Annotated in this window: 49 protein-coding genes and 1 pseudogene (1 of these 50 only partly in view); 43 read left to right on the top strand and 7 right to left on the bottom strand. The window is 49.7% G+C overall.

Annotated elements, in window-relative coordinates; all coding sequences use genetic code 11:
• The 4 genes from DWZ76_RS04890 to DWZ76_RS04875 form a co-directional block, all read left to right on the top strand.
• On the top strand, positions 1-534 hold the 3' end of the coding sequence (locus DWZ76_RS04890; RefSeq protein WP_118472064.1) for an ABC transporter substrate-binding protein. 1,041 nt of this gene lie to the left of the window's left edge; 534 of the gene's 1,575 nt are visible here — the last part of the coding sequence; its start codon lies off the left edge, out of view; it ends in the stop codon at positions 532-534.
• Positions 535-671: 137 nt separating this feature from the next.
• Positions 672-1,622: an ABC transporter permease gene (locus DWZ76_RS04885; protein WP_022359791.1), complete on the top strand. Its 951-nt coding sequence runs from the start codon at positions 672-674 to the stop codon at positions 1,620-1,622.
• 11 nt (positions 1,623-1,633) lie between these two features.
• A complete protein-coding gene (locus DWZ76_RS04880) occupies positions 1,634-2,431 on the top strand; it encodes an ABC transporter permease (RefSeq protein ID WP_118472063.1) in 798 nt (265 codons plus the stop codon).
• A gap of 12 nt (positions 2,432-2,443) precedes the next feature.
• Positions 2,444-4,273 carry an ABC transporter ATP-binding protein gene (locus DWZ76_RS04875; RefSeq protein WP_118472062.1) on the top strand — a complete coding sequence of 610 codons (1,830 nt, stop codon included), beginning with the start codon at positions 2,444-2,446 and terminating at the stop codon, positions 4,271-4,273.
• A 96-nt stretch (positions 4,274-4,369) separates the two neighbouring features.
• On the opposite strand, the gene DWZ76_RS04870 is transcribed toward DWZ76_RS04875, so the two are convergent.
• Positions 4,370-5,065, bottom strand: coding sequence for a hypothetical protein (locus DWZ76_RS04870; RefSeq protein WP_147352089.1), 696 nt, complete (start codon positions 5,063-5,065; stop codon positions 4,370-4,372).
• A 295-nt stretch (positions 5,066-5,360) separates the two neighbouring features.
• Between DWZ76_RS04870 and DWZ76_RS04865 the strand changes: the two genes are divergently transcribed.
• On the top strand, positions 5,361-6,116 hold the full coding sequence (locus DWZ76_RS04865) for a class I SAM-dependent methyltransferase (protein WP_118472061.1): 756 nt from the start codon (positions 5,361-5,363) through the stop codon (positions 6,114-6,116).
• Positions 6,117-7,037 (top strand): Hsp33 family molecular chaperone HslO, encoded by a 921-nt coding sequence (gene hslO, locus DWZ76_RS04860; RefSeq protein ID WP_333489824.1) that lies wholly within the window; start codon positions 6,117-6,119, stop codon positions 7,035-7,037.
• 234 nt (positions 7,038-7,271) lie between these two features.
• Here the strand turns inward: hslO and DWZ76_RS04855 are convergent, their stop codons facing one another.
• The gene (locus tag DWZ76_RS04855) at positions 7,272-7,472 is read right to left on the bottom strand and encodes a cold shock domain-containing protein (protein WP_022359797.1); all 201 of its coding nucleotides are present in this window, start codon (positions 7,470-7,472) and stop codon (positions 7,272-7,274) included.
• A gap of 289 nt (positions 7,473-7,761) precedes the next feature.
• On the opposite strand from DWZ76_RS04855, the gene DWZ76_RS04850 reads away from it, so the two are divergent.
• Positions 7,762-8,382, top strand: coding sequence for a DUF5662 family protein (locus DWZ76_RS04850; protein ID WP_022359798.1), 621 nt, complete (start codon positions 7,762-7,764; stop codon positions 8,380-8,382).
• Between the two features lies 1 nt (position 8,383).
• Here DWZ76_RS04850 and DWZ76_RS04845 read toward each other — a convergent pair whose 3' ends face one another.
• Complete coding sequence (locus tag DWZ76_RS04845; RefSeq protein ID WP_118472060.1) at positions 8,384-9,493, bottom strand: ribonuclease H-like domain-containing protein; 1,110 nt, start codon at positions 9,491-9,493, stop codon at positions 8,384-8,386.
• A gap of 807 nt (positions 9,494-10,300) precedes the next feature.
• Here DWZ76_RS04845 and DWZ76_RS04840 point away from each other — a divergent pair.
• The 17 genes and pseudogenes from DWZ76_RS04840 (at position 10,301) to DWZ76_RS04760 (ending at position 29,028) form a co-directional block, all read left to right on the top strand.
• Positions 10,301-12,268 carry an NAD(+) synthase gene (locus tag DWZ76_RS04840; protein WP_182431274.1) on the top strand — a complete coding sequence of 656 codons (1,968 nt, stop codon included), beginning with the start codon at positions 10,301-10,303 and terminating at the stop codon, positions 12,266-12,268.
• Positions 12,265-13,059: an RNA methyltransferase gene (locus DWZ76_RS04835; RefSeq protein ID WP_118293277.1), complete on the top strand. Its 795-nt coding sequence runs from the start codon at positions 12,265-12,267 to the stop codon at positions 13,057-13,059. The genes DWZ76_RS04840 and DWZ76_RS04835 overlap by 4 nt, the downstream gene beginning before the upstream one ends.
• A 218-nt stretch (positions 13,060-13,277) precedes the next feature.
• Positions 13,278-13,715, top strand: coding sequence for an NfeD family protein (locus tag DWZ76_RS04830; protein ID WP_118468002.1), 438 nt, complete (start codon positions 13,278-13,280; stop codon positions 13,713-13,715).
• A 5-nt stretch (positions 13,716-13,720) separates the two neighbouring features.
• On the top strand, positions 13,721-14,659 hold the full coding sequence (locus tag DWZ76_RS04825; protein ID WP_118472058.1) for an SPFH domain-containing protein: 939 nt from the start codon (positions 13,721-13,723) through the stop codon (positions 14,657-14,659).
• 236 nt (positions 14,660-14,895) lie between these two features.
• Positions 14,896-15,204: a DUF6637 family protein gene (locus DWZ76_RS04820; RefSeq protein ID WP_022359804.1), complete on the top strand. Its 309-nt coding sequence runs from the start codon at positions 14,896-14,898 to the stop codon at positions 15,202-15,204.
• A gap of 5 nt (positions 15,205-15,209) precedes the next feature.
• Positions 15,210-16,190 (top strand): biotin--[acetyl-CoA-carboxylase] ligase, encoded by a 981-nt coding sequence (locus tag DWZ76_RS04815; RefSeq protein WP_118472057.1) that lies wholly within the window; start codon positions 15,210-15,212, stop codon positions 16,188-16,190.
• The gene (locus tag DWZ76_RS04810; RefSeq protein WP_118472056.1) at positions 16,183-17,373 is read left to right on the top strand and encodes an A/G-specific adenine glycosylase; all 1,191 of its coding nucleotides are present in this window, start codon (positions 16,183-16,185) and stop codon (positions 17,371-17,373) included. The genes DWZ76_RS04815 and DWZ76_RS04810 overlap by 8 nt, the downstream gene beginning before the upstream one ends.
• 38 nt (positions 17,374-17,411) lie before the next feature.
• Positions 17,412-18,332 (top strand): YegS/Rv2252/BmrU family lipid kinase, encoded by a 921-nt coding sequence (locus tag DWZ76_RS04805; protein ID WP_107000161.1) that lies wholly within the window; start codon positions 17,412-17,414, stop codon positions 18,330-18,332.
• A gap of 304 nt (positions 18,333-18,636) precedes the next feature.
• Entirely contained in the window at positions 18,637-19,764 is a 1,128-nt protein-coding gene (gene rpoD, locus DWZ76_RS04800) for an RNA polymerase sigma factor RpoD (protein ID WP_022359808.1), read from the top strand.
• 262 nt (positions 19,765-20,026) lie between these two features.
• Positions 20,027-20,719: an epoxyqueuosine reductase QueH gene (locus DWZ76_RS04795; RefSeq protein WP_022359809.1), complete on the top strand. Its 693-nt coding sequence runs from the start codon at positions 20,027-20,029 to the stop codon at positions 20,717-20,719.
• Positions 20,720-20,988: 269 nt separating this feature from the next.
• On the top strand, positions 20,989-21,672 hold the full coding sequence (locus DWZ76_RS04790; RefSeq protein WP_118472055.1) for an HAD family hydrolase: 684 nt from the start codon (positions 20,989-20,991) through the stop codon (positions 21,670-21,672).
• A gap of 129 nt (positions 21,673-21,801) precedes the next feature.
• On the top strand, positions 21,802-23,058 hold the full coding sequence (locus DWZ76_RS04785) for a metal ABC transporter substrate-binding protein (protein ID WP_118472054.1): 1,257 nt from the start codon (positions 21,802-21,804) through the stop codon (positions 23,056-23,058).
• An 89-nt stretch (positions 23,059-23,147) separates the two neighbouring features.
• Positions 23,148-23,849, top strand: a pseudogene (locus tag DWZ76_RS04780) (ABC transporter ATP-binding protein); the annotation flags it as partial.
• 147 nt (positions 23,850-23,996) lie between these two features.
• Positions 23,997-24,824: a metal ABC transporter permease gene (locus tag DWZ76_RS04775; RefSeq protein WP_118472052.1), complete on the top strand. Its 828-nt coding sequence runs from the start codon at positions 23,997-23,999 to the stop codon at positions 24,822-24,824.
• 432 nt (positions 24,825-25,256) lie between these two features.
• Entirely contained in the window at positions 25,257-26,591 is a 1,335-nt protein-coding gene (locus DWZ76_RS04770) for an MATE family efflux transporter (protein ID WP_118472051.1), read from the top strand.
• 244 nt (positions 26,592-26,835) lie between these two features.
• A complete protein-coding gene (locus DWZ76_RS04765) occupies positions 26,836-28,074 on the top strand; it encodes a CobW family GTP-binding protein (protein WP_118293267.1) in 1,239 nt (412 codons plus the stop codon).
• 18 nt (positions 28,075-28,092) lie between these two features.
• Positions 28,093-29,028: a GTP-binding protein gene (locus DWZ76_RS04760; RefSeq protein WP_022359817.1), complete on the top strand. Its 936-nt coding sequence runs from the start codon at positions 28,093-28,095 to the stop codon at positions 29,026-29,028.
• 201 nt (positions 29,029-29,229) lie between these two features.
• Here DWZ76_RS04760 and DWZ76_RS04755 read toward each other — a convergent pair whose 3' ends face one another.
• A complete protein-coding gene (locus DWZ76_RS04755; RefSeq protein WP_118472050.1) occupies positions 29,230-30,690 on the bottom strand; it encodes a polysaccharide deacetylase family protein in 1,461 nt (486 codons plus the stop codon).
• 256 nt (positions 30,691-30,946) lie between these two features.
• Between DWZ76_RS04755 and DWZ76_RS04750 the strand changes: the two genes are divergently transcribed.
• Positions 30,947-32,380 (top strand): D-alanyl-D-alanine carboxypeptidase family protein, encoded by a 1,434-nt coding sequence (locus DWZ76_RS04750; RefSeq protein ID WP_243017778.1) that lies wholly within the window; start codon positions 30,947-30,949, stop codon positions 32,378-32,380.
• A 190-nt stretch (positions 32,381-32,570) separates the two neighbouring features.
• Here DWZ76_RS04750 and DWZ76_RS04745 read toward each other — a convergent pair whose 3' ends face one another.
• On the bottom strand, positions 32,571-33,587 hold the full coding sequence (locus tag DWZ76_RS04745) for an ABC transporter substrate-binding protein (protein WP_118472049.1): 1,017 nt from the start codon (positions 33,585-33,587) through the stop codon (positions 32,571-32,573).
• A 28-nt stretch (positions 33,588-33,615) separates the two neighbouring features.
• Complete coding sequence (gene brnQ / locus DWZ76_RS04740; protein ID WP_118472048.1) at positions 33,616-35,001, bottom strand: branched-chain amino acid transport system II carrier protein; 1,386 nt, start codon at positions 34,999-35,001, stop codon at positions 33,616-33,618.
• A 275-nt stretch (positions 35,002-35,276) separates the two neighbouring features.
• Between brnQ and DWZ76_RS04735 the strand changes: the two genes are divergently transcribed.
• From DWZ76_RS04735 to DWZ76_RS04695, 9 genes are all read left to right on the top strand, one after another.
• Positions 35,277-36,179, top strand: coding sequence for a LysR family transcriptional regulator (locus tag DWZ76_RS04735; protein ID WP_107000149.1), 903 nt, complete (start codon positions 35,277-35,279; stop codon positions 36,177-36,179).
• A 192-nt stretch (positions 36,180-36,371) separates the two neighbouring features.
• Positions 36,372-37,787: a Wadjet anti-phage system protein JetA family protein gene (locus DWZ76_RS04730; protein WP_118472047.1), complete on the top strand. Its 1,416-nt coding sequence runs from the start codon at positions 36,372-36,374 to the stop codon at positions 37,785-37,787.
• 3 nt (positions 37,788-37,790) lie between these two features.
• A complete protein-coding gene (locus DWZ76_RS04725; protein WP_117796428.1) occupies positions 37,791-38,477 on the top strand; it encodes a DUF4194 domain-containing protein in 687 nt (228 codons plus the stop codon).
• Positions 38,452-41,712 (top strand): SbcC/MukB-like Walker B domain-containing protein, encoded by a 3,261-nt coding sequence (locus DWZ76_RS04720; protein ID WP_118472046.1) that lies wholly within the window; start codon positions 38,452-38,454, stop codon positions 41,710-41,712. Before DWZ76_RS04725 ends, DWZ76_RS04720 begins: the two co-directional genes overlap by 26 nt.
• 16 nt (positions 41,713-41,728) lie before the next feature.
• Entirely contained in the window at positions 41,729-43,006 is a 1,278-nt protein-coding gene (locus tag DWZ76_RS04715; RefSeq protein WP_118472045.1) for a Wadjet anti-phage system protein JetD domain-containing protein, read from the top strand.
• Between the two features lie 74 nt (positions 43,007-43,080).
• Positions 43,081-43,785, top strand: a complete 705-nt coding sequence (locus tag DWZ76_RS04710) for a GntR family transcriptional regulator (RefSeq protein ID WP_118472044.1) — start codon at positions 43,081-43,083, stop codon at positions 43,783-43,785.
• A gap of 181 nt (positions 43,786-43,966) precedes the next feature.
• Positions 43,967-44,755 (top strand): electron transfer flavoprotein subunit beta/FixA family protein, encoded by a 789-nt coding sequence (locus DWZ76_RS04705; protein ID WP_118293258.1) that lies wholly within the window; start codon positions 43,967-43,969, stop codon positions 44,753-44,755.
• 11 nt (positions 44,756-44,766) lie between these two features.
• Positions 44,767-45,942, top strand: a complete 1,176-nt coding sequence (locus tag DWZ76_RS04700; RefSeq protein ID WP_118472043.1) for an electron transfer flavoprotein subunit alpha/FixB family protein — start codon at positions 44,767-44,769, stop codon at positions 45,940-45,942.
• A 28-nt stretch (positions 45,943-45,970) separates the two neighbouring features.
• Entirely contained in the window at positions 45,971-47,377 is a 1,407-nt protein-coding gene (locus tag DWZ76_RS04695) for an FAD-linked oxidase C-terminal domain-containing protein (RefSeq protein ID WP_107000143.1), read from the top strand.
• A gap of 190 nt (positions 47,378-47,567) precedes the next feature.
• Here the strand turns inward: DWZ76_RS04695 and DWZ76_RS04690 are convergent, their stop codons facing one another.
• Positions 47,568-48,170: a YcxB family protein gene (locus DWZ76_RS04690; protein WP_182431266.1), complete on the bottom strand. Its 603-nt coding sequence runs from the start codon at positions 48,168-48,170 to the stop codon at positions 47,568-47,570.
• A gap of 455 nt (positions 48,171-48,625) precedes the next feature.
• Between DWZ76_RS04690 and dctP the strand changes: the two genes are divergently transcribed.
• The 9 genes from dctP to DWZ76_RS04645 all read left to right on the top strand — a co-directional run bounded on the left by dctP (position 48,626) and on the right by DWZ76_RS04645 (position 57,592).
• Positions 48,626-49,702, top strand: coding sequence for a TRAP transporter substrate-binding protein DctP (gene dctP / locus DWZ76_RS04685; protein WP_118472041.1), 1,077 nt, complete (start codon positions 48,626-48,628; stop codon positions 49,700-49,702).
• A gap of 398 nt (positions 49,703-50,100) precedes the next feature.
• Complete coding sequence (locus DWZ76_RS04680) at positions 50,101-50,601, top strand: TRAP transporter small permease (protein WP_118472040.1); 501 nt, start codon at positions 50,101-50,103, stop codon at positions 50,599-50,601.
• Positions 50,601-51,911: a TRAP transporter large permease gene (locus DWZ76_RS04675; RefSeq protein ID WP_182431265.1), complete on the top strand. Its 1,311-nt coding sequence runs from the start codon at positions 50,601-50,603 to the stop codon at positions 51,909-51,911. The genes DWZ76_RS04680 and DWZ76_RS04675 overlap by 1 nt, the downstream gene beginning before the upstream one ends.
• Positions 51,912-52,108: 197 nt before the next feature.
• Positions 52,109-52,810, top strand: coding sequence for an MgtC/SapB family protein (locus DWZ76_RS04670; RefSeq protein WP_118472039.1), 702 nt, complete (start codon positions 52,109-52,111; stop codon positions 52,808-52,810).
• A 125-nt stretch (positions 52,811-52,935) separates the two neighbouring features.
• Positions 52,936-54,375: an NAD(P)/FAD-dependent oxidoreductase gene (locus tag DWZ76_RS04665; protein WP_118472038.1), complete on the top strand. Its 1,440-nt coding sequence runs from the start codon at positions 52,936-52,938 to the stop codon at positions 54,373-54,375.
• Positions 54,376-54,377: 2 nt separating this feature from the next.
• Positions 54,378-55,643, top strand: coding sequence for an FAD-dependent oxidoreductase (locus DWZ76_RS04660; RefSeq protein ID WP_022359839.1), 1,266 nt, complete (start codon positions 54,378-54,380; stop codon positions 55,641-55,643).
• Positions 55,643-56,005: a DUF1667 domain-containing protein gene (locus DWZ76_RS04655; RefSeq protein WP_118472037.1), complete on the top strand. Its 363-nt coding sequence runs from the start codon at positions 55,643-55,645 to the stop codon at positions 56,003-56,005. Before DWZ76_RS04660 ends, DWZ76_RS04655 begins: the two co-directional genes overlap by 1 nt.
• Before the next feature lie 212 nt (positions 56,006-56,217).
• Positions 56,218-57,030: an HAD-IIA family hydrolase gene (locus DWZ76_RS04650; protein ID WP_022359841.1), complete on the top strand. Its 813-nt coding sequence runs from the start codon at positions 56,218-56,220 to the stop codon at positions 57,028-57,030.
• A gap of 1 nt (position 57,031) precedes the next feature.
• Entirely contained in the window at positions 57,032-57,592 is a 561-nt protein-coding gene (locus DWZ76_RS04645) for a glycerol-3-phosphate responsive antiterminator (RefSeq protein WP_118472036.1), read from the top strand.
• The last annotated feature ends 79 nt before the right edge of the window (positions 57,593-57,671 follow it).

Raw genomic sequence — 57,671 nt, 5'->3', positions numbered from 1 at the left:
AGCTACGATCCGGAGAAGGCAAAAGAGCTTCTGGCAGATGCCGGATACGCAGATGGCTTTGATCTGGAAATCACCGTTCCAAGCTCATACAGCCAGCACGTAGACAGCGCGCAGATCATCGCAGACGAGCTGTCCCAGGTCGGCGTCAACGTGACCTTAAATCAGGTTGAGTGGAGCACTTGGCTGCAGGATGTATACAAGGGAGGCAACTTCCAGGCGACTGTCATCGGTTTTGACGGAACGCTGGCACCAAGCGACTGGCTCAAGAAATATGTGACAGACGATGCGAAGAACTTCATGCATTACTCCAACACTGAGTACGACGATGTATTTAATACAGCATACACAACCGTTGATGACGATGTAAAAGTAGAAAACTACAAGAAGGCGCAGATGATCCTGGCAGAGGATGCGGCAGCCGTTTACATCGAAGATCCGGCGAACCTCGTAGCAGTCAGCAAGAAGTTTGGCGGCTACACCTTCTACCCGACGGCAGCAGAGGATATGTCCCTGTTATATCAGGTAGAGCAGTAAAATATACAGTTACAATCCAGCAAATTCCTGTTGCTACCACGTTTTCTTACGGCACTTACGGTTCCAAAAGTGCCTGCCCGTGAACAGTAACCAGGAAATAACAACAGAATAAGAAGCGGTAAACGCAGGAGGGAATTATGAAATTCTTTATAAAAAAACTGATAACTCTCATTATCACATTGTTGGTCATATCCTTCCTGACGTTTACCGCTTTTTCTGTGATTCCGGGCGATGCGGCACTTTCCAGGCTGGGAAAGGACGCGACGGAAGAGCAGTTAGAGCGGGCGCGGGATGAGATGGGATTAAATGATCCACTTCTGGAGCGGTATGGAAGATGGGTGACCGATGCGATGCAGGGGGATTTCGGGGAGTCCTACCGGTATGAGGGAACCTCAGTCCGCTCCCTTCTGGCACAGCGGCTTCCGGTCACGGTGCTTCTGGCAGTCATTTCCCTGCTCATCATCACGGTGATTTCAGTTCCGCTCGGAATCCTGAGTGCCCGGTTTGCCGGGAAATGGGTCGATACGCTGACGAACTGCCTGACGCAGATTCTGATGGCGGTGCCGTCATTCTTTCTCGGCATGATCCTGACCTACGTGTTTGGACTGATTCTTCATATGTTCCAGCCGGGTAAATTTATCGAACCGTCGGAAAATTTCGGAAAGTCTGCACAGTACCTTTTATTTCCGGCGCTCGCGGTGGCGCTGCCGAAGATTGCGATGGTGGTGAAATTCCTGCGAAGCTCGATTCTGACCGAGATGAACCGGGAATACGTGCGGACTGCCTACAGCCGCGGCAATACGGAAACGGCGGTATTGTACGGGCATGTGCTGAAAAATGCGATGATTCCGGTTGTGACGTTCTTTGCGATGGTAATCGCGGAGATCCTTGCCGGCAGCATCGTGGCGGAGCAGGTGTTCAGCGTGCCGGGAATCGGAAGACTTCTGATCAGCTCGATCTCCAACCGCGATTATCCGGTTGTGCAGGCGATCGTGCTGTACATCACATCGGTGGTCGTACTTATCAATTTTGCGGTTGATATGATTTATCAGGTTTTGGATCCGAGAGTCCGGACGGCGGAAGAATAGAGGGAAGACGAATGAAACGAAAGAATTATAATCTGATGATAGGGGGCGCGATCACGCTGTTCTTTCTGGCAGTTGCCCTGATCGGACAGTTCTGGACGCCGTATGGGACGACGACGATGGACTCCATGGCAGTCAATCTGGCGCCGTGTGCAGCACACCCGCTGGGAACGGATAACTTCGGGCGCGATATTTTGAGCCGTGTGATGGCGGGAAGCGGCAGCACCTTTTTTGTGGCAGTCTGCACGGTTTTGATCGGGTGTGTGTTTGGCACGATCGTCGGTGCGCTGACCGGCTATTTCGGCGGCTTTTTCGATAACCTGATCATGCGTTTCAATGATATCCTTTTATCGTTTCCGAGCATTCTTCTGGCGCTTATCTTCATCAGCCTGACGAAGCCGGGAAGCTACAACATCATTCTGGCGCTGGGAATCCTTTTTATCCCGAGTTTTGCCCGGATCGTCCGCAGTGAGGTGATCCGGTGCCGGGAACTGGATTTTGTCAAGAGTGCGCGGATCCTTGGCGCAGGGCATATCCGGGTTATTTTCGCCCATATTCTGCCGAATGCGGCGGTCAGCCTTTTGACGGCGGCGGCGATCGGATTTAACAATGCGGTGCTGGCGGAGGCGAGTATGAGTTATCTGGGATTGGGAATCCAGCCGCCGGAGCCGAGTCTCGGGAGAATGCTTTACGAAGCGCAGTCGTACCTGTTCAATGCGCCGTGGTACGCGATCGGACCGGGCGTGACGATCATCCTGATTATTCTGGGATTCAGTATGGTGAGCGAGGGGCTGCGCTCGATGCAGCAGTAAGGAGGCGAAAAGATGGAACCATTGGTTGAGATAAAAAATCTGTCGATCCGTTTTCCAGAAGGAAATTCGACCTTTGAGGCAGTCAAGGGAATCAGCTTTTCGATCGGAAAAGGCGAGATCGTCGGAGTAGTCGGCGAGTCAGGGTCAGGAAAATCCATGAGTGCGCTGGCGCTGATGGGGCTGCTTCCGAAGGACGCCGAGATTGCCTCCGGATCGCTCTGTTTTCAGGGAGAAGATCTGGTGACCATGAAACCGGAAAAGCGGAGACAGCTATGCGGCAGCAAAATGGCGATGGTCTTTCAGGAGCCGATGACCTCCTTAAATCCGGTATTGAAAATCGAACGGCAGGTCGGGGAAAGCCTGCGGATCCATACGAAACTCGGAAATGCTGAGATCCATGAACGGGTGGTGCAGGCACTCTCAGAAGTCGGTCTGCCGGACCCGGAGGGGCTGTGCGGTAAATACCCGCATGAGCTTTCCGGCGGCATGCGCCAGCGTGTGATGATCGCGCAGGCGATGATCAATTCTCCGAGTCTTCTGATTGCGGATGAACCGACGACAGCGTTAGACTGTGTCGTTCAGGCACAGATCCTGGAGCTTCTGCGGAATATCCACCGGACCAAGGGAACGTCGATTCTCTTTATTTCCCATGATCTGAATGTTGTGCGTGCGCTCTGCAGCCGTGTGATCGTGGTTTATAAGGGAGAGATCGTGGAAGAAGGGCAGACGGAAGACGTCCTTCTGCATCCGAAGCATGAATATACGCGCCATCTGGTGGCGTCGATTCCGGAGGGAGAAAAAGGGGAAAGCTCCGGCGGGGAGATCCTGCGCCTGAAGGATTTGAACGTATTTTACGATGTGCGTGGCGGTCTGTTCCGTAAAAAAGGAAAAAAACACGTAATTCACGATCTGAACCTGTCGGCAAGAGAGGGAGAGATTGTGGGGATCGTGGGCGAGAGCGGCTGCGGCAAATCGACGCTCAGCAAGACGATCCTGGGACTTCACGACAATTATACGGGTGAGGTGAAGGTGCGTGACGGCGTCCGTCCGCAGATGGTATTTCAGGATCCGGCGGGATCGCTCAACCCGGCGCGGACGATCGGATGGATTCTGGAAGAACCGCTGCGCCTGCGCGGCATTAGGGACCGCGCAGAGCGCAGGCAGCTAGTGAAGGAAATGCTTGAAAATGTCGGACTGGATGAGTCCTTTGCGGCGCGCCATCCGAGAGAGCTTTCTGGCGGTCAGAAACAGCGCATCAGCATCGGCGTGGCACTTCTCATGGATCCGCGCCTGGTGATCGCGGATGAGCCTGTTTCGGCGCTTGATGTGACGGTCCAGTCCCAGATTTTGAACCTGCTTTTGAAGCTGCACGCCGAAAAGCAGATGACCATCCTCTTTATTTCCCACGATCTGAACGTCGTGCGCGGGCTCTGCAGCCGTGTCATGGTCATTTACAGGGGTGTGATTGTGGAAGAAGGTCTGGCAGAAGAGATCTATGAGCATCCGGCGCACCCGTACACGAAACTTCTGCTGGAAGCGGCGATCGGCGGGGATACAATGGAACTGGATGCGGAGGCAGGAAAGCAGAGTGCGGAGCCGGAGAGAGACAGCCGGATGGAAAAACCGGAGCGGGGACAGACGAAAGAGAACCTTTTGGAAAATCAGGAAAAAGAGCGGTCCGTCCAGAATGCACCAAAGAAGATAGCGGGCAGTGGGGAGAAGTGTATCTTTTATGAGCGATGTCCGAAGAGAAGAGAGGCGTGTGCCCATGTGCCGCTGTCACCGGAGGCAGTACAACTTTCAAGGACACACTGGGCGCGGTGTATTCAGATAGAAGCATAATCTGATAAGCTGAAATAGAGAAAAACGAAATAGCAGCCGAAAAAAGACAGACGGTTCAGCCTATGCCAGGGAAAGCGGCATGGCTCGAATCGTCTGTCAATGTTTTTTCCTGCGGTGGGAAATTAAAGTGCGCGGCTGCTCACTGGAAGAATCCTGCTGCCCCTGCTGTGCCTCACCGGAAAGCTGCAGCGGCTCCCGGCGGTGCCGAAGTGAATGGTAAAAAAGCCAGATTAGATCCACCAGGGCGATCAGAAACGCACATCCGGCTAATAGATGAAATACCTCATGCGTCAGAGCGGGATACGGCAGAGCGGATATGATATAAGGCGAAGTCATGTTCCGCAGGGAGCTCACCGTCCAGGAGAGACTGTCCGCCATCGTCTGGAGAAGCGATTCATAGGTATCCTCGTTCAGGCGGATCAAACGCCCGTTTAATGAAAGTGCTTTGCGTTCGGGCGGCTCTGGATAGCCGGAAGACGGATCGAGCAGATAGAAATGGCAGGTTCCATTTTCCAGAGAGTAATAATAATATCCGGTCTCTTTCTTTCCATCGTAGGCAGCGCACCCTGTATAATATAAGGAAGGAGCGTTCACCGAGACATAGGGCTGAGCCGGGTTATAAAAATCTTCAAACTTGCACTGGCTGTTTATCGGCCGCGGGGAGTGTGAATTTTCCCCGGCATTCTGCCACAGGAGCAGGATGGACGCGATCAGCACCAGCGCCGGAAGCCACATCTGCCGGCGGTAAAAACGGCGGCTTTTGATGGGGGAATGTTTTTGTTTTTCAGTCAAATTTTTCATACGCTCTAGTATAGTCAGTTCTGCGTGGAACGTCAAGAGTTAGTGTATACGACAAAATCCTGCTGCCACCACGTTTTCTTACGGCACTTTCGGTTCCAAAAGTGCCTACCTGTGAACAATTACTCCATTCCTAGTCATTTGCGTGTGCTTTTTCAATTATTCTTGCAAACAGGGCGAAAAATTGCTATGATGGGAGTGCTGGCATCGGAAGGAGATTGTGCAGTAGGGGAAAGCTTTCGGTGCATGGCAGTCATTTTTGCATCGGCAATATAGAAGGAGAGGCTAAATGGACGCTTACACGAGTTTTGCGGAAGTATATGATATGTTTATGGATAATATTCCCTATGAGGACTGGTGCGGGTACCTGACTTCTCTTTTAAAGGAATATGGGATCAACGATGGTCTGGTGCTGGATCTGGGATGTGGAACCGGCACGCTGACGGAGCTTCTGGCAAAGGAAGGCTATGATATGATCGGCGTGGATGTCTCGGAGGATATGCTGCAGGAAGCAATCGAAAAACGGGCAGAATCCGGGCTGCCAATTTTGTATTTATTGCAGGATATGCGTGAATTTGAATTGTACGGGACGGTCCGGGCGGTCGTGAGTATCTGCGATTCGCTGAATTATATTCTGGATTATGACGATCTGGCGCACGTATTTTCGCTGGTCAACAATTATCTGGATCCGAAGGGAATGTTCATTTTCGACCTGAACACGGAGGCAAAGTTTCAGGCAATGGGAAGTGAGACGATCGCGGAGGTGCGCGACGAGGGGAGCTTCATCTGGGAAAATGAGTATGATGAAGAGGAGAAAATTAACTCCTACGATCTGACGCTCTTTATCCGCGAGGAGGATGACTTATACCGCCGCTATCAGGAGACGCATTTTGAGCGCGCGTGGTCGTTGGACGAGATAAAAAAGGCGCTCACAGAGGCGGGCATGGAATTTGTGGCGGCGTATGACGCATTTACGAAGAATGTGCCGCGAAAAGAGAGCGACCGAATCTATGTGGTTGCGAGAGAACATGGAAAAGAGGTATAAATGATGGAAAAGATAAAAGCAGGTGAAATAACGGGACAGACCGGAGATTATATGCTCCGTGCGACGGCGGCGAATGGTCAGATCCGCGCATTTGCGGCGACTTCCCGTGATCTGGTGGAGAAAGCCAGACAGGCGCACAATACCAGCCCGGTGGCGACCGCAGCGCTGGGACGCCTGATGACGGCAGGGGTCATGATGGGATCGATGATGAAAGCGGACAGTGATCTTTTAACCATCCGGGTCGAGGGCGATGGTCCGATCGGCGGTCTGACGGTGACAGCTGATAAGAACGGCAATGTCAAGGGCTACGCGTTCCACCCGGAGGTAATGCTGCCGCCGAATGCGAAGGGCAAGCTGGATGTGGGCGGTGCGCTGGGAGTCGGCGTCTTGAGCGTAATCCAGGATATCGGTTTGAAAGAGCCGTATGTGGGACAGACGATCCTGGTAACGGGTGAGATTGCGGAAGATCTGACTTATTACTATGCGACCTCCGAGCAGACTCCGTCCTCCGTGGCACTGGGCGTTCTGATGAATAAAGAAAATACGGTGCGCCAGGCAGGCGGATTTATCATCCAGCTTCTTCCGGGAGCAGAGGAGGCGACGATCGCGGCACTTGAAAAGACGATCGGTGAGCTGGAGCCGGTGACGACGATGTTAAATAAGGGAATGACCCCGGAGGACATTCTGGAGCTGATTTTAGGACAATTTGGTCTGGAGATTCTGGATAAGATGCCGATTCAGTTTACCTGCAACTGCACCAAGAGCCGTGTAGAAAAGGCGCTGATCAGCATCGGCGGCAAGGAGCTGCAGGAGATGATCGACGAGGGCAAGAGCATCGAAGTCAACTGCCAGTTCTGCAACAAGCACTATGAATTTAGTGTGGATGAGCTGAAAAAATTGTACGAGAAAGCTAAGAAGTAAAAAGAAATGAGATAATAGATATGGCTGCTGTGCGGAAAAAGGATATTTGGATATGTTCCGCATGGCAGGACAGAAAAAAAGGTCACTGTTCACACATGTGTGAGCAGTGACGAAAAAAGGGATACTGCCGAAGCAGTATCCCTTTTTATAATCACTTTACTTAGATCAATATAACGTATTCGCAAAATATATATCAAACATATTTGGAAAACAGGTACACTGGAAAGTTGATGATTAAAGCTTGGTTACGTTAGTAGCCTGCGGTCCCTTAGCACCGTTAACAACTTCGAACTCTACCTGAGCGCCTTCCTCAAGAGACTTGAAGCCTTCCATGTTCAGTCCGGAGTAGTGAACGAATACATCGTTGCCCTGCTCGTCGCAGATAAATCCGTAACCTTTCTGGTTGTTGAACCACTTTACAGTACCTCTGTTCATATGATACCTCCAAAAAAATATAAAAAATAGTGATGGCCGCATGGATTTACGACCTGTTCCAAGAATAGCATAGTTTCATATTGATGTCAAACGTTTTCGCATAAAATTTCTGGAAATTCAGACATTTAAAAATAGTTAAATTTTTGTGGAAAATAAGGGCATTTGTTACTGTACACACATGTGTCCCAGTAACGGGTATTTTCCAGAAAGCCGCGAAAGAAAGTGGGGTTGTCAAACCAGAATACGGGGGGTAAAATAGGAGGAAAGAAAAGGGGAAAGAGGTAGGAAAATGAATTATATTTACAATGCGTATCATCATTTTTTGACGATCACGAAACATAAATGCGAGGTCATGAAAAACTGCTTTGCGGTAGGGCTGTACCGCCAGGGACTTCTGCACGACCTCTCCAAGTATTCCTGGGAGGAATTTGCGACCGGCGTTAAATATTATCAGGGAAACCGCAGCCCAAATGCGGCGGAAAAAGAAGAAAAGGGCTATTCGGCGGCATGGCTGCACCACAAGGGACGCAACAAACATCATTTCGAATACTGGATCGATTTTGCACCGGACAAGTCCTGGGGGCTTGTCGGCAATAAAATGCCCCTTCGCTATCTGATCGAGATGGTAATGGACCGGATTGCCGCGTCGAAGGTTTATAAGGGAAAAGATTACACGGATGCGTGTGCGTGGGAATACTTTGAAAGAGGAAGAGATTTTGTCGTGATGCACCCGAGGACGAAGTACCAGCTGGAATATCTCCTCACGATGCTGAAAGAACAGGGCGAGGAGAGGACCTTTGCGTTCATCCGGGCGCTGCTTGCACGGGAGAGGGCGAAAGAACAGGCAGTCCGGAGAAAACGGATGGGACACGTGATCCGGGAGATAAGAGAGCGTGGACGGGTGCTGTAATTTATAAGGACAATTCTCTCAGATAATTATGTAAGTACAGCACTGCCGTCTCTGGATCTGTGAAAAGCTGTTCTGAATACGGCACAAACAGCTGCTTACTCTTATAGTCTGCTTTCAGGCATTCATGCCACATCGGAGTGCCATCTGCAAGAAGCGGCTGCGGCACAAACAGCCCGGCTGCGCGGGTGTAGCACGTTTTGGCGGTTGCCTTCTTGCGGGCGGAGCGATCCACATACTGACCGACACTTTTGTGGATGGCGCAGTCCTCGTAGATCATATAGTAATAATTCTCATAATCGTTGTAAAATCGTTTCAGCTCCCCGGAATATAATGGAAGGTCGAGCGTCAGGCGGTTTCCTTCCGCCGACAGCTCCAGATCACCGATGGAAAACTGGAATCCGCTTGTCAGAGAGACGGGACTTTCATAGTGAAGCAGCAGGTGCTTTTCTGAGTTTCCGTCCGCATATGGGATATCACGGCTTTCTGAACCTTTGAAAGAAAAATCGCCGGTCAGAAAGTCCGGGTAGGCGAGAATCGGCAGAATCTGCGGCATTCCCTTTAAGTCATCCTCGTTATGGAGAATCAGAAGGTGTTTCAGCAATTCAGAGTGCGTCTGTAAATATTCACCGTAAACCTCGATGAGCTGACCGCCGTTGTACTTATCTTCGCGGGCAATGCCGAGGAACCGCTCGATGCTTTTCTGTTTCAGATTTTCAAGTCCCAGCAATTTTTTTAATGGGCGTATTTTCTTATAAATATCAAAACTTTCAACCGCTTCAAAATTCCAGTCCTTTTTATAAAAAACACAGCGTTTCGTCAGAAATGGAATGTCAAACCCGTCGCCGTTGAAATGGACGAGGATGCGCTTTGTCCGGAGAAGTGCAAAAAAAGCGTCGAGAACCTCTTCCTCTGCATCCCTCGTCTCGGCAAAATACTGGGTCAGAATCCAGGTGTTTCCGTCGTGCCAGACGCAGCCGATCAGATAGACCGAGGCGTAGTCGCCGGAAAAGCCGGTTGTCTCGATATCGAAAAAGAGCAGATCGGAGATAGCTCCTAACCGTTTGGGCGGATAAGAGGAAGTAAAGGTCAGCGGATTTTGAATGGTGATCATTTGGCAGTATCCTCCTGTGTCAGTTTATAATGTCCGCCCCAGATCCGCATTGCGTCGGGGATTGGTTTCAGACTGTAACCTATGGCGTTATTATAAATTCATCGGAAGTGAAAAGCAACCGTTTAAAATGACAAAACAATAACACACCCGGTATCGTGAAATATCCGTTCTGGCAGTTGAGTAAAAAGAAAAACAATTTGTAAACCTTCAGTGGTACAAGTTTGGCAATCTTTTGAAATTCCGATATACTAGAAAATGTCGGAAGTGACAGCGGGAAATGTGGTTGTACCAATATGGCAATTCGGGAATTTTTGGCGGAAAGACTGGCAGATTATGAGATCCCGCGCGAATTTGCCTTGCTAAAGGAGTTTTCAAAGACTGAAAGCGGAAAGATTCGTAAAAAAGAACTGTGAAAATTGCTTTTTCTTGTCGAAAAAAGAAAATGATTTATTGTGCAAAATGACAAAAGCGACGTTGACAAAATTGGAAAAGAGTGGTATATTTACATACAGCAATCAAACTATTTAATGTAACGGTTGTGAACGTGACCGGAGAGCTGCTTTCTGTGGGGGAAAAGCGGCTCTCTTTTTATATATGTTTGACTTTTTGTATAGTGACAGCTACAATAAATTCGTAACTGTTCAGTACCTTCACAGTCACGCGCAAAAATCCATTTAAAATTGCCTACGGCAATGGGATTTTTGCCTGCTGGCCCATGTTTTCGTACGGTCAGCGCAGTAAATGCGCAGACCTACTGAACAGTTGCTATGTTTTTAAAAATTATTTATAAGGGAGACAAACCATATGATAAGAGATGGCTTTATCCGGGTTGCCGCGTCAACGCCGGAAGTGAAGGTGGCAGATGTAGAGTACAACCGGGAACAGGTTTGTGAACAGATAGAGGAGGGGCGCAAAAAGGGCGCTTCGATTATGGTATTTCCAGAGCTGGTGCTGACGGGATATACGTGCGGTGAGCTGTTTATCCAGAAATCGCTGCTGGCGAAGGCAAGGGAAGAGCTTAGGAAGCTGATCGCCTTTACATCTGGCGATACAATGCTTGTATTTGTAGGACTTCCGTGGGAATACAACAATAAATTGTACAATGTAGCAGCGGCGATCCAGGATGGAAAGCTGCTCGGTCTGGTTCCGAAGAGATGGATTCCAAACTATTCTGAATTTTATGAGGGACGTTATTTCAACCCGGGCTGGGAAAAGACAATTGACGTTTCCTGGGACGGTTATCAGGTGCCAATGGGAATGAAGCTTTTATTTTCCTGTGACAATGTGGAAAATCTCGTCGTGGGGGCGGAGATCTGCGAGGACGTCTGGGTTTTAAATCCACCGAGTATTGCACACGCGTCGGCGGGGGCAACGGTGATCGTCAACTGTTCTGCCAGCGATGAGGTGACAGGCAAGAGCGAGTACCGTAGAAGTCTGATCAGCGGTCAGTCGGCGCGGCTGCTCTGTGCGTATATTTACGCCAATGCGGGCGAGGGAGAGTCTTCCCAGGATCTCGTTTTTGGCGGCCAGAATATTATCGCTGAGAATGGCAATATCCTGTCGGAGTCAGCGCGATTTGAGAATCAGACGATCTACGCAGATATCGATTTGGAACGTCTGGAATGTGAGCGCCGCCGGATGACGACCTATCAGACAGAAGGCCGTGAGGATTACCGGTTTGTAAGCTTTACGCTGGATCGGAAACCGCTTGCGCTGGAGCGCGCGATCGATCCGACCCCGTTTGTCCCACACGATGCGGGCAGCCGGAACCGCCGCTGCGAGGAGATCCTTTCGATCCAGGCGATGGGATTGAAAAAACGTCTCAAACATACCGGATGTCGCCATGCTGTCGTTGGTATTTCAGGCGGTCTGGATTCAACGCTGGCACTTTTAGTAACCGTGCGCGCCTTTGATCTGCTGGGGATTCCACGTGAAAATATCCTGTCTGTGACGATGCCGTGCTTTGGTACGACTGACCGGACGTACCAGAATGCCTGCCAGCTCACGAAAAAGCTGGGTGCAACCTTGAAAGAAGTCGATATCCGAGAGGCAGTTACGATCCATTTCCGTGACATTGAGCAGGATCCGTCGGTTCATGATGTAACGTATGAAAATTCACAGGCACGCCAGAGAACGCTGGTTCTGATGAACCTTGCCAATAAGATCGGCGGTCTTGTCATCGGTACCGGCGATATGTCGGAGCTGGCGCTTGGCTGGGCGACCTACAACGGCGATCATATGTCGATGTACGGTGTCAACTGCTCGGTTCCGAAGATGCTGGTGCGCCATCTGGTGCGCTATTATGCAGATACCTGTGGCGAGAAAGAGCTTTCTGATATTCTGCTGGATGTACTGGATACGCCGGTCAGCCCGGAGCTTCTGCCGCCGGAGGAGGATGGAAAGATCGCACAGAAAACGGAGGATTTGGTTGGTCCTTATGAGCTGCATGATTTCTATCTCTACTATATATTAAGATTCGGCTACCGTCCGGGCAAGATTTACCGCTTGGCGCGTCAGGCATTTGACGGTGCTTATGATAAGGAAACGATCCTTAAATGGCTGAAGGTGTTCTACCGCCGTTTCTTCAACCAGCAGTTTAAGCGTTCCTGCCTGCCGGATGGTCCGAAGGTAGGTTCTGCTGCAGTATCGCCGCGCGGCGACCTGCGTATGCCGAGCGATGCGTGCAGCCGCCTGTGGCTGGAGGAGCTGGAAACACTGGATGAGGATTGCGTTTACGGAGTGCCGGAGACGAAAGCGGCAGGAGGCAGCCTGTGATCGCGAGCACGGGCAACGCCCGTGTCAGAGCGGTGACGGCGCTTGCAAAGAAAGCAAAAGCAAGACGGGAACAGGGTGTCTTTTTGGTGGAAGGTCCGAAGATGTTCGGGGAACTGCCGGTGGAGAGACGCCGCGAAGTCTATGTGTCGGAAAATTTTCTGCGCCAGCAGGGGGAAAGAGCAGAAAAACTGCTGGCTGGCTGCCGGTATGAGACGGTGACGGATGAGGTCATGCGCCATATGTCGGACACCCAGACACCGCAGGGGATCCTGGCGGTAGCGGAACAGTTTTCCTATCAGCTCTCAGATGTGCTGAAAAATAGCCCGGACGGAAAGGCACCGGAGCTTGTGATTCTGGAGACGCTGCAGGATCCGGGTAATCTGGGAACAATCCTGCGTGCCGGAGAGGGGGCGGGTGTGACAGGCATCATTCTTGACCGTGGTTCAGCTGATATTTACAGCCCGAAGGTCATCCGTTCCACGATGGGCTCGATCTACCGGGTGCCGTTTATCTACACGGACGACCTGCATCAGACGATCGGGGAAGTAAAAAAGCAGGGAATCCGCCTCTATGCGGCGCATTTAAAGGGGAAACATAACTACGAAGAAGAAAATTATACAGGTCCGTCCGGCTTTCTGATCGGAAATGAGGCAAATGGTCTGACCGAGGAGACGGCGGCGCTTGCTGACGCGTGGGTGAGGATTCCGATGGCTGGAAAGGTTGAATCCCTCAATGCAGCGGTGGCGGCTTCGGTGCTGCTGTTTGAGACGGCACGGCAGAGACGGCAGTAAATTGCTTTTTTGAAACAATGTTTTAAGCCGGATAGTTTGTGCAAATAGAGAGCTGTGAAGAAATAAATTGAACTGTAGATCGATATGTTCCATTAAGAAGTTTGTAATAAAACTGTAAGTTCAAAAACAGAGCTGATTGGTTGATAAATGTCAGAAAATATCGTATACTAGTTTTAAGATATCAGGGTCAAAAGACCTATATGGAAGGAGGGGATGACATGGCAGTATGGTGTGTCTGGCTGGCGGTGTTTGTAGTGTGTATCGGGCTGGAAGCAGCGTCGATGGCGCTGACTTCGATCTGGTTTGCTGGAGGCGCTCTGATTGCGTGTGTTCTGTCGATCGCGGGAGTGAATCTTTACATCCAGATGGCGGTGTTTGTCGTTGTTTCATTCCTTCTTTTGTATTCAACAAGACCATTGGCACTCCGGTATATCAATCAGAAGACGGTGCGGACCAATGTGGACGCGCTGGTGGGTAAAAAAGCGCGGGTAACCGCAGAGATTGATAACGACGAGGCGAGAGGGACGGCGATGGTGTCCGGCCAGGAATGGACGGCACGCTCGGCGGATGGAAGCCGGATTCCGAAGGATACGATGGTACAGATTCAGGCGGTCAGCGGCGTCAAGCTGATTGTCAGCAAATGTAAGGAGGAATAGGAAATATGGGAGCATTTATCAGTTTTCTTGTCATTGCGATTGTGGTACTTCTGATTTTGTCATCCTGTATCCGGATCGTGCCGCAGGCACAGGCATTAGTCGTAGAGCGTCTGGGTGCTTATCTGGAGACATGGTCGGTTGGCGTGCATTTCAAGGTGCCGTTCATTGACCGCGTGGCAAAAAGAGTCATTTTAAAAGAGCAGGTTGTAGATTTTGCACCGCAGCCGGTTATCACGAAAGATAACGTTACGATGAAGATTGATACGGTTGTATTTTTCCAGATCACGGATCCGAAGCTGTTTGCGTATGGTGTTGAGAACCCGATCATGGCGATCGAGAACCTGACGGCGACCACCCTTCGAAATATCATCGGTGATCTCGAACTTGACCAGACCTTAACCTCCCGTGAGACGATCAACACGAAGATGCGCTCTGCACTCGATGTGGCGACAGACCCGTGGGGAATCAAGGTAAACCGTGTTGAGTTGAAAAATATCATTCCTCCGGCAGCCATTCAGGATGCGATGGAGAAACAGATGAAGGCAGAGCGTGAGCGCCGTGAGTCCATTCTCCGTGCCGAAGGCGAGAAGAAATCGACGATCCTGGTAGCTGAAGGTAAGAAAGAGTCCGCGATTCTGGAAGCAGAAGCAGAGAAAGAAGCGGCGATCCTGCGTGCAGAAGCACAGAAGGAAAAGATGATCCGCGAGGCAGAAGGCGAGGCGGAAGCGATCCTCAAAGTCCAGAAAGCGGAAGCAGACGGACTTCGCTTCATCAAGGAAGCAGGCGCGGACAATGCAGTGCTGCAGCTCAAGAGCCTGGAGGCATTTGCCAAAGCAGCGGACGGCAAGGCGACGAAGATCATCATCCCGTCCGAGATCCAGGGCATTGCCGGTCTGGTAAAGGGTCTGACGGAAGTTGGCACGGATGTTCAAAAGGCAGAGTAGCCGGGAGTGAGCGGCTCTAAGTTATAAAAAAAGGTATAAGAAAAGGCTGATGGTTATGTAAAGCAGGAACCGCAGCCTTTTTCGAGTTCTTTTTTGACAAGCCTGCGGACATTCGGTATAATATCCCATGGTGATATGTATACCCATATATGTTGATGAAAGGGTATATGCAAGAAGCTATGTGCTATATGAAGAATGAGGCTGTTGTTTGCGAATATAAGTAAGGAGTGGATGCGTTGAACCTGCAGGAAAAAAGAAAGAAAAGCGCGAATATCGCGTTTGCCCTGGATATGCTTCATATCGTAGTGGGTATATTGATCGTGATATTTGCGGTTCTTGCGTTTCTGAACCCGGATGAAAACCGGATTTTGTTTCCGGTAATCTTTCTTCTGGCGGCGGTACTGAATTTTGCCAATGGCTATGACCGCTATCGCCGGGGAAGGGGAAGAAAGCATCTGCGGACCGGCGGAATGATCCTGATGGCAGTGGGAGCCGGATTGTTCCTTTTATGTATTGTCAGTACACTTACAATATGGTGGGGGTAATAAAAGTGAAAACAGAAGTTTTGCGAATGTTAAAAGAAACGGATGATTACCTGTCCGGACAGGAGATCTGTGAGCGTTTAAATGTATCACGGACGGCAGTCTGGAAAGTTATCAAACAGTTGGAGACAGAAGGATATGAGATAGAGGCGGTCCGGAACCGCGGTTACCGGCTGCGTTTCCTGGGCGATGTTCTCAGCCAGGCAGAGCTGGAGAGCAGCATCGACAGCGAGTGGGCTGGAAAAAATATTTTATATTTTGACGAGACGGATTCAACCAATACCGAGATCAAGAAAGCGGCGGAGAAAGATGCCCCGCACGGTACGCTGGCAGTCGCGGATTATCAGTCGATGGGAAAGGGACGCCGCGGAAGAAGCTGGGCGGCGCCGCATGGCGTCGGCATCTGGATGAGCCTGCTTCTGCGCCCGGAGCTTCCTCCGACCTGCGCGTCGATGCTGACGCTGGTGGCGGCTCTGGCAGTTGCCGACGGGATTCGGGAGGTTTGTGATCTGGAGGCAAAGATCAAGTGGCCGAACGATATCGTCGTCAATGGAAAGAAGGTCTGCGGTATCCTGACCGAGATGAGCACGGAATTAGAGTGTATTAATTATATCGTGACTGGTATTGGTATCAACGTGGCAAATCACGAGTTCCCGGAGGAGATTCGGGATGTGGCAACGTCTCTGTATCTGGAGACAGGAAAAGAAGTGCGCCGCAGCCAGCTTATCGCCGCGATCATGCGTGCGTATGAGGGATATTATGATAAATTCATGGAAAACCAGAACATGAAATCTCTGATGGACGTTTATAACAGCCGTCTGGCAAACTGCGGTACACAGGTGCGCGTCCTGTCTCCGGGCAATGAGTATACGGGCATGGCGCTCGGAATTGACGAGATGGGCGAACTGCTGGTCCGCACAGAAGACGGAAAGGTGTGCAAGGTGATCTCAGGAGAGGTATCTGTCCGGGGCATTTACGGATATGTATAAAGATTTTTATGCGTCGTTGAAGCCTTTAGAGGGGGAAATACCTTATGCGGAAGAAGAGAGGCTGGCGGCATCCGGCGCTCCATTGCTCTCCTGGTACCGGAAAAACCGGCGGCTTCTTCCGTGGCGGGAGAATCCGGAACCGTATTCGGTCTGGATTTCGGAGATCATGCTGCAGCAGACGCGGGTAGAGGCGGTCAAACCGTACTTTGCCCGTTTTATGGAAGCACTCCCGGACATCACCTCGCTCGCGCAGGTGGACGAAGAGCGGCTTTTGAAGCTGTGGGAGGGACTTGGGTATTATTCCAGAGCCCGGAACCTAAAAAAGGCAGCGGTCTGCCTGATGGAAGACTACGGCGGTCAGATGCCTGCGTCGCGGGATGAGATATTGAAACTTCCGGGCATCGGAAGTTATACGGCCGGGGCAGTTGCGTCGATCGCGTATGATCTGCCGGCTCCGGCGCTGGATGGAAATGTGGTGCGTGTTTTGACACGCCTGTTTGCTGACCCACAGGACAGCACGAAGCCGGCGCTTCGAAAGGAATATGAGCGGCGCCTGGAGGCGGAACTTGTGCGCCGGACGGAGGAAAGAGATTTCTATTTGTCAGCCGGTGATGATGTCGGTGAGGTTTCCACGGCATTACGGTCAGAAGAGCTATTTCATCCAGGTGAATATAATCAGGCATGGATTGAGCTGGGCGCGCTTGTCTGCATCCCGGGCGGACGTCCGCTCTGTGAGAAGTGCCCGCTGGAATCCCTTTGTCTGGCGCACCGGCGGGGAGAGGAGGAGCAATATCCGGTCAAGCCGCCGAAAAAGCCGCGCCGGATCGAGGAAAAAACGGTCTGCCTGATTGAGTGGGAGGATACGGTGGCGATCCGCAAGCGCAGCAGCAAGGGATTGTTGGCGTCCCTCTACGAATATGTCAATCTGGACGGAAAAAAGAGTGCGGAGGAGGCAGCGAAAGAACTGGGGATCGCGGAGGCGGATATCAGGGAAATCGAGGATCTGCCGGATGCAGTCCACATTTTTTCCCATGTTGAATGGCATATGTGCGGACGCAGAATCCGCCTGAAACGGGCATCCGGCTATCAGGATAAAACAGTTTTGATGGTGCGCCGGGCGGAGCTGCAGGATCGCTATCCGATCCCCAATGCATTTCGCGTGTATACAAATATATTAATATGAAATACTGTTAGTGTGGGGGAGCAGGAGAAAGGGCGATTATGAAAAAAATGCTTTTTATCATCAATCCGAGATCTGGCAAAGAACAGATTCGAAGTCGTCTTCTTGAAATTTTAGATAGTTTTGTAAAGGCGGGCTATGGACCGTCTGTTTATATTACGCAGGGCCCGAAGGATGCGGAGTATCAGGCGGCGCGTGCGAAAACGAAGGAATTGGTCGTGTGCAGCGGCGGGGACGGTACGCTCAACGAGGTGGTATCGGGGCTGATGACGATCACCCCGGAAAAGCGTCCGGAGTTAGGATATATCCCGTCGGGTTCCACGAATGATTTCGCATCCAGTCTGGGACTTCCGAAAAATATGCGGAAAGCGGCGCAGACAGCTGCGCTGGGAAAACCATTTCTGGTGGATGTCGGTGTATTCGGCAAAAACCGGTATTTCGTCTATGTGGCGGCGTTCGGAGCATTTACGGAGGTATCCTATTCGACCCCGCAGGAGACGAAAAATATTTTGGGGCATCAGGCATATATGCTGGAAGCCATCAAACGCCTGACAGGGCTTAAATCCTACCGGATGCGCCTTACGTGGGAACATCTGGGGGAGCAGAGAGAATTGGAAGAGGAATTTATTCTGGGAATGGTGACCAATACGACCTCGATCGGAGGTTTTAAAGGACTGGTTGGTATGGACGTGGCGCTGGATGACGGGGAGTTTGAGGTGCTTCTGGTCCGGAAACCGCGCACGCCGCTTGACATTGCAAGTATTGCTGCTTATCTGATTCAGAGAGAGGGCGAAAATGAATGCGTATTCAAGTTCCGCACCTCGAAACTGACGGTACAGTCGGAGGAGCTGGTGGACTGGTCGCTGGACGGTGAGTTTGGCGGAAGCCAGACAGAGGTCGTGATTGAAAATAAACCAAGAGAGATTGCGATCAGGGTGCCTGAAGTTACGGTTCGCGGGTAGGCACTTTTGGAACCGAAAGTGCCGTAAGAAAACGTGGTGGCAGCAGGAATTTGCCGTATTTAAATGCGAAGCCACGGCAAATTGCGTTACTGGGCACGTATGCGTGAACAGTAACTGCCTAAATAGAAATAGATCGAAAAATTTCGAAAATTGTTGAAAAATAGAATTTAATCGTATATAATGTACTTTCGGGATATTGCAGGGAAAGGTGCAGGGAAATAAAAGCACACAAACAATCGAGGGACAATATCACGTTAGATATAAAGAAACTTCTAAGCGAAATAAATCGAAAGGACGTTAATTCGTGGAGAAAGAAAATTTTTTAGGTAAGTTAAGGAAACTGGTAGAGTTAGCAAAGTCCAAGCAGAACGCGCTGGACGTGACAGAGATCAATAACTTTTTTATGGGCGATAATCTGCAGACAGAGCAGATGGAGCAGATTTACAATTATCTGGAGCAGAATAATATTGATGTCATTCCGGAGGTGATCGATGATTCGATTCTCAAGGAAAATGATTCGATGCTCGATGATGATGTGGATGATGAATTCCTCAAGAACGAGGAAGAGGATATCGATCTGGATGCGATCGATCTGTTAGAGGGAATCGGCACGGAAGATCCGGTCCGCATGTACCTGAAAGAGATCGGTACCGTTCCGCTTTTGAGCGCGGAGGAGGAGATCCGCCTTGCAAAGCGCAAAGCAGAGGGGGATGTGAATGCAAAAGAGCGCCTGATTGAGGCAAACCTGCGCCTGGTTGTCAGCATTGCAAAGCGCTATACAGGACGCGGCATGAGCTTCCTGGATCTGGTTCAGGAAGGCAATCTGGGTCTTATTAAGGGCGTTGAGAAGTTTGATTATACAAAGGGTTATAAGTTAAGTACATATGCGACCTGGTGGATTCGTCAGTCTGTTACAAGGGCTCTGGCGGATCAGGCGAGAACTATCCGTGTCCCGGTGCATATGGTAGAGACGATCAACAAGATGTCCAAGATGCAGCGTAAGCTGACGCTGGAACTGGGCTATGAGCCGTCGGTGGCAGAGCTTTCCGAGGCGCTTGGCATGTCCGAGGATAAGGTCATGGAGATCATGCAGATCGCACGTGAGCCAGCTTCCCTGGAAACCCCGATCGGTGAGGAAGACGATTCCAATCTGGGTGATTTCGTAGCGGACGGCAACGTGGTAACGCCGGAAGGGAATGTAGAATCTGTTATGCTGCGTGAGCATATCGATGCATTGCTTGGAGACCTGAAGGAGAGAGAGCGTCAGGTTATTATTCTCCGGTTTGGTCTGGAGGACGGACATCCGAGAACCCTGGAAGAGGTCGGAAAAGCATTCAACGTAACGAGAGAGCGTATCCGCCAGATCGAGGCAAAAGCACTTCGTAAATTAAGAAATCCGGTCCGGAGCAAGCGGATTCGCGATTTCCTGTAAGAGTTGTATCATTTTGATAAAAAGGGGAATTTGTTTGGAATTTCCTGAAAGGTTTAATAAAAAGATAAAGCAGTTTGTACCCGTCCGTGGGTACAGGCTGCTTTTTCAAGTTTTGAAGAATATGAATTATTGTGCATATCTTCATATGACGTCTAAGGATGGAAATGATGTTTGTCAGGAAAGAAGCGTTTCGGATAGAAGCATCGTGTGCTGCATGGAAAATGCACGGACAGATGGGAACTTATAGAAAGAGGAGAGAAAAATGTCGGAACCAATGAAAAATCCGCCAGCCAGAAAGACACAGACGGCGAAACGGAATTATCAGAAAGAAATGGAAAAAGTGCTGGATGCAGCAGTCCGGGACGGCAGAGTTCCGACTTTATTTCTCCACAGCTGTTGTGCGCCGTGCAGCAGCTACGTGCTGGAATATCTGTCGCAGTATTTTTCGATTACGGTGTTCTACTACAATCCGAATATTTCACCGAAGGAGGAATATGAGGCGCGCACGGAGGAGGTACAGCGGCTGATCCGGGAGCTTCCAGCGGTGCATCCGATCCGGTTTGTAGAAGGAAAATACGACCCGGAATGCTACTATGAGGCAGTCCGGGGGCATGAGAAGGATCCGGAGGGCGGCGAGCGCTGCGGTATTTGTTTTGAGATGCGCCTCCGGGAAGCGGCGAAGCTGGCAGCCGAGGGCGGCTATGACTGGTTCACGACGACCCTCACGATCAGTCCGCTCAAAAATGCCGGGCGCCTCAATACGATCGGGCAGGCGATGGGAGAAGAGTATCATGTGGCATTTCTGCCGTCGGATTTCAAGAAAAAAGAGGGATATAAGCGCTCGATCGAGCTGTCGGCGCAGTATCATCTATACCGGCAGAATTACTGCGGATGCGTGTTCTCGAAGCGGGAGCGTGAAGAGCAGATGCAGAAGGAGAGGCAGGAAACATCGTGATTTGCGGGGCGATATGTTTGGTCGAAGATGAGTTTGTATGGATGATTGCCTGTAGCTGTGAAAGTATGAAACGGCTGTGAGGGGAAAAAAGTGGTACTGTTCACAGGTAGGCACTTTTGGAACCGAAAGTGCCGTAAGAAAACGTGGTGGCAGCAGGAATTTGCCGTATTTAAATGCGAAGCCACGGCAAATTCCGTTACTGAGCACGTATGCGTGAACAGTAACAAAAAAGTTACAAGAAAAGATGGAAACAGAAAGGAAGAAACGCAATGTACCGCTTATGTATATTTGATTTGGATGGAACTCTTTTAAATACGGTTTATGCGCTGACTTATGTGACAAATTTAACATTGGATGCATTCGGACTGCGCCATGTTACACCGGAGGAAACGAAACGGATCGTGGGAAATGGATACCGGATGCAGATGAAGCGCGCGCTGGTGCTGGCGGGGGATGAGAAGCTGGTTCATTATGAAGCGTCGCTTCCGATTTATATGGAGAATTTCTCTAAATACTGCCTGAAAGACGTAGAGCCATATGATGGTATCCGGGAACTGCTGGCGTCGTTAAAAGAGATGGGTGTACATGTGGCTGTCCTTTCGAACAAGCCGCATGATCAGGCAATTGTGAATATTGAGACATTCTTTGGGAAAGGATATTTTGATGTGGTGCGCGGCGAGCAGGCAGGAACGCCGAAAAAACCGGCTCCAGACGGGGCGTTCGCCATCTGCCGGGAACTGGGTATAAAACAGGAAGAGTGTCTGTATCTGGGCGATACGAATACAGATATGGAAACTGGGCTGAATGCCGGAATGGACACGGTCGGCGTGCTCTGGGGCTTCCGTAACAGGGAAGAGCTGGAAGGCTGCCACCCGCAGTATATTGTGGCACATCCGTCGGAAGTAGCGGAGATTGTGAAGAAAAAGAGTGAGTCACATGGAAGAATGGAGTAGTGTCTGTGTTTGTTCATAGCTGTGAAAAGAGAAACAGTTGTGAAAGAAAATGATATTTGAAATAGTAATTCGAAATGTTTATTGAAAAACATTTACTGAAATAGAAGAAGTTAAGGGTAAAAAAGAAATATGGTAAAACACAAGAATGGATTTAAATGTAAATGGATATCATGGATGCTTGCTTTTTTGATTGCCTTTTCCTGTGTTCTTACAGCGTGTACGCCACGGCGGGGAACTGCATCGTCTGATTCATCGTCGAATCCGTTAAAAGGGGCAGATGCGTCTGGTGATACGCGCTTAAACGTTGTGACGACGCTATTTCCGTATTACGATTTTCTCCGGCAGATTGCCGGGGATTCGATCCGGCTGACGATGGTTGTTCCGGCGGGCATGGACAGCCATTCGTTCGAGCCGACGCCGGCGGACATGATCACGATCCAGAATGCAGATCTGTTAGTCTGCAACGGCGGTACGATGGAACAGTGGCTTTCGCAGGTGCTTGATTCCTTCGGGGAAGGCACCGGACCGAAGCGCGTCGTGACGATGATGGACTGCGTGGATGTAGTGCAGGAGGAGATCGTCGAGGGCATGGAAGATGGAGAGGCGCACGATCATGGACATACGCATGTTCATGCGGATGGAACAGTTCATGCGGGTGATCACGATCATGAGTCGGAAGATCATGCTCACAGTGAAGAAGAACATGAGCCAGAGGACCATGTTTACAGTGAAGAAGAACACGACACAGAAGAGCATATTCACAGCGAGGATGAGCATGATATGGAAGATGTGGCGGTTCATGATGAAGATCACGCTCAAGAGTATCTGGATGAGGACGATGGTCACGGCGTCGAGATTGAATATGACGAGCACATCTGGACGTCCCCGGTCAATGCGAAAAAGCTGGCCGGCGTGCTGGCGGAGGTGCTGGCACAGGAAGATCCGGCGCACGCGGCTTCCTATGCGGAAAACTGCGCGTCCTATCAGGATAAATTGACGGAATTGGATGCAGAATTCAGAGAAGTTGTCTCCCATGCCAAGCGCCGTCTCGTCGTTTTCGGTGATAAATTTCCACTCCGGTACTTTTTCGATGAGTATGGGCTGGAATACAGGGCGGCATTTTCAGGATGCAGTACGGATACGGAGCCGAGTGCCAAGACCATCGCCTACCTGATCGATAAGGTGCGGGAGGAACAGATACCAGCCGTCTATTACCTGGAGCTTTCCAGCCCGCGCGTGGCGGAGATCATCGGGGAAGAGACGGGCGCGGAACCACTGTTGTTCCACTCCTGCCATAATGTGACGAGACACCAGTTTGATTCGGGTGTTACCTATCTGGAATTGATGGAGCAGAACGTAAAGAACTTGAAAAAGGGATTGTCATAAAAAGAATAGATGATTATGGGAAAAAGTCTTTAGCCATGGTGAATGTTTATGACAATAGAAGAGTAGAGCAGTAGTGAAAGGAATTATAGATGGGATTACTCTTAAAATGTGAGCATGTAGGTTTTGGTTATGAAAACCAGGATGCGGTGCTGGATGTGAACCTGGAGGTAAATGAGGGCGATTACATCTGCATTGTCGGCGAAAATGGTTCGGGAAAAAGTACCCTGATGAAGGGCATTCTGGGACTTTTAAAACCGACTTCGGGCAGGATTGAATATTCGGAAGAATTAAAAAAAACCGGTATTGGTTACCTGCCGCAGCAGACCGACGCGCAGAAGGACTTTCCAGCGACTGTGTTTGAGGTGGTTATCTCCGGGTGCCTGGGAAAACGCGGCAGCCGCCCGTTTTATTCGATGAAAGAAAAGAAAGAGGCGCGGGCAAATCTGGATCGTCTGGGAATCCGCGATCTGGAAAAAAGCTGTTTCAGAGAGCTTTCCGGCGGTCAGAAACAGCGTGTTCTGATCGCGCGGGCGCTCTGTGCGACGGATAAGCTGCTGATTCTCGATGAGCCGATCACGGGACTCGATCCGTCGGCGATTCTGGATTTTTACCAGCTGATCCGGAAACTGAATCAGGAAGAAAAGGTTGCAATCCTGATGGTTTCCCATGATATGGCAAATATTGTGCATCAGGGAGGAAAAATTTTGCAGATGCGGCAGAAGCCGCTGTTCTGGGGGACGATGAAAGAATATGTGAAGAGTGAGATTGCTCATTCTTTCCTGGGACGGGAAGAGCTGGCAACTCTGGGGCACAGATGCGGAGTGCCGATGCAGAAGGATGGAATCAGGAAGATGCAGAAGCCGGAAATGGGTTCGGAAACTGATTCTGAAACGAAACAGCATTTGAAAGACAGAAATGCGGAGAAGGAGGTGTAGAAGATGGGAATTATATCTGAAATGTTATCATATCCGTTTATGGTGCGGGCGCTGATCGGCGGTCTTTTAGTCTCTCTCTGCGCCTCTCTGCTGGGTGTCAGCCTGGTGCTGAAACGCTACTCAATGATTGGAGACGGTTTATCCCATGTTTCGTTCGGATCCCTTTCGATTGCACTGGCGGCAGGCTGGTCGCCTTTAAAGGTTTCGATTCCGGTGGTCGTGCTGGCGGCATTTTTCCTGCTGCGGATCACGGAACATGGAAAAGTAAAGAGTGACGCTGCGATTGCGATGATCTCGGCCAGTGCGCTTGCAATCGGTATTATCGTAACTTCCCTGACAACCGGTATGACGACCGATGTCAGCAGCTATATGTTTGGAAGCATTCTCGCGATGAGCCGGGAAGATGTCCAGTTTGCGGCGGTGCTTTCCATGGTGGTGCTTGGATTATATCTTTTTTGCTATAACAAAGTATTTGCGGTTACCTTTGATGAGAGCTTTGCCAAGGCGACCGGCGTCAATGTGTCGCTCTATAACGTGCTGATAGCGGTTCTGACCGCGATCACGATCGTGATTGGAATGAGGATGATGGGCGCGATGCTGATCTCCAGTCTGATTATTTTCCCGGCTCTGACCTCCATGCGGGTGTTCAAGAGCTTCCGGGGGGTGGTTATCGCATCGGGGATTCTGTCGCTGATCTGTTTCTTTGGAGGAATGGTGCTGTCCTACACGTACTCAACACCGGCGGGCGCGAGCGTTGTTGTGGTGGATCTGGCAGCGTTTCTGCTCTTTTCGCTGATACAGAGAGGGGTAGCTGCTACTGCCCGCAAATAGGATGTTTTTTTGTAAAACATACACATTCTGTATGCTCATGTTTCTGTTCACAGATAGGCACTTTTGGAACCGAAAGTGCCGTAAGAAAACGTGGTGGCAGCAGGAATTTGCCGCGATGATTTGCCGGGGAGTGGTTGACAAATAAAATGGCTTGCGGTTATAATAATATTCGGTTGCCGGAATGGGCAGATCGCCAGCAAAAGCTTGCAGAGTTGCTGGTCGGCGATAGAAAACGAAAATCGAATAGCTTGTCTAAGCGTTAAAGAGACTATAGGGTTTGTACTGTTTCTGAGATAAACAGTAAAGTCCGTAGTCTCTTTTTATTTGATAAGAAATGCTTTGCAGAAGAAACCTAAGTGTTTTTTTCTGCGAAGAATGTGTCAGAAACGCTCATGAAAAGTGAAAAATAAAAAAGGGAATGGAGATGGAAAAATGGATCAGACCTACATGAAAGAAAAACCAGTTGTCCCGCTGCTGCTTTCGATGGGAATCCCGGTCATCATATCGATGATCGCCGGGGCACTCTACAATATCGTGGACAGCATTTTCGTGGCAATGATCAGTGAGGACGCGATGACGGCGGTTTCGCTTGTCTATCCGATCCAGAACCTCGCGCATGCAGCCGGGGTTGGGTTTGGCGTTGGTATCAATGCGATGGTGGCGAGACGCCTTGGCGAAGGAAAAACATGGATGGCGAACCAGACAGCATCGCAGGGAGTATTTTTAAGTGCCTTACATGGAATGATTTTAACGATTTTAGGAATGGCGGTGATTCCGTATTTCCTGCGGATGTTTACGAGCGATGAGGTAACGATTTCCTACGGACTGACGTATTTTTGCAATGTGTTTCTGTTTTCAACGATCGACACGATGGGAATGGCATATGAAAAGGTCTACCAGTCGGTTGGAAAGATGAAAATATCGATGGCAGCCGTCTTGATTGGATGCGGCGTCAATATCGTGCTGGACCCGATCTTTATCTTTGGCTTAGGCCCCATGCCGGAACTGGGAATCCGCGGTGCGGCGTGGGCGACAGGAATCGGGCAGACGGCGTCGCTGCTGTTTTATTTGATTTTAAACCATGTGAAACCGTTAAATGTGGAGATTTCGCTGCGGGAAATGCGTCCGTCGAAGGAGATCTGCGGCGGTATGTATTCAGTCGGAATCGCGGCAACACTCAATATGGCGCTGACATCCCTGCTTCTGACGGCGCTCAATGCGATTCTGGCACCATTTTCGCAGGTATATATTCTGGTGCTGGGTGTTTACTACAAGCTGCAGGCACTGCTTTATCAGGGAGCCAGCGGCGTGGTGCAGGGAATGCGCCCGCTGATCGGTTACAATTACGGTGCAGGCGAGCAGGAGAGGGTGAAAAAGATCTTCCGCGCGGCCTTCATGATTGTTGGCATTATCATGACAGCGGGAACCCTGCTTGGCGAGCTGGTGCCGGATTTCCTGATGGGGCTGTTTACGCAGACGCCTTCGACGGTGGAGATCGGCAGAACGGCGCTCCGGCTCATCAGCCCGGGCTTTGTCATGTCAACGGTTTCCGTCATTGCTTCTGGCGCGTTTGAGGGACTTGGAATGGGACTTAAATCTCTGAAAATTTCCCTGATGCGCTATGCTGTGATTATCATTCCGATCGCATTTGTGCTCAGCCGGATCATCGGTCCTATCGGTGTCTGGCACGCGTTCTGGCTGGCAGAGCTTATCACGGCAGTGTATGCTGGGGCGAGCTGGAAGCGGACGATTACTGTGTCTTTATAGGGCGTTTTTGGTCTCAAAAAGGCTGCATATATGTGAGGCTAAAAACGTTACTGTTCACACGCGCCCAGTAACGGGATTTTGCCGATGCTTGACTTTACTAGGTATTTGTGTAAAATAATAAGTGGCTGATCGGAACTTCGGCAGATTCGGGCGATGTAAAGCTATGCATTGCCGGGATGCCAGGTACCGGGCGGACAATGATTTACAGTCAGTACACATTTGTACAGAAAAGAAGGTAAGTAAAATGACAAAGATTGATATTATTTCCGGTTTCCTGGGTGCAGGAAAGACTACGTTTATTAAACAGCTTTTAAAAGAAGCAATTTCAGGCGAGAAAGTCGTTCTGATTGAAAATGAATTTGGACAGATCGGCATTGACGGCGGTTTTTTAAAAGACGCTGGCATCGAGATCCGTGAGATGAACTCCGGCTGTATCTGCTGCTCTCTGGTCGGCGATTTTGGACGTTCCCTCGAGGAAGTTCTGACGAAATATCAGCCGGATCGTGTTATTATCGAGCCGTCAGGCGTCGGCAAGCTGTCTGATGTTATGAATGCAGTAAAAAATGTAGCTTCTGAGATTGAGGTTATGTTAAACAGTGCGGTTACCGTGGTAGATGTCAACAAATGCCGTATGTATATGAAGAACTTCGGTGAGTTTTTCAATAACCAGATCGAAAATGCAGGCACGATCGTGTTAAGCCGTACCGATGTAGCGGATCCGAAGAAGGTACAGGGCGCGGTTGAGATGCTTCGCCAGCACAATGCAAAGGCAACCATCGTGACCACTCCATGCAGCGAGCTGACCGGCGCACAGCTTCTTGAGATGATCGAGCAGGAAGACGATATGGCAGAGGAGCTGATGAAAGAGGCAAGAGAGCATATGCATGAGCATCATCACCATCATGATCATGACGATGACTGCGATTGCGGCTGCCATGACCACGATCATGAGCATCACCACCATGACGATGACTGCGACTGTGGCTGCCATGATCATGATCACGAGCATCATCACCATCATGATCATGACGATGACTGCGATTGTGGCTGTCATGATCACGATCATGAGCACCATCATCATGACCATGATGATGACTGTGGCTGTCACGATCATGACCATGAGCATCATCATCACGACCATGATGACGAGTGTGGCTGTGGCTGCCATGACCACCACCACGATCACGAAGGACACCATCATGCAGATGATGTATTTACAAGCTGGGGCTTGGAGAATGTCGGCGTGATGAAGAAAGAAGATCTGCAGAAGATTCTGGATGATCTGGCTTATGGTGATAAATACGGCGAGGTTCTGCGTGCGAAAGGCATGGTTCCGAGTGAAGAAAAGGGCGTATGGCTGCATTTTGATATGGTTCCGGAGCAGGCTGAGATCCGTGAGGGAGCACCGGATTTTACCGGAAAGGTGTGCGTGATCGGTGCCGAGCTGGACGAAGAGGGTCTGAAGGCAGCGTTTAACGCGTAAATACAAGGAGAATGAACTATGAATGAAGATAAGATGCCGTTGTTTCTCATCAATGGTTTTCTGGAAGCTGGAAAAACCCAGTTTATTAAATTTACAATGCAGCAGGATTATTTCCAGACCGAAGGAAAAACACTTCTGATTGTCTGCGAAGAGGGCGAGGAAGAGTATGATGAGGAGCTTTTAAAGCAGACTCATACAGCGGTTGTCTATATAGAGGAAGCGGAAAAGCTGACGCCGGAATACCTACAGGATCTGGAGCTTCTTTACAATCCGGAGCGAGTTCTGATGGAGTGGAACGGTATGTGGAATCTGGATGCCCTGAAACTTCCGAACGATTGGGATCTGTATCAGCAGATTACGATCATCGATGGTTCCACATTTGATTTATACCTGCAGAACATGAAACCATTGATTGGTGCCATGGTCCGCAACACGGAAATGATTATCATGAACCGTTGCGACGAGATCGAGGATCTGGATGTATACCGCCGTACTTTAAAGGGCATGAACCCGCAGGTTCAGATCGTATTTGAGGACGCAGAGGGCGAAATTGAGGAAGTGACTGAAGCGGATCTTCCATTTGATGTCAATGCCGAAGTGATCGAGATTCCGCCGGAGGCATATGGTATCTGGTATATTGATGCGATGGATAAACCGGACCGTTACCGTGGAAAGACTGTTGAATTTACCGGCATGGTACTGAAAACCCCGGATTTCCCGAAGAACAATTTTGTTCCTGGACGTATGGCGATGACTTGCTGCGAGGCAGATATGACGTTCTTAGGTTTCATGTGCAAGGCAAAAAATGCCCGTCTGCTTGAGACGAAAGACTGGGTCAAAGTACGTGCCCGCGTAGAATATGAGTATATGCCGGAGTATGAGGGCGAAGGTCCGATGCTTTATGCAGATTACGTGGAAAAGGCAGAGCCGATTGAGGAGATTGTGCAGTTCTAAGGTTTGCAACGGAAAGCTGTGTTAAAAAGAAACGGCGTTTTGTGTTATAATGTCTGTAGGTAAAAAATGATGTAAGAGTTCCAAGTGGAACAGTGAAAACCCCGGAGTGTGGAAGACTCCGGGGTTTTTAAAAAAGAAAGAGAAATCGAACAAATGCTCGATTTCTCTTTCTTTTATTTAAAATTGGATTACAGCTTTATCTTACTCCGTCATCTTCGGCACCGGAGTAGGTCTTGACCGGTCAAATACCTCGTTGACATCAAACAGGTCACTCAAATGGTCGCCGCCGACTCCACTTTCCGGAAGGTCATAATACATCCGGTAGCCGTCAAGGTTCCGGCGCCCCTGTCGCATATAATCGTCGCCGATCTGGACGAAATACTGGGAGGAATCTACGTTACAGAAGTAACGGAATCCCTTGTTGTACAGGTACTGGAAGCGCTCGCTACTTGTATCATACGGATGCCAGTCCCCAATATCGCTTCCAAACGGGAAGAGGATGATATCACACGGACCGGTCAGCGTTTCGACTTCATTTGCCCATTTATCGGTATCTTCACGGAATTTATCCATTGGGATCGTACCCATGTTGCGGTGGCCCCAGCTGTGGGAGGCAATTTCAAAACCGTCGTCGCGCAGGCACTGGACGACTTTTGCTGCGTTGGCGCGTTCTTCCTCAAAGTTGAAATCCGGGTGTTCCGCTTTGTACTCGTCAGTATTGTAGGCGGAATCGGTGCGGTAACCCAGGATGCCATTGTAACCGGTAAAAGCAATGCACGCTTTTGCGCCGCGGTAGGAGAAATCCGGGTGCTCTTTGATGAAATCATCCAGTAACGGCACCAGATCATAGGAACCGACGGAAACAGAACCGTCGTCCATCTTCATCTCGTTCGTTGGCTTGCCATCCTCGCCGATAATCATACGGGAGGCAAAGCCATCGCCATCCATGTATTCGTAGTAGCAGACATCATCCTGTGACATGACGAACGGTTTCTTACCTTCCGGAAGCATGATATCGCCCTCCTGGAAATGCCTGGAACCGTCCTCTGCGGTCACCTCATATGCTACATCGTGCAGACGTACCAGAACGAAACCGCGCTCATACATCGACTGGAGAATCTTCATAAATTCATCCTTGGTCGTCATGACCTGATTATAACCCTTTTCGCGGCTGTCGCCGTCAAATGCTTTCGAGGTATCCATAATCAGTGTATGGAAGAATACATGCGTTACTTTGCGCGGATCAGCGCGCACCAGTGTTTCTTTGGTGGCGTTGTATTCGTCGATCGCTGCCGTCACGGACTCGTCAGATGCGTATGTACTGCTGGACAGGAGATTGATTGCCCCGTCATAGTCATAACCGTCTGCCAGAAGCTTTGCCTGAGCGATGACACCCTCGAGGCTGTCATCAGCAGGTGCAGATGCATTATCAAGGGAAATTACTCCATTTTCAGAATCCGTTTCGGTTGACGCTGGAACCGAAGATACATGTGCTGCCGGAGAGCGGCGCACCCAGAGGAACGCGGCAATTCCAAGCAGTACAATCAGAATGCCGATTAAAATTAAATACGGAAGTTTGGAGGAACCGCCGTGCCGTCGCCTGGAACGTCCGCCACGTGCAGAAAATCCAACGCTTCCAAGGGAGGAATTTCTTCTCATCATAGTTTTCACCTTTTGTTTATTCATATTTATCTGTCGTTTTTTGCGTCAGATAGTAATAACAGGCCGAGAAAGTTTGCCACCGACTCGACACAGCAAGAAAGAGAGCGGAAAACGTTTTTATAAGCCTGTCTGTGTTCTTATAGTATACCATAAAAAGGAAAGGTGGTCTATGACAGTTTCTTACAATTCTCTTTGGCATAGGGACGGGCGGATATGCCATATCTTGAGAAGAGAGTATGTGCAGACGGAGGAAGATATGAATGAAAAATGTATCATGCAGGGAGAGGCGTGGTATTTGAAATGGAAGCGTGTGGAAAAATGGTGTTGGTTTGTGAAAAAGAAGCTGTTTCGGGAAAAAGAATGTATGTGTTGGGACGAAGGGGGCAGAGACAGGAGAAGAGAGTATTTAAACAAAAATGCTTGGAGAGGGCTGGCAGCGATTGGTGTAGCGGTTGTGCTTACGATGGGAGAATGTGTGTCAGGCATACAGCTTGGAATTGGTAAATTGGGGGGAAGTGGTATGCTCACATCTTACGCGGAGGAACTGTGGATTCCCGTTTCAGTAACCGCAGAGACAGCGCAGGCAGCAGAAAATGCCGCTGAGCTTCCCGTCCAGGCACCGGAGGCGATCCTTATGGAGGCCTCCACCGGAACTATTTTGTACGAAAAAAATGCGGACGAGGCGCGAAATCCAGCCAGCGTGACGAAGATTATGACGCTGCTTCTGATTTTTGATGCGTTACATTCGGGAAAAATTCATTTGCAGGATGAGGTCACGACCAGCGCGCATGCGAAATCCATGGGGGGATCCCAGGTGTTTTTGGAAGAAGGGGAGGTACAGACGGTCGAAACGCTGATCAAGTGCATTGTCATTGCATCGGGAAACGATGCCAGTGTGGCGATGGCAGAGTATATCGGCGGCAGCGAGGAGGCATTTGTTGCGATGATGAACGAGCGGGCGAAAGGGCTTGGAATGGAGACAGCAAGGTTTGAGGATTGCTGCGGTCTGACGGCGTCTACGACGCACGCGATGTCGGCGCGCGACATTGCCCTCATGTCGCGGGAATTGATCACGAAGTATCCGGAAATTTTTCAGTATTCAACGATCTGGATGGAAAATATAACGCACCGGACCAAGCAGGGAGAGAAAGAATTTGGACTTTCCAATACGAATAAGCTGCTGAAAATGGTGACAAATTTTGAGGTGACGGGACTGAAAACAGGTTCTACATCGCTGGCAAAATATTGCCTGTCCGCAACCGGGCGGAAAGATGGTGTTGATCTGATTGCCGTCATCCTGGCAGCACCGGATTATAAGGCGCGGTTTGCGGATGCGGTCACATTATTAAATTATGGGTTTGCAAATTGTCATCTTTACAAAGATGAAAATCCGGGAGCTGTGCCGGAAACGACGGTGGCAGGCGGCATCCAGGAACAGGTTGCAGGACGTCTGCGGGGAACCTTTTCTTATCTTTCGATGGGAGGAGAGAATCTGGATGGAATCGAAAAAGAGTGGATGATGGAAGAATCCCGCAAAGCGCCGGTTCGGGAAGGTGATGTGATCGGACATCTGGTCTACCGGTTGGATGGACGGGAATTGGGAAGTGTGGAGATAGAAGCGGCAGAAACGGTGGAGAAAGCGGGACTATGGGACTATTTTAAGAAGGTAATGGGAGTGTTTGCGGCATAGAAATAAAGAGCTGTCATGTTTGAATAGTGATACATGACAGCTTTTTTGTGTAATAGGAAATTCCTTGGAATTCCCTATTACACAAAAAGGCACTAACGTGCCAATGATGCGCACTCGCGCGAAGATGTAGGTTGTCGCAAGCGACCGCGCGAGACGCCCGGATGTGCCAAGGCACATTCTTTTTTGCTAGTTATTCATTCTGCAATCCAGCCGCTTTTTCAGAATACGTGGTCGTTACCAGTTTTTCATAAGGAATCCGTTCCTTGAGTTCACCTGCTTCTTCCAGAATGTTTTCCAGAAGCTCAAAGCTGTCCCTGTGGAAAATGGTATCATTTTTCCAGGTGTCCTGCGCTTTGTAGCGTTCAACAATGCGGGCGATTGCCGAGCGGTCTGTTTCCGGAAACTGAGGTTGGATTGTCTCGGCGATTTCGTCCGCACTGTGGGAGTTGACGTAAGCTAAGCCCTTCTGGATGGCATTCGTGAACGACTGGATAATTTCCGGATGCCTATTTAGATAGCTCTGCTTTGCACAGTAGGCGGTGTAGGGGACATAACCGGAATCGACGCCGAGCGAGGCGACAACGGTGCCATTTCCTTCGGTTTCAAGGGTGGTGGCGAAGGGCTCGAACTCGACCGTGTAATCCGCATCATTACTCGTAAACGCCGCCGCTGTCAGCCCGAAATTGATACTCTGATCGATTGTCAGGTCATTTTTTGGATCGATGCCATTTTTCTTTAAAATATACTCAAAGACCATTTCTGGCATTCCACCCGCGCGCCCGCCAAGCACCTTTTTGCCTTTCAGATCCTGCCAGGAAAAGTCTGGTTCGGCACTTCGTCCAACGAGAAAGTTTCCGGCACGCTGGGTCAGCTGGGCAAAATTGACAGCATAATCGGCGGAACCTTCCTGGTAGACATAGATACTTGCCTCTGAGCCCATAAATCCGATATCGGCGTCCCCGGAGATGAGTGCGGTCATAACCTTGTCGGCACCGGCACCGTTTACGAGTGTCAGAGCGATGCCCTCATCCTTAAAATAGCCCAGCTCGATGGCGGCGTACTGCGGCGCATAAAAAATCGAGTGGGCTACCTCATTGAGTGTGACCGGTTCAAGCGCCCCGTCCGCCTCCTTCGCCTGTCCACACCCGGTCAGGGTGGTAAGCAGAGTGAGCACAGCCAGGGCAGCTGCAAATTTAGTTCGTTTCATGGTTGCCTCCTGCGGTTCGTTCATACTATTAAGATATGGGAAATACAGGAAGGTGTGAGCGGTCTGCTGGTTTTTCTTTCTGTCTCCAGAGAAGTCCAATACAAAGCCCGACAAGCGACGGCAGAATCCATCCGAGGTTCAAATCAAACAGCGGAAGCGTCTGTCTGGCAAATGCGATGACGGGTTCCAGATGTAGGGCAGACTGCATTTCGTCTGGCAGAGCTGCTAAAAAGTCAAAGATGGAAGCTGCCCAGGAACAAATGGTAACGCAGACATAGACTTTTTTGTTATGCTGGAATGCATTTCCAAGCAGCGCGAGGAGAATCAGCGTGATGGCTGGCGGGTAAATCAGCATCAAAACAGGAACCGAGTAAGTGATGATAGCGGACAGTCCTATATTTGACACAATGAGTGAAAAAAGGGTAAAAACGACCGCCCATGCACGGTAGGAAAGGGCATGGGGAAACAGTTTCACAAAGGTTTCCGCACAGCTCGTTACAAGCCCGATGGAGGTTTTGAGGCAGGCGAAGGTGATCGCGATGGCGAGGATCCAGGTGCCCATCCGTCCAAGGTAGTAGTCTGCAATCTGGGAGAGGGCGATGCCGCCGTTTTCTGAAAGTTCGAATTGTCCCAGTGACTGTACTCCAATCAGGATGGTAAGCAGATAGATAAATGCCATCAGAAGCCCAGCCAGCATACCGGAATGCAGAACCTCTTTTGCAATGGTTGAATCTTCCCGCACGCCCATCTGGCGGATAACCGAAATGACCACGATCCCGAATGCGAGTCCGGCAATCGCATCCATGGTTTCATAGCCCTGGGAGAGCGCGGAAAAGAAAGCTCCATTCTGATAAGAGGCATCGGGAACTGCCGCTGAAACCTCGATGCTCGGATGAAGCAGGGCAGTCACAATCAGAACGCCTAGAAACAGAAGAAACAGCGGATTGATAATTTTTCCGATCCAGAGCGTGATGCTGCCTGGACGAATGGAAAATACAAACACCAGCGCAAAGAAGATCAGCGAAAACAAAAACAGCATAGTCTGTTCGGAAAGCTGTGTTCCTAAAAGAGGTCTGACTCCGGCGGTAAAGGAGGTCGTAGCGCACCGCGGAATAGCGAAAAACGGTCCGATTGTCAGGTAGAGCAGACAGGTAAAGAAATAGCTATATCTGTGTCCGACGCGGCGGGACAGATCCTGAAGTCCCTCCGAATGTGTGCTTCCGATCGCGGCAACACCCAGGATCGGAATGCCGACGGCAGTCAGAATAAATCCAATCGCTGCCGGGAGAAACTGGCGTCCGGCAAGCTGACCGAGATGTACCGGAAAAATCAGATTTCCGGCGCCAAAGAACATGCCGAATAATGTTCCGGCAACTAAAAGCCGCTGCTTATGGGAAAGACAGGTCTGCGTCATAGATATTCACTCCTTTTACATGAGAATTGAAAGTTACTGTTCACGCATACGTGTCCAGTAACGGAATTTGCCGTGGCTTCGCATTTAAATACGGCAAATTCCTGCTGCCACCACGTTTTCTTACGGCACTTTCGGTTCCAAAAGTGCCTACCCGTGAACAGTAACAATTGAAAACTCTTTTCTAATCATCATTATAAAGCCTTCCTTGTGGTTTGTGAAAATCTAGTTTATAATAGAAATATGACAAAATGTAATATTCTAAAAGGAGGTGCGGAATGGATGCCAAAAAACTGGAAATATTGATGACGGCGGTAGATCTTGGAAGTTTTTCGAAAGCATCCGAGGTAGTTGGCTACACGCAGTCGGGGCTGACCCATCTGGTGGACAGCCTGGAGCGGGAGATTGGATTTCCGTTGATCCGCCGCAGTTACAGCGGCATCGCGCTGACGGAGGCGGGAGAAAACCTGTTGCCGGATATCCGCCAGTTTTTGCAGGCAAATGCCACCCTGGAAAATAAGATTCAGGCGGTGCGGGAACAGCAGGAGGAGTCGATCCGTGTGGCGGCATATGCGAGCATCGCGATGTACTGGATGCCGGAGATTTTATACCGGTTCCGCCGCCTCTGCCCGAAGGTGGACGTTGATCTCCGCATGGTCGATCATGCGCTGGAACCATTTGAATTATTACAGAGCGGAAAGACGGATGTCATTTTTGCGAGCAGACAGAAAGAACCGAAATGCGAGTGGATTCCGCTGTATCATGAACTTTTGTATGCGATTCTGCCAAAGCAGTATCCCTTAAATGGGCGCAAAGAATTTCCGCTGCGTGAATTTGAAGGAAAAGATTTCCTGATGCCTTACGGGCGGTTTGACATCGATGTACACGCCGCATTTGCAAAAGAGGGAGTCAGGGCAAAGGAGCAGTCTGTCTATGTGGATGATGAGACGGTGATCCGCATGGTGGGAAAAGGGCTGGGCATTTCAATGATGTCTGAACTGATGATCCGCGGAAATACTGAAGATGTCTACTGCGTTCCGGTTTCCCCGACCTGCATCCGGGAAATAGGAATGGGTATGAAGCCGGGGGCGGAGGAAAGTGAAAGCATTGCGAAGCTGACGAAATGTGTGATGCAGTTTGTGAGTACGTTAAATAAAGGAAGAAACGTCTCTTTGAAATAACCGGAATCAAAGTCCAAACAGTCCCAGCCTTGCCATTTTCCCGGTATAGAGTATATAATTATTAAGAAGAAACGACTGAGACTGCCGGCTTTTCGTTTTTTGGAAGAGCTGGTAGTTAGGTGTTTTCAGATATTGAAATATTCAGGAAAATCAGAAACATAAATACAGATAAATATATGGAAGGAATACACCGTGAGTATAAATAAAAACCTTTTTGATGCTCTCCCAATCGGCTTTTTCAACTGCCTGGCAAGCGGCAGCAGCAACCGCATTTATTCGGACTGTCTTCTGCTCATTTATCATGAGTATGACCGGGAGATCACCTACCGCATTGCCCGCAGCCGCATCCGGGATGCGCTTGCCATCTATCTTCTGGAGAATCACATTGATTATTTGGACGATGAGATGACAACCGACCGGAATTACAACCAGCTTGCCAATTCCGTGATCCGCAAATTCTGCTCGAAAGAGGTCGGATGGCTGGAGGAGGACACGGACGATGCGACGTATGAGAAGCATATCATGATGACGGAGCAGGGCGTCTTTCTGGCAGAATTTCTCCAGAAGATGATGAAGCCGGAGTGGGAAGAATTTTCAAGTTATATTTTCAATATTTATAATATTTTGCAGAATCCCGACCAGTGGGAACCGGATATCTATGTCAATGCGCTGCGCTCGGTCTACCGCAACGCGAAACAGCTCTCCGGTGCGCTCAAGCGCCTGGCGACCTTTATCAAAAAAATCATCGAGCGGATGGTGCGCGAGGAAAGCCTGGAAAGTCTGACCGAGAACGTCCTCGAATACTGTGAGGGCGATTTTATCCGCGAGTACGCGCGTCTGACAAAACAGCAGAATATTCATATGTACCGTTCCTTTATCCGGTCAAAGCTGGAAGCGATGCGGAACCGGCAGGAGCTGTTTGAGGGTCTGGTGGCGGGATGCGCGAAGGAAGAAGAACTGGAACACATTGAGGCGGAGAATAAGGTGCTGGATATGATCCAGACGATTCTGCAGTTTTTCTCAGTCGATTACGACCAGATCATGCGGGATATCAAGCATAAAATTAATATCTATTTACAGATTGCGATTGGACGCGCGAGATTTCTTCAAAACCGGGACAGCGATGTGCGCGGGCATGTCGAGCAGACGATCCGCGTGATTGCGGCGGAGATGAACACACTCGGTTGGAAGGAAGAACTGCCGGAGTCGATGAACGGGTTGTTTTTGCTGGAAAATAATGAGTTTATCGATACTGACTCGATCCGCTATCCGCGACGGGAGCAGATGATCCGCGAAGCAACCTATGCAAAGCTGGAAGAAATGACACAGGAGGACATCGATCGTGCGAGGAAGGCACAGGAGAGGGAGGCAGAGAACCCGTATTCGAAGGATAAGATGAAGAATTATCTGGAGGCGCTTTTAGGAGATCGGACGGAGATATCCAGCGAGGAGGTTCCGATGAAGAGCAAGCGGGATCTTTTAAGCGCGCTCTCGGCGGTTGCCTATGGTTCGGAAAATGGGTATGAGATACAGGCGGAGGATGGTTATCTGGAAACGCAGCAGATGCTTCTGCGGCGCTTTAAAATCGAACGCCGGAAGGAGAAATAAAACATGGGATTTGAAGAAATATGGAATGAATATACATCCTCTGAGAAGGACATGTTCCAGAAAAGTGTCAGGCGTCTTCTGAAGCAGACCTTTATCGTGCGCGACCGTGACGAGGACAGCAAAAAAGCGTACTATTTTGTCTCCAAGCGTTCGGAACCATTTTCGGCGTACCTGGGATATATCGGATATGATATTGTAATTGACCGGGAAAATGGCGTGATTATGCTGCAGAACTGCCGGGATCTCGGCGAGAATGGAAAACTGCAGATCAACCATGTGACACTCAAAAAGATGGAGAGTGTGGTTTTATGCTGCCTCTGGACTCTTTATGCGGACCGGGTGCGTTCTGGAAGTCTTTCGAAAAATATTGAGATTTCGGTGACCGATCTGCGCTATGAGATGGAAAAATATGGCATTCGGGATCAGATTGACAAGAGCAGTTTTGCATCGATTCTGACGCTGTTTACCAAATATCAGCTTCTGCAGGTGATTGGAAAGCTCGGCGAGGAGGACTGCCGGATCTGTCTTTATCCGTCGATGCAGTTTGTGCTGGAACCACAGGAGTTTGGCAAATTTGTGGAAAATGTCAACCGGCGGATGCAGGAAAAGTGGAGCCGTGAGGACGAATGGGAAACGGAGCTGACAAAAGAGGAGGAAGACGGCGATGAAGAATCAGACGATCATGAATAGGAAATCGGCGAAAAAACTTTTGATGGTCCAGTGGTCGCGTTTCCAGAATGTCTGTATCGAGCTGGAAGGTTCGACCCTGGTGACCGGTGTCAACGGAAGCGGAAAATCGACGGTGCTTGATGCGATGACCTATCTCCTGACGGGCAACACGCAGTTTAACAAGGCGGCGAAGGACCGAGACCGGACGGTGCTTGGCTATGTGCGCGGCGACACGCGCAGTAATGGTGAGGCGCGTTATTTGAGAAATGGCAGCGTTGTCAGCTATATTGCGATGGAATTTTCCGATCCGACGCTGGGAGTGCCGCTCACGGTTGGAGTATGCATTGAGTCTCCAAGTGAGTCTGGCAAGCCGGTCAGCAGCTGGTTTATCTGTCCTGGGGCGGCGATTGACGATATCGATTTTACACGGATTGAGGGAAATGCACTCCGCATCACGCCGAAAAATGAGCTGACAGTGAATGGCGAGGCGATGAAGCTTTCCTCTTTTATGGGACGGGACCGCGGCACGGAGGCGGTACTCCGGGCACTGGGACTCCGCGTGGACGCAGTCAAATACCGGACAAAGCTTCTGAAAATGATGGCATTTAACCCGGAAAATAATATCGACCAGTTTATTCAGGACTGTGTCCTGGAACCGGGAAAAGTCCAGTCGCTGGAGGAACTGCGCGAGCAGAAGCGCCAGTTTGAGCGCCTGCGGGAACTCTATGAGAGTCTCAGACAGGGCAAAATCCAGCTCGAAGAGGTGCTTCGCCAGAGTGATGAATACGAGAAGAAAAAGCGGGTACTCCGCATCCGGGAGCTGATGCTTTCGTATCAGGCGCTCCGGGAGAAGGAAGAGGAAGAAAAGCAGACGAAAAACCGTTATCAGGCTTTAAAAGACCAGTACGGGCGCCTGACCGAGCGGGCGGGAGAGCTCGCAAGACAGCAGGAAGCCGCACAGGAACGCCTGCGAATTGCAGAAAATAACGATATGGTCAAGGGAATGCAGGAAAGCCTGGATTCCCTGAAACGCCAGATCGAGGAAGCGGATCGTGAGAAAAAGAACTGGGAGGACAAGCTGGCGCAGATTTTGAAATTGAAGAAGAAGATAAGCGCGCTTATCAAGCTTCTGGAAGCAGATCTTCCGTCCTTATCCTCGGAAAACACCTATCTGGAGACATTGGAACAGGCGGATGGGGAGACGGCGAAGAAGCGGGAGGCGTTTGACGCATTCCGCGAGAAGGTGCACCGTCAGGACGGCATCTATGAGGAAAATAAGATCCACCTGCAGGATCAGTGTAAAGAGCGCGAAAAAGAGATAGGGGCGCTGCAGGAGAAGATCCGCCGTCTGGAATCGAATATCCTTGTGTTCCCGGCGGAGGTGGAAAATGCCCGGAATAAGATTCAGAGAGGGTTAGAAAAACAGGGTATCCAGACAGAGGTCCACATTTTTGCCGAATTGGTCCAGGAGGTGACCGCTCCGGAGTGGAGAAAGGCGGTTGAGACATTTCTGGGAAGAAAGCGTTTCTATATCATCGTGGACGGCGCGCACTGCCATAAGGCGATGCAGATTTTACAGAAAGAGCGGATCTATGATGGAAATGTCGTGATCACGGATAAGCTTCCAGAAACAGAGGCGGTGGAAGGTTCCGCGGCGGAGATTCTGCGGATCCCGAACGTCTATGCGAGACGTTACGCCAATTATCTGTTAAACGGCATTCATCTATGTGAAAACCTGGAAGAGCTGCATGAATACCCGAAGGGCGGACTCATGCGGGATGGCATGCTGGCGAAGAGCTATGCGGTTGCGATGATGGATATGAGACGGACCGAGCTGTGTCTCGGCGCAGACGCGATCCGCTGCCAGCTGGAACAGTCCAGAAAAGAACTGGAAGAATTACAGGTGGTTCAGCGGGCCGATAAAGAGGCACTTTCACAGGTTATCAAATACCGTGATGCGATCAAGGAGATCGACTGGGACGGCGGACACTACGATTTTGGCGCGGCATATGGGCTGAGGGACTGCGGAAAGCGCAGGGACAGCCTGGTAAAGGACCGCGAGGAGATCGAGGCAAATCCGGACTTTACCGCAGTCCTGAAAGAACTGGAGACGGCGGGACGGCTGGCACGCGAGGCAAATGAGAGTGTGAACCAGAACCAGAGTGAGCTCGGCGGCTGTAAGAATGATTTAAAGGGCTGCGAAGGAACACTGGGCCGTATCAGCACGGAGATCTATTTATGCCAGAAGGCATATGAGGAAAAATGCCTTGTCAACATGGAACTCAAAGAGGTGATGCTGGAGGAATATAACCGCGAAAGCGAGAAGCGCGGCACGATCCGCGTGACGACACAGCTTTCCATCGACAAGAGCAAAAATATGCTGGCAGAGCGGGAGCGCCAGCTGGAGGACGCACAGCTGGCGTATTGCCGCCTGGCGGGAATCGACGTCGGAAAGCGCGGCATCGGTTACATCCCGTGGTACCGGGAAGAATACCGGAACCTGGCGCACGTCAAGGTGGAGGAAGCCCAGCAGAAGCTGCAGGAGCAGGCAGGACGACTGGAGAGCGCGTTTATGAACGATTTCGTGGCGGAGATTGACGAGAATGTCCGCGAGGCAAAACGTGAGATGGACGCGATCAACCGCGAACTGCGCCATATGCCGTTTGGCAACGATACCTACAAGTTTGTGATGAAAGAAAAGCCAGACCGCGCTCTCTTCTTCCGCATCTGCAGGCGTCTGGAAAAATATATGAGTTCCCCGCAGGTCTATATGAATTCGGCGCGCGACGACGAGGAGATGGAGAATGATATTCAGGAGTTTATGAGTATCATTCTGGCGGAAGAAGATGAGTGGGAATACACGGATTACAGGAGATATTTCTCTTACGATATGGAGATCAGCAGCCGTCAGGGACAGACTGAGATCACGGCAGAGTTATCAAAAAAACAGGGTTCCGCCAGCAACGGCGAGAAGCAGACCCCGTATTTCATCATTCTGGCGGCGAGTCTTTTGCAGTGCTACCCGGCAAACACCTGCTGCGCCCGTCTGGCATTCATCGACGAGGCATTCTCGGCATTGTCGAGAGAGCGGATCGAGCAGATGGTCCGTTATTTCGAAGAAAATCACTTCCAGGTATTCTATGCAGCCCCGCCGGAGAAGATCAACAGTATCGGTCAGTTCATCGATTCAACCGTCAGCCTGATCGTGACAGGACGGTATACGAATGCGGTAGAAGGATTGGTGAAGCAGGCATAGGAAACGAGGAGAAAAAATGGCGGATCGGAAAGAGTGGAAAGAACAGCTTTTAAGTAAATTGCTGGATCAATACGAAAAAAGCGTCACCTACGCCGGTGAAAACAAGGTAAAACAAGTGTTTTCGGTCAAACCATCCGATATTTTCAAGGGCTACAACAAAGATTTTCTCCCGCCGGAACAGTTTTTCCAGGAAAAAGAATTTGAACGACTGATCCGTCAGATGGAATCGGAGGGACTTATTCATGTAGTTCCTCCGAATACTGGTATTCTCCGTCAGATCTGTGCTGTCCCGGAACGCTGGGAAGATTACTATGCCTGCCTGAACCGGACAGAAAAGAATATTCTAAAAAAACGGCTGGAAGAGGTTTATCATCGCTTCTGCCAATGCGATTTATTGGAGGCATATGGAAAAGAAAAGCTTCAGACACTGAAAAACAGCCGTGCGAGAAAGCTGGATGAAAAGAAGGTAGAAAAAGAGATAACCGAGGCAGAAGCTATCTGGAATCTGGTGCAATTTTTAAAAGAAAATCAGGAAAAGCAGAGAACTACGCTGGAGCGGGAAATGTCAGAGGCAGTTCTGCATGACAGTAAACAGTGGGAAAAGATATACCGGAAAAAGGTGTGTGGAATTTTGGAGTACACGGGGCGGTATGATGAACCGCTTGCGGAGCTGGAAGAAGAACGGGAGCGGCAGACGGCGCTTCTGGAGGAATTTTACATTTATTCCAATCCGGCGTATATCTATCTGAAAGGGGATGCGCGGATCTGCCTTGAAGATGGACGCGAACTTCGGATTTATCACGATCTGCCGATGTCGATCCCTTTTGAGACATTCCAGAAGGCAAAAAGCATCCACATCCGGGATGCAGCGCTGATGACGGTGGAAAATCTGACCTCGTTTCATCGGCTGGAGCGGGAACACATATTTTACCTGTTTCTGAGTGGTTACCATACCCGCACGAAACAGGCGCTTTTGCAGCGGATCGCCAGAGAAAATCCGGGACTTTCCTGGTATCATTTTGGAGATCTCGATCCAGACGGTCTGGCGATCGCGGGACATCTGATCCGAAAGACGGGACTGCCGTTTCAGCTGTGCGCTATGGGCGTGCAGGAATTGCAGCGGTTTCAGACATATGCGAAGCCATTGGAAGCACCCGATCGGGCGAAGGCGGAAGCGATGATAAAACAGGGCAGCAGCTATGCGGGAATATTGCGGTATATGTTGGAGCACAACTGTAAATTGGAGCAGGAGATTATAAGCTGGCAGGAGACGAGATTGGAGAGCTTTCTGTAAAAAGAATCTTTTCGGTTCAATCCGGATTTTTATATATGATATGATAAAGACAAAGTGAAAGGAATGCAGCGTCTATGGAAAAACAGGAAAAAGCCTACAAAGGCGTCATCGAATATTTCAAGAACCGCATCATGGCGGGCGAGCTGCGTCCGGGGGAGAAGCTTCCTCCGGAGCGGGAGATTGCGCAGATGCTGGAAGTCAGCCGCAATTCCGTCCGGGAAGCGCTGCGGATCATGGATATGACGGGAGTGATTTCCTCCCAGCAGGGATCGGGGAATTACATCACTTGTGAATTTCAGAAAAGCATTGCGGAGACGATGGGGATGATGTTTGCTATGTCCCAGATTAATTATCAGCAGATCAGCCAGATCCGCTATGCGCTGGAACAGCAGGCGTTTGCCCTGGCGGTTGAACATGCGTCGGAGAGCCAGATGGACGCGCTGGAAGAACTGGTAAAACGTCTTGACCGGAGCATGGACGAGCAGGAAAACGCCCGGATTGACAAACAGATCCATTTTACACTGGCGCTGGCGTCGGGAAATGTGCTGCTGCTCAATATTTTAGAGGCGTGTTCCGGCGTGATCGATACCTTCATCCGGAATATGCGCGCGGAAATTCTGCGGACAAAAGAGGCGAAAGAAGCACTGAATCTCTGTCACCGGCAGATTGCGGAAGCGCTGCGGAACAAAGATAATGCAGCGGGGAAGGGTGCACTGGACCGGCATTTCCGGATGATAGATGAAATTTTGGAAAAACATGAAAAAACACATTCTATGTGAAAAGATAAACAATCGTTGACAACTAGAACGCAGCCCACTATACTAACGAATAAAGAAAATTGGTTCTACCAAAATTCTTTTTCTTTTCAATAAATTGGTAGAACCAATATGCGGATTAAAAATTCTTTACATCCATCATTTAAAGATTTTTACAAAGCATCCATATGAAGGAGGAAACAGAATGAAGATTCTTGTCTGTATCAAACAGGTACCGGAAAGCAATAAAGTAGAAGTCGATCCGGTTACCGGCGTGCTGAAACGAGACGGCGCGGCTTCGAAGATGAACCCATACGATCTGTACGCGCTGGAGACGGCGTTCCGGATCCGGGAAGAAGTGGGCGGAAGTGTTCACGTCATTTCCATGGGACCGCCGCAGGCGCAGCAGGTGATCCGCGAGGCATTTGCGATGGGCGCGGACGGCGGAACGCTTTTATCGGATCGCAAATTTGGCGGTGCGGATGTACTGGCGACCAGCTATACACTTGCGCAGGGCATCAAGAGCTGCGGTGATTTTGATCTGATCCTCTGCGGCAAACAGACAACGGACGGCGACACCGCGCAGGTTGGTCCGGAGATCTCCGAGTGGCTGAATATCCCGAGCGTGGCAGATGTTGTCAGGATCAATCAGATTGATGAGGACGGCATCACCGTCAGCATGGATCTGCCGGAAGAGGTCGAGGTGGCGAAAGTGCAGTTCCCGTGTCTCTTAGCCGTTGACAAGGACATTTTCCAGCCAAGACTTCCTTCGTATGTCCGGAAAATGAACACGAAAGACCGTGAAATCCGGATTCTTTCCCTGGCGGATATGGATGATAAAGACGCGATGCACTATGGACTCAATGGTTCCCCGACGCAGGTTCAGCGCATTTTCCCACCGGCTGTCAATGACAAAAAGGAAATGTGGGACGGAAGCGGCGAAGAGCTGGCGGACCGGCTGTATCAGAAGATCGTGGATATGAAATTCGTGTAGGAGGTGGAATCATGGCTGAGTTAATCATACATCAGGACAAAATCCCGGATAATCAGGAACTTATCAAGCTCTGTCCGTTCGGGGCGATGGAAGAAAAAGACGGAAAGGTGACGATCAGCGCCGCCTGTAAAATGTGCCGTCTCTGCGTGAGAAAAGGTCCGAAGGGCGCGGTTGAATATGTAGAAGACGCGGTAAAACCGAGCATCGATAAGAGTGCATGGAAGGGCATTGCCGTTTACGTAGATCACGTGGATGGAAAGGTGCATCCGGTTACATTGGAGCTTCTTGGAAAAGCAAGAGAACTTTCCAAGGTAACGGGATATCCGGTTTACGCCCTGTTTATGGGAAATGGAATCGAAGCGGCTGCACACGAACTGCTTCATTATAATGTAGATAAAGTATTCGTCTATGATGCACCGGAACTGGCACGTTTCCAGATCGAGCCGTACACGGCTGTTTTTGAAAACTTCATCCAGACAGTAAAACCATCGTCTATTCTCGTCGGTGCGACCACGGTCGGCAGACAGCTGGCGCCGCGTGTGGCTGCCCGTATGAAAACAGGTCTGACCGCGGATTGTACGATCCTGGAAATGGATGAAAATACTGATTTATCCCAGATCCGACCGGCTTTTGGCGGCAATATCATGGCGCACATCAAGACCCCGAACCACCGTCCGCAGATGGCGACCGTGCGCTATAAGATCATGAACGCACCGGAGCGTGCCGAGAAAGAGAGCGGTGAGATTGTGGTCTGTACAATTGAGAAGGAAAAACTGCTTTCCCACGTGAGGGTTCTGGATATCGTAGAAAAGCCGAAGGAAACCTTTATCGAAAATGCTGACGTCCTGGTGGTAGCCGGACGAGGCGTGAAGAAGCCGGAAGATTTGAAAATGCTGGAAAAACTGGCAGATCAGCTTGCCTGCACCCGTCCGATGGTGGAAGCCGGATGGCTGGATGCCAAGTGCCAGATCGGTCTGAGTGGCCGTACGGTCCGCCCAAAACTCATCATCACCTGCGGCGTGTCCGGTGCGGTCCAGTTTACTGCCGGCATGAATCACGCGGAGACGATCGTCGCGATCAATAAAGATCCGAAAGCGCCGATTTTCAAGACGGCACATTACTGCCTGACTGGTGATCTCTATGAGATTCTCCCGAGACTGATTGAGAAGATTGAGATGGGAAGATAAAGATTCACAGGAAGGAGAGCAGGATATCATGGGAAATTACAAGAAAATAGATAAAGATGATATTTTATATATAAAAAACACAATTCAGGATGACGAGCGTGTCCTCGTAGGTGAAAATATCAACGAAGAGTACAGCCACGATGAGCTGAGCGGCACCAGCAGTTATCCGGATGTGGTGGTAAAGGCAAAATCAGCCGAAGAGATCGCGGCGATCATGAAATATGCATACGAAAATACGATTCCGGTGACACCGAGGGGCGCCGGAACGGGTCTGGTTGGTTCTTCGGTTCCGATGGAACATGGCATTATGATCGATACCACCCTGATGAACCAGATTCTCGAATTGGATGAGGAAAACCTGACGGTCACGGTGGAACCGGGCGTCCTTTTGATGGAATTGTCCGCCTATGTAGAAGATCACGATTTCTTCTACCCGCCGGATCCGGGTGAGAAATCAGCGACCATCGGCGGCAACATCAGCACGAATGCGGGCGGTATGCGTGCGGTCAAATACGGTGTGACGAGAGACTATGTCATGGGGCTGGAAGTGGTTCTGCCGGATGGCACGATCACTCAGTTTGGAGGCAAAGTCGTAAAGAATAGTTCAGGCTATGACTTGAAAGATCTGATTATTGGTTCCGAGGGAACGCTTGGCTTTATTACCAAGGCGATCTTAAAGCTTCTGCCGCTTCCGAAGCGTGTCATCAGCCTTCTGATCCCGTTCCCGACCCTGAAACAGGCGATCGACACCGTCCCGGTTATCATCAAATCTAAGACGATCCCGACCGCGATCGAGTTCATGCAGCGGGAAGTGATTGAAGACGCCGAGGAGTATTTAGGAAAAGCGTTCCCGGATAAACAGTCGGATGCGTATCTGCTTTTGAAATTTGATGGTAATTCCACCCAGGAGATCGAAGAAGCGTATGACAAGGTGGCCAAGCTCTGCCTGGAACAGGGCGCACTGGACGTGCTGATTTCCGATACCCAGGAGCGTGAGGAATCCATCTGGAAAGCCAGAGGCGCTTTCCTGGAGGCAATCAAGGGATCCACGACTTACATGGATGAGGTCGATATGGTTGTTCCGAGAAGCCGCGTCAATGAGATGGTGACGTATCTGCACGATCTCCACAATGAAATTGATATCCGCATCAAGAGCTTCGGTCATGCGGGCGACGGAAATCTGCACGCCTACATCCTGAAAGACGATTTGAGTGATGAAGAGTGGGAAAAACGGATGTCTGCTGCAATGGAGAAGATCTATCAGAAGGCCCATGAACTCGAAGGTCAGGTGTCCGGCGAGCACGGCATCGGATATGCGAAAAAGCCGTATTTAAGAGAATCCCTGCCGGAGAAGAACCTGGATCTGATGAACGGAATCAAGAAAGTGTTCGATCCGAAGAATATTCTGAATCCGCATAAGGTGGCGCAGAGATAGAAGAAAATAACTGCATTGATATTTTTTTTGAGCACCACGCGGTAAGGCTGATTCTAGGAACTGCAGAAGATTTTTGGCAGAAAAACAGAATAGAACAGCAGGTTTTTGAGAAAGCCACGATCTGAATCAAAGAGTTCAAATCGTGGCTTTTTATAGTTGTTGAACTATTTTATAGTTTATATCTATCGACCTATCTTTTCTTCTTCAACGCCTGCATCACCCGAACCAGCGGAATCGTCTTCCTATAAATCCGTTTCCCACTCTTATTTTCCAAAAATTCCCGAAACGCGCCAATTGCTTTCAAATTCTGGCTCTCATCCGAATTTGAACGGGACCCCGCGCTTGCGTCAATCCCCTTTTTCGGCACCATATACCCGCCGTAGGAATCGCGGAACAGATAGAAATAATCGCGGTCCTCACCCAGCTTTTCAAATTCATTGTAAGCCAGTGTGCTTTCGCGGGTGTTTTTCGGAAGAGAATAGACTTCCAGATGATTTTCACAGAATTCATAGCGGGATGCCGGGAACGGCATGCCGCTTTTTTGGATCTGTTCGGCGAGCTTGTGGGCGGTGTGGTTGGCGGAGCTGTAGGTGCTGGTCGTCAGATAGCAGCCGTAGGCGGCTAAGAGGATGCCCCACCACTCGCTTAGATTGATGATACCTCCGGCGATGAACAGGATGCTTAAAATTGTCCGCGTGATCCGGTTGGAAACGCAGAAGAGATCGTACTGCATCCGGGACAGGGATTCGAAGGTTTTTTCGTTGTGGTGCATTTCTATCTTATAGTAAATCATGGTAAGCCCTTTCATATAAAAAATCAATCATCACCTATATAAAAACAGTATATAGAAGCATAGAAAATATCTTAAGAAGTAGTATACTGTTTCTTCCCTGTTTCCGCAACTGGATCTGTTAAATCTGTAATGTTGATAAAAAATAAACAAGATTGTTACAAAAATATCACACAAAAATCGACTAAAATCGAGAAAAAATTATATAATTTCGACAAAATAGCTTGCCTAATCGTAAAATAAGTGTTAAAATTAGGTAAAAGATGAATAAAGAACCAAAAGCAGAGACGAAGAGATGCGCCATGGTTAGAAACAGCTGGAAAAGACTGTTTTTTAAAAATGGTGCTATTTTTTTGCCTAAATGCTGAAATGGTAATTTATTTAGAAAGTAGTAGAAACTGTTGATGAACCGGTCAGAAAGATGACTGGGGGAGGTTAAGAAAAAGGAGAGAAAACGTATGAGAAAAGTATTATCAGTAGTACTGGCAGCGACGATGGCGATGAGCCTGGCGGCCTGCGGCGGCAGCGGCGCAAAGACTGACACAAAGGCAGCAGACGCAGGAACGGCAGCAGGTGACGAGGCATCTGCAGATGATTACTACATCACCATCAAGTTTTCCAACGTATTCCAGCCGGCAGAGTGGAACTACAAAGCCAGCGAATATCTGGCAGACCTGGTAAAAGAGAAGACCGATGGTCATATCACTCTGGAGTATTACGGACAGAACCAGCTTGACTGCTACGCGGAGTCTGTAGCACAGGCACACAACGGCGCTGTCTGGATGGGTCTGGAGGAGCCGTCCTACTTTGCTGATTACATCGGCGATTACAACGTATTAGTTGGACCGATGCTTTACAAGAACAATGCAGAGTATAATGCAGTGATGGATTCTGATATTGTAAAAGATCTGAATGCAAAACTGGCAAGCGAGCACAACATCCACGTTCTGGATACACATTATTCGTTCGGATTCAGAAGCGTATGTACGAACAAGGTAGTTGAGAAACCGGCTGACTTAAATGGTCTGATCATGCGTTCGACCGAGTCTCCGCTGTTTGTTAAGACGATTACCTGTCTGGGTGCTACCCCGTCTGCAATGAGCTTTACGGAGTGCTTATCTGCTATGTCCAGTGGTGTTGTTGATGGTTTCGAAGGTTCCATCTCCACCCTGAAGGATACAGGTGCTTATGAGTACACCAAGAAAGTTGCAAACACGAACCACTTCATCGCAACCCGTTGGTTATTCATGGCTGAGGACGTATATCAGTCCATCCCGGAAAAATGGAGAAACATCCTGGATGAGTGCTGTGTAGAAGCTGGTAAGTGGGAGCAGGAAAATGCTGAGAACGACGAAGCTTCCATGATCGAGTTCCTGAAAGACAAAGGCGTTGAGTGGAATGATGTAGATGTTGATGCATTCACAGAGGCTTGTGCTCCGGTTTACGACTGGATCGTAGACGAGTACGGCGCAGATCCGGAACTTCACCAGAAGCTGGTTGATTTCCTGAATGACTACCGTGCAAACAACGAATAATGTAAATTATTCCGAACAAATACAGTATTTTAAAGCAATTATGAAATAGTAAAAACGTAACGGTTATCAGAACCGCTGCGGAGAAGAAAGTATATCTGCCCGGGCTGTCAGAACGAAGAAGATTGTCTGAGGTCCGGGCAGGCTTCCGACAAACGTATAGTGCCGGAAATATGAAACTGCTGGTAACTGTTCAGTAGGTCTGCGCATTTACTGCGCTGACCGTACGAAAACATGGGCCAGCAGGCAAAAATCCCATTGCCGTAGGCAATTTTTAATGGATTTTTGCGCGTGACTGTGAAGGTACTGAACAGTTACAACTGCTGGAATGATGACTGTATGACAGAACAGTCGTCGGTTATGCAAAACTGACTGCCATTATGAATGCATGAGGATAGACTATGGAAAAGAAAAAAATCACACTGGGGTCGGTGCTGGTAAACCTGGATGCAATTATTACCTGCGTGACACTGACACTCTGTACAATCGTTGTAAACGCAAACGTCCTTATGCGCTATTTCCTGAAAAGACCGTTGTATTGGTCGGAAGAGGTCGCTACGGGGCTCTTCGTCTGGACCGTCTTTATTGGAAGCGCATATGCGTACCGTAAGCACGCACATCTGGGCGTAGACATCCTGATCAACATTCTTCCGGAGAAGATAAGAAAAGTTGTTAAGGTTATTATGGATCTTCTGGAGCTTGCCACTCTGATTATGCTGACCAGAACAAGTATCCAGTATGTGATGAACACGATGGATAAGCTGACGAATACGCTGCGTGTTCCGAGCTGGTATATTTCCGGCGCGGTTCCGATCGGATTTGGGCTTTCACTGATTTTCTGTATTTACTTTTTGGTTAAGGATATTATCAAGGTATTTAAAGGGAAAGGGGGAAATGACTGATGGGACTCGAATTAATTGAACTCGTTCCGATTTTTATGGTATTTATTCTCTATTTCCTGGGAATGCCGATTGTATATGCGCTGTTTGGTTCAACCTTCTTTTATTTTACATTTATTGATACAACCAGTAAAAACTGGCTGATCTTACAGAAGGTTATGACCTCTACACAGTCGTTCTCGATGTTAGCGATTCCATTTTTCGTTATGGCTGGTTCCGTCATGAACTACGGCGGCATCAGTGACAAGATGATGGATTTCGCGGAAGTGCTGACCGGTCATATGAAAGGCGGTCTGGCACAGGTAAACGTAGTACTTAGTATGCTGATGGGCGGATGTTCCGGTTCGGCCAACGCAGATTGTGCGATGCAGTCCAAGATGCTGGTTCCGGAGATGGAGAAGAGAGGTTACTCCAAGGCGTTCTCCGCAGCGATCACAGCGGCTTCCTCGGCTGCTACACCGGTTATTCCGCCGGGAGTAAACCTGATCGTTTTTACCCTGATTGCACAGATTTCCCTGGGTCGTACGTTTGCGGCTGGTTATATTCCGGGTATCCTGATGGCAATCTCGATGATGATCGTTGTTTCGATTATTGCGCATAAGAGAAACTACCCGACCACCCGTGAAAAATTCCCGTCTCTGAAAGAAATCGTGAAACAGGGTATTACCTCTTTCTGGGGTCTGTTCTTCCCGTTTGGTATCATTCTGGGAATGCGTTTTGGCATGTTTACCCCGTCTGAGGGCGGTGCGGTAGCCGTTCTTTACTGTATTATTATCGGACGTTTCGTTTACAAGAAACTGTCCCTGAAAGAGCATCTGGTTCCGATCCTGCTTGACAGTATCGCCGGTACTTCCAGCGTTGTCCTGATCATGGTTGCAGCGAATGTATTCGGTTATTACATGACCTGGATCAACCTGCCGAGAGTCGTGGCAACTGCTATGTTAAGCCTGACAACCAACAAGTGGCTGTTCCTTATGGCATGCAACGTGATTCTTCTGATTATGGGTATGTTCCTGGAAGGCGGTGCGGCGCTGATGATTATCACACCTCTGCTGCTTCCGGTTGCAAGACAGCTTGGAATCAATGATTACCACTTTGGACTGGTAGCGATCGTTAACATCATGATCGGTGGTATTACACCTCCGTTCGGTTCGATGATGTTCACGACCTGTGGTATCACGGGATGTCCGATCAGTGAGTTCCTGAAGGAAGTATGGCCATTTATCGTGTCCCTTCTGGTTGTTCTTCTGCTTCTGACTTTCTGCCCGTTCTTAATTACATGCGTACCGGATCTTCTGTACGGCGCAGCATAGAAACAGATTGACAAAACGTTAATAAATTGGATATAATAAAGCCTGTGAGATTAAGAGCAGAAAGGCAAACGTAGAAATACGGATGCTTTCTGCTCTTTTTTGTTCCATAAAAGATACCGATATCGGTCATGGAAAGTCTTGTGGAGCAAAAAAGAGCTGTGTTTTAGAAGTTTTACGGGCTGGCAGAGGGAGAAAAAATGGCAGTTTGGAAATGGATTGTGGAGACGGCGGCAACCTGGACAGCGGTCGGCATCTGGATTCGCCTGCTGTTTTCACTGGCAGTGGGAATGTTCATTGGAATTGACCGTGGTCTGAAACGGCGCGGTGCGGGCATCAAGACGCATGTGCTGGTCTGCCTGGGTTCAGCGCTTGTCATGTTGACGAGTGAATATATGTTCCGGACATTTCCATCTGCGAAAGCGGACATGGCGCGGATGGGCGCGCAGGTTATCAGCGGCGTCGGATTTTTAGGAGTTGGCACGATCATGGTAACCGGGCGTAATCAGGTGCGTGGACTGACCACAGCGGCGTGTCTCTGGGTCTGCGCCTGTGAAGGACTGGCAGCCGGTATCGGATTTGTGGACGGCGCGTTTTACGGTCTGATTCTGATTGCGGTTACCTTGAAGCTTCTGACACGCGTGGATTCAATGATTCATGAGCATGCGAAGGTGTTCGATTTTTATCTGGAATTTACCAGCAGCCGGTGTGTTGGGGCGTTCATGGATACCATGCGTTCCAAGGATGTGAAAATCGTGTCTTTTGATATTGCCAAGAATAAGTTAAAGGGCGAGGGTCCCTCCGCGACGATGTCGGTGGAGGTGCAGGACAAGTCGCTCCGGAAAACGCTTCTGGGCGACATTCAGGCGATGGAGGAGATCCGGTTTGCAGAGGAGCTGTAGCAGCTAAAGGGTTCAGATGGACTTACGCACGAAATGCAGCAGAAATAGGATGAATTATCTAAACAAACAGGATAGTTGAAACGAGAACAAGAAAACATTTAGTATAAATAATGGAGGATCACAGTATGAACGGAAATACATACGACGTAGTGATTATCGGAGGCGGCGTCATCGGCAGCAGTATCGCCAGAGCGCTTTCGAAATATGAGTGCCGCACCGTGCTTCTGGAAAAAGAAGAGGATGTCTGCTCCGGCACATCGAAGGCAAACAGTGCTATCGTCCATGCGGGCTATGACGCAAAGACAGGTTCTTTAAAAGCAAAGCTCAATGTAAAAGGCAACGCCATGATGGGAGATTTATCCAAAGAACTCGATTTTGATTTCAAGCGGAATTCCTCCCTGGTACTCTGCTTCGCAGAAGAGGACCGCCCGGCGCTGCAGGCACTCTATGAGAGAGGCGTGGCAAACGGTGTGCCGGATATTTCCATTCTGACCGGCGATGAGGTCCGCAAGATGGAGCCGAACGTCAGCGGGGAGGTTGTGGCAGCGCTCTATGCACCGACCGGCGGCATCGTATGTCCATTTGGTCTGACGATCGCGCTGGCAGAGAATGCCTGTGATAACGGCGTTGAATTTGTATTCAACACAAAAGCAGAAAAAGTTGAAAAAACGACAGAAGGATACCGTGTGATAACCAACAACGGTGTCTTCGAGACAAAATATGTCGTGAACGCAGCCGGCGTGTATTCTGACGAGATCCACAACATGGTTTCGGAAAAGAAGCTTCACATTGTGCCGCGCCGCGGCGAGTACTGCCTGCTCGATAAAGAGGCTGGCAACCACGTATCAGCGACCGTATTCCAGCTTCCGGGCAAGTATGGCAAGGGAATCCTCGTCAGCCCGACGATTCACGGAAATCTCTTAGTCGGACCGACCGCGGTGGATCAGGAAGATAAGGACGGAACCTACACGACCGCCGAGGGACTGGCAGAGGCATGTGAGAAGGCAACCAAGAGTGTCAACAACATTCCGTTCCGTCAGGTCATCACTTCCTTCTCCGGCCTGCGTGCCCATGAGGACGGCGATGATTTCATCATCGGTGAGGCGGAGGACGCACCGGGCTTCTTTGATGCAGCCGGAATCGAGTCTCCGGGACTTTCCTGCGCACCGGCGATCGGTGAATATCTGGCTGGGATGATCGAGGAAAAAGCTGGATTTGGCAAGAATCCGAATTTCAATCCGATCCGCAAGGGCATCGTGAAAGCAGCACGTTTAAATACGGAAGAACGCGCAGAACTGATCCGCAAGAACCCGGCATACGGCGCAATCGTCTGCCGCTGCGAGACAATCAGCGAGGGGGAGATCGTGGATGCGATCACCCGTACACTCGGCGCACGCTCGATGGATGGAATCAAACGGCGCGTCCGTCAGGGTATGGGACGGTGTCAGGCAGGCTTCTGCACTCCGAGAGCGATGGAAATTCTCTCCCGTGAGACGGGAATCCCGATCACAGAGATCTGCAAAAACCGCAAAGGTTCCGAAATGATAAAAGGTGAGGAGGCATAACCATGATTCAGCATGACATTGTAATTATCGGCGGCGGTCCGGCTGGACTGGCAGCGGCAGCAGCGGCAAAGAAAAGCGGCGCAGAGGATATTCTGATTCTGGAGCGCGACAGCGTGCTGGGCGGTATCTTAAATCAGTGTATCCACAATGGTTTTGGTCTTCATACCTTTAAAGAAGAGCTGACCGGACCGGAGTATGCGGCACGTTATGAGGAAGAAGTGAAAAAGCTGGAAATTCCGTACCGCTTAAACAGCATGGTACTGGATATCAATAAAGACAAAGAGATCACAGTCGTAAGCCGCAGCGAGGGACTGGAGCTCATCAAGGCAAAAGCGATTATCCTGGCGATGGGATGCCGCGAACGTCCGAGAGGCGCCCTGAACATTCCAGGGTATCGTCCGGCAGGTATCTACACTGCTGGTACGGCACAGCGTCTCATGAACATCGAGGGTCATATGGTCGGTAAAGAAGTTGTCATCCTCGGTTCCGGCGATATCGGACTGATCATGGCGAGACGTATGACACTGGAGGGCGCAAAGGTTAAGGTCGTAGCGGAGCTGATGCCGTATTCGGGCGGTCTGAAGAGAAATATCGTACAGTGCTTAAACGACTTTGATATTCCGTTGAAGTTAAGCCATACGGTTGTGAATATCGAGGGAAAAGAGCGCGTGAAAGGCATCACGCTGGCACAGGTCGGACCGGACCGCAAACCGATTCCGGGTACCGAAGAGCACTATGACTGTGATACGCTTCTGTTATCCTGTGGCCTGATTCCGGAGAATGAGCTGACGAGAAATATGGGCGTGGCGATGAACCCGGTTACCTCCGGCCCAATGGTCAATGACCGTCTGGAAACAGGAATCGAGGGTGTATTTGCCTGCGGCAACGTGCTTCATGTACATGATCTGGTTGACTATGTATCCGAGGAGGCAGCGCTGGCAGGACAGAACGCAGCGAAATATGTGAAATCCGGCGAGACGAAGAAAGGTCACAGCGTGACACTCAAGGCAGAAAATGGCGTCCGCTACACAGTACCGCAGTCGATCGATACCGAGGCGATGGCAGACAAGCTGACCGTTCGTTTCCGTGTGGCAGATGTTTATAAAAACCGCAGCATTTCCGTTTATTTTGACGGAGAGCGTGTGAGCAGCCGCAAAAAACGCGTGCTGGCACCGGGTGAGATGGAGCAGGTGATCCTGACGAAGGAAAGTCTGGAGAAATATCCGGATCTGAAAGAAATAACCATTTGCACGGAGGTGGATGAGTGATGGAAGTAAGAGAACTGACCTGTATCGGATGTCCGCTGGGCTGTCAGCTCACTGTGACGATGGGAAATGGCGAGATCAAGGTAGAAGGAAATACATGCCCGCGCGGCGAGGCGTATGCAAAGAAAGAGGTAACCAATCCGACGAGAATCGTTACCTCAACGGTACGCGTCGAGGGCGGCACGATCGAGAGAGCAGCGGTCAAGACGGCTTCGGATATCCCGAAGGGCAAAATCTTTGATTGCATGAAGGAGATCCGCGCCGTGAAGGTGGCAGCTCCAGTGCATATCGGGGATGTGATTATCGCAGACTGCGCTGGAACCGGGGTTGCGGTTGTGGCGAGCAAGAATGTAGGGCGGGCGTAAAAAAACGTAAAAGTGACGCCGCCAGCCTGTCGCAGAATATAAAGATGAGAGATGGGAGGTTGTACAGACTCATAGAAGAGATTTGTACGGCTTCCCATTTTTGAAATTAAGATTTATGAAAAACCTGCTTGCATATTTGTGCAGGATTGGATAAAGTTGTTTTGGAAAAAATTTTAAATATTTACAAAGACAAAAATTACAAGGAGAGAGGCATGGAAAAACGTGAAATTTTAAAGGAGACAGAACTGTTTGTCCTCGATATGGACGGGACGTTTTATCTGGATACGGATGTGCTCGACGGGGCGTTGGATTTCCTGGAGGAAGTGAAGAAAGCAGGGAAGAGATATGTATTTTTTACGAATAATTCGTCGAAATCTCCGAAAACATATATTGACAAACTGGCAAAAATGGGGTGTTATATTAAAAGGAATCAGATCATTACATCCGGGGATGTGATGATTCAGTATCTGAAAGAGTATTATCCTGAAAAGAAAGTCTATCTGGTGGGAACGCCGGATCTGGAGGAGAATTTCCGTGAAAATGGCATTCTTCTGACAAGGGAGATGCCGGATGTGGTCGTGATTGGCTTTGATATGACATTGACCTATGAGAAGCTGGAGCGCGCCTGCACGTATATCCGCAACGGCGCTGTGTTCCTGGCAACGCATCTGGATATCAACTGCCCGACGAAGGATGGTTTTATCCCGGACTGCGGCGCAATGTGCGCGGCAATCTCCTTATCGACCGGAAAGGAGCCGAAGTATGTTGGAAAACCATTCAAGGAGACCGTGGATATGGTTTTGGAGATGACCGGGGCAAAGCGCGAGGCAATGTCGTTTGTCGGCGACCGGATCTACACGGATGTGAAAACCGGCGTGGTAAATGGGGCACACGGAATCCTGGTGCTGACCGGAGAGACGAAGCTGGAGGATGTACCGAAGGCGGATGTCGTGCCGGATGCGATTTTCACAGGGCTGAAAGAGATGGGAGAAATACTCAAGACTATGAGAGAAGAGGAAGCATAGAATGACAATGCTTGAATTACTGGAGGAATCTCCGATAATCGCAGCGATTAAGAGCTGGGAAGGGCTGGAAAAAAGTCTTAAATCTGAATGTAAGGTAGTATTTGTGCTGTTTGGCACGATCTGTGATATTGATCAGATTGTAGCGCGCATCAAGGACGCCGGGAAGGTGGCGATCGTCCACGTGGATATGATCCAGGGACTGAGCACCAAGAGGGTGGCGGTCGATTTTATCGCCCACAATACGCGGGCGGACGGTATTATCAGCACAAAAAATACACTGGTGGAACACGCGAAGGAGATGGGACTTTATGCGATCCAGAGAACCTTTGTTGTGGATTCGATCGCACTCGATACGTTGAAAAAACAGATCGAAATGTTCCGACCGGATGCAGTCGAGATCATGCCGGGAGTGATGCCGAAAATTCTTAAGATCATGCGCGAGTACACCGATATTCCGCTGATCGCCGGGGGACTGCTGTCTGACAAAAAAGATGTGATGGCGGCCTTTGAGGCGGGTACGGATGCCATTTCAGCGACGAATGAGGCGGTGTGGTACGTGTGATTTTAAAACTTAAACGATTTAGACGCTGTGAGTGACAGATATATTTGAAATAATGAAATTGATAAAAAAATATCAATCA

The sequence above is a fragment of the Clostridium sp. AF35-15 genome (assembly GCF_003477745.1).
Lineage (GTDB): Bacteria > Bacillota > Clostridia > Lachnospirales > Lachnospiraceae > Otoolea > Otoolea fessa.
Note: the sequence above shows the minus strand (reverse complement) of the source record. Positions and strands in the feature narration are given on the sequence as shown.

Coding starts and splice junctions, on each gene's coding strand:
- DWZ76_RS04665 (WP_118472038.1), top strand. CDS start 52,936: ATGAACGGAAATACATACGACGTAGTGATTATCGGAGGCGGCGTCATC.
- DWZ76_RS04755 (WP_118472050.1), bottom strand. CDS start 30,690: ATGATGAGAAGAAATTCCTCCCTTGGAAGCGTTGGATTTTCTGCACGT.
- DWZ76_RS04795 (WP_022359809.1), top strand. CDS start 20,027: ATGTCGGAACCAATGAAAAATCCGCCAGCCAGAAAGACACAGACGGCG.
- DWZ76_RS04825 (WP_118472058.1), top strand. CDS start 13,721: ATGGGAGCATTTATCAGTTTTCTTGTCATTGCGATTGTGGTACTTCTG.
- DWZ76_RS04760 (WP_022359817.1), top strand. CDS start 28,093: ATGAATGAAGATAAGATGCCGTTGTTTCTCATCAATGGTTTTCTGGAA.
- DWZ76_RS04735 (WP_107000149.1), top strand. CDS start 35,277: ATGGATGCCAAAAAACTGGAAATATTGATGACGGCGGTAGATCTTGGA.
- DWZ76_RS04675 (WP_182431265.1), top strand. CDS start 50,601: ATGGGACTCGAATTAATTGAACTCGTTCCGATTTTTATGGTATTTATT.
- DWZ76_RS04660 (WP_022359839.1), top strand. CDS start 54,378: ATGATTCAGCATGACATTGTAATTATCGGCGGCGGTCCGGCTGGACTG.
- DWZ76_RS04845 (WP_118472060.1), bottom strand. CDS start 9,493: ATGATCACCATTCAAAATCCGCTGACCTTTACTTCCTCTTATCCGCCC.
- DWZ76_RS04650 (WP_022359841.1), top strand. CDS start 56,218: ATGGAAAAACGTGAAATTTTAAAGGAGACAGAACTGTTTGTCCTCGAT.
- DWZ76_RS04770 (WP_118472051.1), top strand. CDS start 25,257: ATGGATCAGACCTACATGAAAGAAAAACCAGTTGTCCCGCTGCTGCTT.
- DWZ76_RS04700 (WP_118472043.1), top strand. CDS start 44,767: ATGGCTGAGTTAATCATACATCAGGACAAAATCCCGGATAATCAGGAA.
- DWZ76_RS04710 (WP_118472044.1), top strand. CDS start 43,081: ATGGAAAAACAGGAAAAAGCCTACAAAGGCGTCATCGAATATTTCAAG.
- DWZ76_RS04725 (WP_117796428.1), top strand. CDS start 37,791: ATGGGATTTGAAGAAATATGGAATGAATATACATCCTCTGAGAAGGAC.
- DWZ76_RS04645 (WP_118472036.1), top strand. CDS start 57,032: ATGACAATGCTTGAATTACTGGAGGAATCTCCGATAATCGCAGCGATT.
- DWZ76_RS04855 (WP_022359797.1), bottom strand. CDS start 7,472: ATGAACAGAGGTACTGTAAAGTGGTTCAACAACCAGAAAGGTTACGGA.
- DWZ76_RS04695 (WP_107000143.1), top strand. CDS start 45,971: ATGGGAAATTACAAGAAAATAGATAAAGATGATATTTTATATATAAAA.
- DWZ76_RS04880 (WP_118472063.1), top strand. CDS start 1,634: ATGAAACGAAAGAATTATAATCTGATGATAGGGGGCGCGATCACGCTG.
- DWZ76_RS04745 (WP_118472049.1), bottom strand. CDS start 33,587: ATGAAACGAACTAAATTTGCAGCTGCCCTGGCTGTGCTCACTCTGCTT.
- DWZ76_RS04750 (WP_243017778.1), top strand. CDS start 30,947: ATGAATGAAAAATGTATCATGCAGGGAGAGGCGTGGTATTTGAAATGG.
- dctP (WP_118472041.1), top strand. CDS start 48,626: ATGAGAAAAGTATTATCAGTAGTACTGGCAGCGACGATGGCGATGAGC.
- DWZ76_RS04655 (WP_118472037.1), top strand. CDS start 55,643: ATGGAAGTAAGAGAACTGACCTGTATCGGATGTCCGCTGGGCTGTCAG.
- DWZ76_RS04670 (WP_118472039.1), top strand. CDS start 52,109: ATGGCAGTTTGGAAATGGATTGTGGAGACGGCGGCAACCTGGACAGCG.
- DWZ76_RS04830 (WP_118468002.1), top strand. CDS start 13,278: ATGGCAGTATGGTGTGTCTGGCTGGCGGTGTTTGTAGTGTGTATCGGG.
- DWZ76_RS04875 (WP_118472062.1), top strand. CDS start 2,444: ATGGAACCATTGGTTGAGATAAAAAATCTGTCGATCCGTTTTCCAGAA.
- DWZ76_RS04690 (WP_182431266.1), bottom strand. CDS start 48,170: ATGATTTACTATAAGATAGAAATGCACCACAACGAAAAAACCTTCGAA.
- DWZ76_RS04680 (WP_118472040.1), top strand. CDS start 50,101: ATGGAAAAGAAAAAAATCACACTGGGGTCGGTGCTGGTAAACCTGGAT.
- DWZ76_RS04705 (WP_118293258.1), top strand. CDS start 43,967: ATGAAGATTCTTGTCTGTATCAAACAGGTACCGGAAAGCAATAAAGTA.
- DWZ76_RS04810 (WP_118472056.1), top strand. CDS start 16,183: ATGTATAAAGATTTTTATGCGTCGTTGAAGCCTTTAGAGGGGGAAATA.
- brnQ (WP_118472048.1), bottom strand. CDS start 35,001: ATGACGCAGACCTGTCTTTCCCATAAGCAGCGGCTTTTAGTTGCCGGA.
- hslO (WP_333489824.1), top strand. CDS start 6,117: ATGATGGAAAAGATAAAAGCAGGTGAAATAACGGGACAGACCGGAGAT.
- DWZ76_RS04885 (WP_022359791.1), top strand. CDS start 672: ATGAAATTCTTTATAAAAAAACTGATAACTCTCATTATCACATTGTTG.
- DWZ76_RS04805 (WP_107000161.1), top strand. CDS start 17,412: ATGAAAAAAATGCTTTTTATCATCAATCCGAGATCTGGCAAAGAACAG.
- DWZ76_RS04785 (WP_118472054.1), top strand. CDS start 21,802: ATGGTAAAACACAAGAATGGATTTAAATGTAAATGGATATCATGGATG.
- DWZ76_RS04865 (WP_118472061.1), top strand. CDS start 5,361: ATGGACGCTTACACGAGTTTTGCGGAAGTATATGATATGTTTATGGAT.
- DWZ76_RS04715 (WP_118472045.1), top strand. CDS start 41,729: ATGGCGGATCGGAAAGAGTGGAAAGAACAGCTTTTAAGTAAATTGCTG.
- DWZ76_RS04775 (WP_118472052.1), top strand. CDS start 23,997: ATGGGAATTATATCTGAAATGTTATCATATCCGTTTATGGTGCGGGCG.
- DWZ76_RS04720 (WP_118472046.1), top strand. CDS start 38,452: ATGAAGAATCAGACGATCATGAATAGGAAATCGGCGAAAAAACTTTTG.
- DWZ76_RS04850 (WP_022359798.1), top strand. CDS start 7,762: ATGAATTATATTTACAATGCGTATCATCATTTTTTGACGATCACGAAA.
- DWZ76_RS04790 (WP_118472055.1), top strand. CDS start 20,989: ATGTACCGCTTATGTATATTTGATTTGGATGGAACTCTTTTAAATACG.
- DWZ76_RS04765 (WP_118293267.1), top strand. CDS start 26,836: ATGACAAAGATTGATATTATTTCCGGTTTCCTGGGTGCAGGAAAGACT.